Raw genomic sequence first — 57,671 nt, 5'->3', positions numbered from 1 at the left:
GTCCGGTGACAGATGTTTTACCAGTATGGTTTTAACCAGATTAAGCAGTACTATGTTTTCGATGACAGATGTGTCTCTGAGCTGATGCAGTCTGGTTTTAAGAGACTCATTGTGACACTGTTCCTTGATAATGGTTTTCTGAAGCTGCCGGAGTACCTCAAGTCTTTCCCCGTCGGCCGAACTGTCTGAGTTCCGGCTTATTCTGGTCTTGACTGTTTTTATACCGTTACGGTCAAGTATTTCCATAATGGTGGAATAGGAGCCGTGCCCCAGTACGGCCCTGATTTTATTGATGCTTACCTTTTCACCTTTAGACAGAAGGTCTCTGGCTATACGTAAAACTTCGGCTTCTGTTACAGGAATCATGAGTTCGGTGCCTAATCTGTTTATTTCCGGATAATGGTGACAGTATATAGAATATTCAGATAAGTGTCTCAGTCTGATATCTCAAATTGCTTCAGGCCGGAGCCTTATTCAAAAAAACAGGGTGCGATACCTGCGTAACGCACCCTGTTCAGTCAAAGGTATGAAGTCTGTATCTTAGAACTTCTTAGGACATGCTTCACGTTCATTTATAGGGCGAACGTCTCTGGTTGGACTGCCGATGTAGATCTGACGAGGTCTGCCGATACGTGAATCAGCTTCTTCGTTCATTTCAATCCAGTGGGTGATCCAGCCGATGGTTCTTGCCAGAGCAAAGATTACGGTAAACATGTTGGTTGGAATACCGATTGCATTAAGGATGATACCTGAGTAGAAGTCTACGTTAGGGTAGAGCTTGCGTTCAATGAAGTATTCATCACTGCGTGCGATTCTTTCGAGTTCTACGGCTACGTCGAGAATCGGATGATCCTTGATGTTGAGTTCCTTGAGAACTTCATGGCAGGTGTCACGCATTACGGTGGCTCTCGGATCGTAGTTCTTGTAAACACGGTGACCGAAGCCCATGAGTCTGAACGGATCCTTCTTATCCTTTGCCTTGGCAATGAATTCAGGAATACGATCAACTGTGCCGATACGTTCAAGCATTCTTAAGCATGCTTCGTTTGCACCGCCGTGTGCCGGACCCCAGAGTGAAGCGATACCGGCTGCGATACACGCATATGGATTTGCACCTGATGAACCAGCAAGACGAACTGATGAGGTTGAAGCGTTCTGTTCGTGGTCTGCATGTAAAATGAAGATACGATCGAGGGCTTTTTCAATTACAGGGTTAACCACGTACTCTTCACATGGAGTTGCGAACATCATGTGGAGGAAGTTTCCTGCATAGCTTAAGTCGTTCTTTGGAGACATGAACGGCTGGCCGATGGAATACTTGTAGGCCATGGCTGCCAGGGTAGGCATCTTGGCGATAAGTCTTAATGCGGTAAGTTCTCTGTGTTCAGGATCGTAAATGTCCAGATTGTCGTGGTAGAACGCAGAAAGCGCACCGGCAATACCGCACATGATGGCCATTGGGTGTGAATCACGACGGAAGGCCTTGAACAGGGAATTAATCTGTTCGTGAACCATGGTGTGGTAGGTTACACGCTTTTTGAAGTTGGCATACTGTTCAGCATTCGGTAAATCACCGTTGAGCAGAAGGTAGCATACCTGCAGGTAGTCAGTCTGTGTCGCAAGCTGAGCAATAGGGTATCCGCGATGAAGTAAAATACCTTTTTCACCATCGATAAAGGTGATTTTTGATTTACATGAGGCTGTAGAAACAAAGCCTGGGTCATAAGTAAAGTAACCGTGAGAACCCAGCGCTCTCACATCAATTACTTCCGGACCTTCTGTTCCCTTCAGAATGGGAAGTTCAATCGGATCCAAACCCGGAATATTGAGAATAGCAACTTTCTGATTAGTCACTTCGGACATATTATACTCCTTCATAAATCTTTTCGTGGCGGACAGTTATTAATATTATGTATATAGCCATTCGTCAAAAAACTGTTACTATTATAACCATAATGAAAGCATTTGACATAATTTAAAACGTTCAAAAACAAAAATATTTAAATGATAACGCTGTCATTTTGTATTTTGCCGTTTTTTGCGTCCGGAACAACCGTTCTCAAATTGTCGGTTCAGTAACCGGCGTCATCAGTTGAATCATTAATTTATTATTGATCTTTGACTTTAAATTTGTGATGTGTATAGCTATAATTGACGCTAGTTTGATACATCGTTCATTAATCCGTTTCAGTTTCCGTGATTATGCGGAAATTCCGTGATTAGACCGGTGTTGATTCTGCAATATCTTGGTGTTGATACCTAAACCTAAGAAGAGTAGGACGCGAGCGGTCCGAACTTATACGCCTGCGGACACCGTGCAGGCACCCGACTGTGCAATGTCACATCCCGTGCCGCGGTGGTTGAGTCAGGAAGTTCCGGCTCTGAACAGCCGGAACAGTTCAGAGATAACAAAATCATTTCCGTATCCAGACGACAGGGCGGAGTATCCGTCCATGACATCTTTATTTTATGAAAAAGTCACTGGCGGTATATATCTTGCCGAAAGCGGTCGTTAAGAACCGGACGGGAATGAAGGGCATTTTTATATACAGGTTGTGTACAAAATGAATTTACATGAATATCAGGCCAAAGACCTTTTAAGAAAATACGGCTTACCTGTTCCTGCAAATACGGTATGCAGTACTTCTTCTGAAGTAGAAAAGGCTTTTGAAGAATTTAACGGCAGTCCGGTTGTGGTCAAGTGTCAGGCTTACACCGGCGGAAGAGGTAAGGTTGGCGGGGTTAAGGTTTGCAGAACAGCTGCCGAAGCCCGTGAATTTGCAGACAGATGGCTCGGACAGCGCATTGTTACTGTTCAGACCGGTGAACGCGGTCAGCCTGTATCCCGAATGCTTGTTGAAGCATGTTCAGATATCAGCAGGGAGCTTTATCTCGGTGCGACAATCGACAGATCAAAGGCCCGTGTGGTGTTCATGGCCTCAACCGAAGGCGGTATGGAAATAGAAAAGGTAGCCGCCGAAACTCCGGAGAAGATTTTCAAGGTGGTTATTGATCCGATAAGTGGTGCTCAGCCGTTCCAGGGCAGAGAGCTGGCTTTCAGACTGGGTCTTTCCGGTGACGCGTTCAAGCAGTTTGTAGCCATGTTTTTAGGCATGAGCAGAATGTTCCATGAACAGGATCTGTCACTTCTTGAAATCAATCCTCTGGTGGTAACTGGTGACAATCAGCTTTTATGTCTGGACGCAAAAATCAATATTGATTCCAACGCACTCTTCCGTCACAAGGATCTGGCGGCAATGGATGACCCTTCACAGCAGGATCCTCGTGAAGCCAGAGCTCAGTCCGTAAATCTTAATTACGTGGCTCTGGACGGCAACATCGGATGTATGGTTAACGGCGCCGGTCTTGCCATGGGTACCATGGATATCATCAAGACCTATGGCGGCAATCCGGCCAACTTCCTTGATGTCGGCGGTACCGCAACTAAGGAAAGAGTTGTTGAAGCTTTCAAGATTATTCTGTCCGACAAGAACGTTAAATGCATTCTGGTAAACATCTTCGGCGGTATCGTACGCTGTGACCTGATTGCCGAAGGCATTGTCGGTGCGGTTGAAGAGGTTGGTGTTAACGTACCTGTAGTCGTAAGACTTGAAGGAAATCAGGCACCTGCCGGACTGGCAAAACTTGATGCCAGTGGTCTTAATATTATTTCTGCAAATTCTCTAAGAGAAGCTGCTGAACTTGCGGTAAAGAGCGCACGTTAGGAGAAGGGAATGGCAATTTTATTAAACAGTGAAACCAAAGCCATCTGTCAGGGCTTTACAGGTTCTCAGGGAACATCACATTCTGAGCAGTGTCTCGCATACGGTACCAAGCTTGTAGGCGGTACCACTCCGGGCAAGGGCGGTCAGATTCATCTTGGTCTGCCTGTGTTCAATACCGTTAAGGAAGCTGTGGCCGCCACCGGCGCCACCGCCACAATGATTTATGTTCCTGCTCCTTTCTGCAAGGATGCGGTTTTTGAAGCAATTGATGCCGGCATCAAGCTGATTGTATGCATCACCGAAGGGATTCCTACCCTGGACATGCTTCAGATAAAGAGACGTCTCGAAGGTACAGACATCACCATGATTGGTCCTAACTGTCCCGGTATTGTTACCAGCGGTGAAGCCAAGCTCGGAATCATGCCGGCATCAATTCACATGAAGGGCAAGGTGGGAATCGTGTCACGCAGCGGTACACTGACCTATGAGGCCATCAAGCAGACAACGGATGCAGGCTTCGGCCAGACCACCTGTGTGGGTATAGGAGGCGATCCTATTCCGGGATCAAACTTTATCGATATCCTCAAGCTTTTTGAAAAGGATGAGGCTACCGAGGCCATCGTGATGATCGGCGAAATCGGCGGAACAGCCGAAGAGGAAGCGGCTCAGTATATAAAAGAGCACGTAACCAAGCCGGTTGTTGCCTACATAGCCGGTGCAACAGCTCCTAAAGGAAAGAGAATGGGACATGCCGGTGCCATTATTGCAGGCGGAAAGGGAACAGCGGAAGAGAAATTCCGCGCCCTGGAAAATGCCGGAGTTAAAATCGTCAGATCTCTTGCCGACATAGCCGACGGATTAAGAGAAGTAACTGGCTGGAAGTAAATTCCGAATCCGTCCGGAAAATTCAAGTCAAATAACAGTGAAAAATCCCGAAGCACAGATGTGCAAGGGATTTTGTGTTTTGAGAGGTGCAGGTTTACGGGACGGAGTTTTATTTCAAAACACACCGAAAATCGCATTCTGACTCACACTGTTTAGGATATAATTACAGACTGTCGCAGTATCCCTTCATCAGAGATGAAAACGCCGCGGCAGCCGTTTAAAACCCGCAGTGACCTGTTTACGGCGACTGTCATGCCGTGACGGATTCCGTAATCGGACGGATATTCTGACGTCTCCTGATGTGAGTGGTTCAATAATTGAATTTTAACTGAGTGATATATCATCATGTCTGTGTTGAAACTGTTTAGACCTTTAAGTCTTTCAATCGGCCTGCGCTATGCCTTTGCCTCGTCAAATCATCGCTTCGCCACGTTCATAGCTCTGCTTTCCATGATTGGAATCATGCTGGGTGTGGCCGCTCTTATAGTGGTGGTTTCCGTAATGAACGGTCTCGAGGGAGAATTAAAGGATCGTCTGCTGTCATCAATTCCTCATGCAGTGATTACCACGGACAGGGACATGATTGCGCAGGATTATGATTTAAGCAGAATCAGGGATATTAAAGGTGTTGTGGCCGTGGCTCCCCAGATAACCGATGACGTGATGATTCAGGGCAGAAACGGTATATACGGAGCTTCACTGTTCGGTATTGATCCTGCGGATTATCCTGATTTTGATCTTGTAAGAGCCTCAACCGGAACAAAATCCTTTAAGAGTCTGGTACCGAGAAGTTTTGAAATCATCGTAGGCTGGGATGTTCTGGACAGGCTTAAAAACAACGTTGACGATGAACTCCGCATTATTTCGGCGTCTTACGTCAAGTACACTCCTTTCGGCAGAGTGCCGTCTCAGAGACTTTTTACGGTTAACGGCGCATATTCAGTCGGCGGCATGAGTTCAGGCATGATTCTCGGGAATATTGAGGACGTGCGCAGACTTACCCATATGCAGCAGGGAACGGTATCTGGTTTCAGAGTATGGCTTGACGATCCCTTCGAGGTGGGCAGCTTCATTGAGGAAGTCGGCAGAATTGATCCGAAACTTACAGTGAAAGACTGGCGCGTGGAACTCGGAGAGTTTTTCCAGAGCGTGGCCATGGAAAGAATAATGATGGGGCTGATGCTTGCCCTGATTATCATGGTGGCTATTTTCAACATGCTGTCTTCACTTGCCATGGTGGTCAGCAGCAAGGTGCCTGAGATTGCGGTAATGAGAACCATGGGCATGAGTCAGTCCGCCATCATGAAGGTATTTATCGTTGAAGGCGCCATCAGCGGAATTATCGGTTCAGTCATGGGACTGATTCTCGGTCTGATATGCGTAGCCTATCTTGACAGTATTCTGAACGTGCTGGGAATCAATCTTTACATAGCCGCAGGCGGCGTAGGCATTCCGGTACAGGTAAAAGGTCTGCAGGTGCTGATGGTTCTGCTTGTGACCATTGCCCTGAGTTTTGCCATAACAATATATCCTTCAGTCAGAGCTGCCAGACAGTCTCCGGTTGAATCACTTCGTTATGAATAAGGTGAGTAACATGAGTGTTGATAATGAACGTAGAATATTATTGAAGGCTGAGGGAATCAGCAAGGATTATGTTGAAAGCAGCGTGGTTACTCATGTGCTTAAGGGAGTGGATCTGGATATTTATACCGACGAGATGGTGGCCGTAATCGGATCTTCAGGTTCCGGCAAGAGTACTCTTCTGCATATTCTGGGAACTCTTGACAAGCCGACCAGAGGCAACGTGTATTTTAATGGAGAGAATCTGTTCAAAATGAGCGGCAGAGCCCGTGATTATTTCAGAAATCATCATCTCGGCTTCGTGTATCAGTTCCACCATCTGCTCAGTGATTTCACCTCATATGAGAATGTGGCTTTCCCTCTGATGATCTCAGGGGAATACACCAAGGCTCAGATTGATGAAAGGGTGAAATATCTTCTGGATCGCGTAGGGCTGGGGCACCGAATGAATCACCGTTCATCAGAGCTCTCAGGCGGTGAACGTCAGAGAGTGGCGATTGCCAGAGCCATAGCCAACAAGCCTATGCTTATTCTTGCTGATGAACCTACGGGGAATCTCGACTTCAGGAGTGCCGGCGAAGTTTTTGATCTTCTTACTGAACTCAGGGCGGAAAACCACTGTTCAATGCTGGTGGTTACTCATGATCGCGAACTTGCAAAGAGATTTGAGCGTACCTGTGAAATGTCAGACGGACTGATTAAGGTGAAATAAGATATGTTTTTACCATTAAAAGTCGGTTTACATTTTTCCCGCAGTAAGAAAAAAACCATCATGTCGGGTTTTATTTCTATTGCATCCATTATCGGTATTACCATCGGGGTGGCTTCACTGATTATAGGTCTGTCCGCCATGAACGGCTTTGAAAAGGAAGTTGCCCACAGGGTTCTGGGGGTGATGCCTTCTGTGGAAGTCCGTTCGCTGAGCGGATATTTCGACAATACCGCAGACGTGGTGCATAAGATTGAAGGACAGGATCGGATTCTTGCCGCAACGCCCGGAATGGTGGTTAACGCCATGATTAACCATGATAACAAGTACCGTTCCTCACGGATTACCGCCATAGAATCTTCAGATTACAAAAACATCATAAATATTGATGAATTCATGGTGGATAAGAACATTACCCTGCGTTCCCTGAAGCCTGACGGCAGCGAGTTCGATTCTCCGAAGATAATACTTGGTTTTGATCTTGCCAGAAAGCTGAACGTGTCCGCAGGTGATTCAGTTGAAGTGCTCATCACCAAAAACAACAGCAACGGAACACTCAGTGCTCCGGTGGGGGTTAACTGCAGAGTTGCCGGAATATTCAGAATAGGCGGTCAGCTTGACAGTGTAATCGCCTATGTTGATTTGAGTACAATCCGTAATCTGCTGGGAATGAGGGAAGATCAGACCGGCAGCATATTTCTCAAGACTCCGGATTTCTTCCATTCTCTGAGTGATGCAAGAAATGCCGTTACCCCGCTGGTGAATTCCATTCCTACCCCCATGGGACTTCACAGCTGGATGGATCAGGCGGCTCCGCTTTACAGGGACATTCAGATGATACGTACCGTGATGTGCATGGCTCTGTTTCTGGTGGTTGTCGTATCCTGTTTCAATATCGTATCCAGTCTTGTCATGTCCGTTAATGAAAAGAGAAGTGAAGTGGCCATACTTCTTTCCATGGGGTATTCCCGGGTACAGGTCATGCTGACCTTTATGGTTCAGGGACTGTTCAGCGGAATTTACGGAACCATATTCGGTGTGCTGCTCGGACTTCTTGTTGCCCACAATCTGACGGAGGTTATCGCCTTCATTGAGAATATTATGGGAATCAGAATCCTGAAGGCGGAAACGTACTTTATGGATTACGTGCCGTCATCAGTAAATTACATTGAGGTACTGCTGACTGCATTGTCATGTGTGTTCATAGCTCTTGTTTCAGCCGTACTTCCGGGAATCAAGGCGGCCTATATAAATCCTGCCGCTGAACTGTCAGGAAAATAATTTTCTAGGTCATTATGGACCTCTTGAGTCACATCATGAGGTCTTTTTTTTGAGCGGAAGGATATGCGGCGGTACCGTTCGTTGAGACCATGGAAAATCAATAAGACAATAAAAAAAGGTTAACCGGAAAATCCGGTTAACCTTCAGGTATTTAAGGCCTGGATGCCTGAATTACTTTACAAACTTGAAAGCGCTGCGGGCAATAACCAGTTCTTCGTTGGTTGGAACAACAACGATCTTAACCTTTGAATCAGCAGAGTGGATTGGACCGCTGCCACCAAGGTATGCACGAGCCTTGCTGTTTGCTTCAAGATCAAGCTTGGCACCGAATACTTCAGGTAAAAGTTCAACAACACGCTTTCTCATGAGGTATGAGTTTTCGCCAATGCCGCCGGTGAACACGATGGCGTCAACATGTCCTAAAGGAACATAGTATGAAGCGATGTACTTGGCTAAGCGGTAGCAGAACATTTCAAAAGCGAGAGTGCACTTTTCGTCACCCTTTTCATAACCTTCGGTGATGCCTCTCCAGTCTGAAGTGGTGGTTGAAAGAGCCATTAAACCTGACTTCTTGTTGAAGATTTCACGAACTTCTTCAACCTTGTAACCCAATACGTCACACATGAAGAAAACAACTGAAGCGTCGATGGAACCGCAGCGGGTACCCATAACCAGACCGTCAAGCGGAGTAAGACCCATTGAGGTATCAACGCACTTGCCGTTCTTAACTGCGGAAACGGAAGCACCGTTGCCCAGGTGACAGGTGATTACGTTGAAGTTTTCAGGATCTGCGTTCAGCTGCTTTGCAACTTCAGCTGCAACGTAGCCGTGAGAGGTACCGTGAGCACCGTAACGTCTGATACCGTTCTTGGTGTAGAGTTCTTCAGGAATTGCGTATCTGTATGCTACAGGAGGCATTGTCTGATGGAAGGCGGTATCGAATACGGTCACGTGTGGAACGTTTGCAAAAGCCTTTCTTGCTGCTCTGATACCAATCAGGTGAGCCGGGTTGTGTAAAGGTGCGAACGGAATGCACTTTTCAATACCTGCTTCAACTTCATCGGTAACTAGAGTAGGTTCGGTGTAGAGTTCACCGCCCTGCACGATACGATGACCAACGGCACAGAGAGATTTAAGAAGATCCGGACGGGTAGCTAAAATATTGCTGTTGAGGAAGCTGATGGCGATATCGTGGTCAGCCTTGTTGCCTAAATCCTGGCTCTGCTTTTCCTGACCTTCGAATCTCCATTCGATTCTTGCTTCTGGTAAATTTAAGTATTCGGCAATACCGTTTAAGTATACGTGACCGTCGTTAGGGTTGATAATGGCAAACTTTACTGATGAGCTGCCACAGTTGATAACCAGTACGGTCTTTTCAACATTTGACATAAAAAATCCTTAATAAACAAAAATAACCTCAAGTCACTTATGGTGAGAGGCTTATCCGGAATCTGGTTGATTTTGATTAAAACGACCATTTGGAGTGTCTTGTCGGACCTTCCAAAACTGGATGCAATTTTAACACAGGAATGAGAAATTTTCTAAACATAAAATTTTTCTCAAGTGTGAGTGCGTTCAGCACAGCCGGGAAAAAGGTATTTTTATGAGATCTTTATAATCAGATCCGGCTGTCGGTGGCATAATATGGACAGCGATAAACTTAATTTTTAAAGTGGCAGAAAAAATTTTCATGTGTTCATAGATTAAAAAAATGTTAAAAATAAAGATACATTTTTGCAATAATGTTGCCAAACACAACATATATAAAGAACATTAAGTAGTAAAATGTTGTTTTAAAAGAAAAGTTATAAATATGGTGTTGCTAATTTGTTACACAAATAATCTTTAAAAATATAAATATATTTGCTAAAATGTGATCTTATTCATATATTCGTATTTATCTCTTTGATGCTTTAACTCAGGTGACAACTTATTATTTAAGGGAGTTTTAATGCGTAGGTTCTGGTCTTTTTTTATTTCCTTTTCTGTTGTGCTGGGGATATTTCTGTCCATTGCTGCCGCAGATAACTGGAATGAAGAAAACACTTTGTCCGAACAGCGTTCCGGGTACGTAATCAGGGACAGTAATGTCAATGTGCGTCTAAACTCCTATGTTGAATATATGGAAGGTCAGGAAAATGTTGAATGGCCGTGGGATCTTCCGGAGGATGAATGGCGTGACAGCGATGATATTCTTTCAAGCTGCTCGGTTCTTCCAGACGTGGGGGACAAAACCTACTGGTACCACGTGACCATTATCAATAGATCCGCAGATGAAAGAAATCTTGTCCTGTCGGTAAACAATATTTTCGTAAAATACCTGAGTGTATACGTTATCGGTCCCAACGGGGCTCTTTCAAGAGTGTGGCATACGGGCCTCAAATCAGGAGCCAGAAAGGTATTTCCTTCAGCGGGTTACTCATTCCCTATAAATTTCCTTGATTACAAGGACGGCAGAACCGAGCTGTACATCAGGGCAAAGTCTGATCAGGACTATCGTCTTGACATGAGACTTCAGGATTTAAGAAGCTTCTCACATCATGATGCCGAAGAAAAGATTGTAAATGCGATTATTACCGGCTTCATGCTTCTGGTCAGCGTATTCTCTTTTATTATGTTCATCCTGCTTAAGGAAAAGAGATATCTGGCATACGATCTTTTTGCAGTGGGCATTATGTCCAATCTGCTGATTACCGGCAGCTATTCATCATTGTTCCTGTCTTTCCTGAACCATGTGGATGTCACCAGCCTTTATCAGTGCTTCTGCTTCATTACCCTGTGGGGCATACAGCTCATAAGTCTTGAATATTTAAGCAACGCCAAGTGGGTGATTCTCAAATATGTCAGCAGAACCTTCAGTCTGTTCCTGATTATCAGTTCCGTTCTGGTGTGGTTTGTTCCCGGATATTTCTCCGCCATTCTGTTCTTCTTTGGAACAGCGGTGATGTTTGTCCTTACTCTTGTGTGGTTTTTATATGCCGTCATCAGAAGAAATTCAGCCCATCTTATATACTCTCTGGCTCAGCTCGCCTTCCTTTTCGGCTGTATTTTCCCGTATCTATGCACCTACGGCATGCTCGGATGGTCAAAGTATGCGGTATACGACTTCTTCCTGATTTCCGTATCAGCGGCCATCATGATCAGCGTGTCACTGATTTACCGCTTCTATAAGGAAAAGAACTATAACCGCAATGTGACTCAGAAGGCCAAAATGAGCCGCAGACAGTTTGTGAACTTCTTCAGTCTTACCAATGAAGGCATGTTCAAGGCTGACGTTGACGGTAAGATTCTGAATATCAATCCGGCACTGTGCCGTATTCTCGGGTACAGAAATGTTAACGAGATAAGCGCCTGCGGTAAAACCAACATCAAGCATCTGTGCGCCGATGAGGAAAGTCAGAAGACATACGGTAGCAGTGTCGCCATTCTCATGCAGAAGTATGATGAAGCCAAGAGCGAGCACGGTGACAGCTATGTCGCGCTTCTTGACGGCAGTGTTGACAACATCAAGCTTAAGTTCTTCTCTTCAGACGGCAATGTTATTTTCGTGAGCATGTCCATCCGTCTTTCCGAAGAAAACAGCAGTGCATTCTGCATTATCGGTGACGTTAAGGATATTTCCGGTGACGAAAGTCTGAAGCAGCAGATCCGTTACATGGAATATCACGATCAGAACACCGGAGCATATAACAGAAAGTACATGATGCATCTGCTTCAGAACATTTTCAGCGGTGATGATGAAAGATCCGTGAGTGTGGCCGAGAGAATACAGGACGGCGATGCCGCTGCTGATCAGGGCGGTAAGGATTACCTGTGCTTTATTCACGTGAATAACCTTAAGTACATCAGAGATACCGTCGGTCACGAGCATGCCGACAGAATGCTCAGACAGATTTCCGAATATCTTCAGAAGCATCTGCCTGAAAACAGCAGTCTCATCTGTCTGAACAATGATGAATTCGCCGTGGTGATGCGCAGTGTGTATATTGTGCTCAATACCGTCAAGTCATGGATAAAGGATATCGCTGACATGCGTTATCAGTCAGACGGCTTTATCTACAATGTGACTACCGACTGCGGTATTGTTGACATGTCAATTGTGGATAATGACGTTTCAGTACTGCTTTCCTATGCCGACATTGCCTGCAGAAACGCCCGTATCCAGGGATGCAATCAGTGCTTCCTTCTCTGTGAAAAATCAGATCGAATTCTCATGTCACGCAGAAGCGTGGATATGTCGACATCCATCTGGCAGGCCATTGAAAACAATGGTGTAGTGGCCGTAAGAAAGCCTCTTCTCAACTGCGGAACGTCAGATTCCGGTGCCAAGTGGTGTGGATATCTGGTGAAGGTCAAGAACTCAAAGGGACAGTTTATTGATGTTTCGGAATTCAGGGAACTTACCTCGGATTTCAATCTGATGCCGTATCTTGATGCATGGCTTATCGACAATCTGACCCGCATGAAGCAGAACGGCGGCATGTTTGCCGATGTGAACAGAATTCTTGTATGCATCCACAGTGAAACCTTGTGCGACAACTACCGTGTGGATGCCATCTACAAGGCGGTTTCAGGATGTCCTGAACTGTGTTCAAAGCTGTATTTCCAGTTTGATACTGAAAAGCTGGACAACAGACTTCAGCAGCTTGAACGCTTTATCAACAGATTCAGTGATACCGGCGTGGGCTTTGCCCTCAAGGATTTCGTGGGTAACAGAATTTCCATCGAGGTTCTGGAAAAATTCCCGATACAGTGTGTTCAGTTCGATGAGTTCTACACCAGAAATCTCAGCAGAAATTCATCAGCATGGCAGGTTGCCAAGTCTGCTGTGGAAATGATGAAGAAGCTCGGCAAACAGTCAATTGCCGTGGCCGTAAACAATGAAGCTCAGTTCTCGGTCGTAAAAGATCTGGGATTTGATTTCTGTCAGGGGGAATACACTGGAAAAATAATTAAAAAGAAGTAACTTAAATGTTTTAGGACCATATCCTTAAGTCATTTTATTTATATCTTTTAGAAAGTTGGTCTGATAGGGTATAATATCGCAGTTTTTTTATTTTCTGTGATGTTATACCTGTTTTTTTTGGCAGACGTTACAGACAGGCGTAAACTGCGTTTTTCCTGTTTCATTGGAAAAATACCGGAACTCCGGAGCAGTACCGGTCACGGTTTCAGGCAGAACGGCGCCACGGATTTGTATGGCATGCGGTTGAAGTGCGTTTCCATCCGATACGTCAGGATTATACCTGTGCGGAAATGGGCGGACTGAGACGGCATGCCGAATAATTTTTTAGTTAAAACCACATATGCCGTAAACGTGTAGTGAGGATCGTATGGATAATTTAGAAGAGCTGGTACAGAAGGCTCTGCAAGAGATAAATGCAGTAAGTGATGAAGCAAGTCTTGATGCTGTACGTGTGCAGTATCTCGGCAAGAAGGGCTGTTTCACTGATTTAATGAAGGGCTTGAGCGCACTGTCTCCGGAAGAAAGACCGAAGAGAGGTGCTGAAGTCAACGTTGCCAAGACCAAGGTAATGGAAGCTCTCAACGCCAAGCGTGATGCCATGGCCGCAGAAGCTCTGAGCAAGCGTCTTGCTTCCGAAAGTGTTGATATTACCCTTTCCGGAAGAACCGTAGAAGCAGGTACCCTGCATCCTGTAACCAGAACCATTAAGCGTATCGAAGAAATCTTCAAGGGCCTCGGCTTTAACGTTGAAGCAGGTCCTGAAATCGAAGACTGCTTCCATAACTTTGATGCTCTGTGCATTGAACCGGATCATCCGGCACGTTCCGAACACGACACCTTCTATTTCAACAGCAATCTGCTTCTGAGAACTCAGACTTCAGGCGTGCAGATTCGTGTTATGGAAAAGAAGAAGCCGCCTCTTCGCATCATCGTACCGGGCCGTGTATACCGTCCTGACTACGATATGACCCACACTCCTATGTTCCATCAGGTTGAAGGTCTTCTCGTTGACGAAAAGAGTTCATTCACTGAACTCAAGGGCATTCTCCACAGCTTCCTGGTTAATTTCTTTGAAGAAGAACTTCAGGTTCGTTTCAGACCTTCATTCTTCCCGTTCACTGAACCTTCAGCAGAAGTTGACGTAATGGGCAAGAACGGCAAGTGGCTTGAAGTACTCGGCTGCGGTATGGTAAATCCTAAGGTTCTTGAAAACGTGGGCATTGATCCGAACAAGTATCACGGCTTCGCTTTCGGTTTAGGCGTTGAACGTCTCACCATGTTGCGTTACGGTGTGAATGACCTTCGTGCATTCTTCGAAAACGATCTTAGATTTTTAAAGCAGTTTGGTAAGTAGGAGCTGAGTAAATGAATTTCAATAAGTTATGGATCGATGAACTTGTTCCTACCGGTCTGTCAGTGGATAAGATTGCTGATACTATCACCATGGCCGGTCTCGAAGTTGATTCAGTTAACCCTGTATGCGGTGAATTCACCAACGTGGTTGTCGGTGAAGTTCTGACCTGTGCCGATCATCCTGATTCAGATCACCTTCATGTAACCACCGTTAACGTAGGTGACGAGGTTCTGGACATTGTGTGCGGTGCTCCAAACTGCCGTGCCGGTTTAAAGGTTGCCTGCGCCAAGGTAGGTGCCGTTCTTCCGGGTAATTTCAAAATCAAGCCTGCAAAGTTAAGAGGAGTGCCTTCAAACGGCATGCTCTGTTCTCTCAAGGAACTTGAACTTTCAGAAGAAAGCAACGGCATCATTGAATTCCCTGCAGATGCTCCTGTCGGAATGGATATCCATGAATACCTCAATCTCAGCGATAATTCAGTTGAAGTTGACCTTACCGCCAACCGTGCTGACTGTCTCAGCATCCGCGGTATTGCCAGAGAACTCGGCGTACTTACTTCAAAGGATGTTAACTATCCTGTAATCAGTGAAGTTCCTGCATCAATCAGTGACACTTTCAGTGTTGATGTTCAGGACAAGGATGCCTGTCCTAGATATCTATGCCGCGTAATCAGAAACGTTGACATCACCAAGCCTAGTCCTTTATGGATGCAGGAAAAACTCCGCCGTTGCGGTATCCGTTCAATCGACGCCATTGTTGATATCACCAACTACATTCTTCTTGAACTCGGTCAGCCTATGCACGCCTTCGATCTGAACAGGCTTAATGATCAGATTATTGTCCGTCAGGCAGTTGCCGGTGAAAAGCTGGTGCTTTTAAGCGGTGAAGAGGCTGAGCTCAAGGAAGGTACCCTGGTTATAGCCGACAGAAACGGTCCTGTTGCTCTTGCAGGAATTTTCGGCGGCGCCGCTACAGGTGTTACCTCAGAAACCAGAGACGTTCTGCTTGAATCTGCATTCTTTGCTCCTTCAGCAATCAAGAACAGAGCAAGAGAATACGGTCTTGCAACCGATGCCTCACACAGATACGAAAGAGGTGTTGATTACACCATCACCAGAGACGCAATGGAAAGAGCCACTGCCTTCATTCTGGAAATCTGCGGCGGTGAAGCAGGTCCGGTAAACGAAGCAGTAGCTCCTGAAAAGTTCCCTGTACGCAATGACATCAATGTTGCCTTCAGCTACATCAACGACGTTATCGGCATTGAAATCGCCAAGGACACCGTTCTTGACATTTTAACCCGTCTCGGCATGAAGCCTGTTCTGGCTGCAGACGGCACTTCAGTAACCGTAACCAGTCCTTCATGGAGATATGACATTGCCATTCCTGTGGATATCTGTGAAGAAGTTGCCCGTATCTACGGCTATGACAACATTCCTAACCGCGACCCTGTTGCTCCGTTAAGAATGATCAAGCAGTGTGAAGCCGAAGTAACCACCTATGACATCAAGTCCGTACTGGCTGATACCGGATACCATGAAGTTGTAACCTACAGCTTCGTTGATCCTGCCAGCCTCAAGACTCTGAAGCCTGAAACCGAAGCAATCATTCTGCCTTCTCCTATTTCAGCCGACATGTCAGCCATGAGAACCACCATCTGGGCAGGTCTCATCAATACCGTTTTATACAACGTAAACCGTCAGGTTCAGCGTATGAAACTCTTTGAATGCGGTCTGACCTTCATTAAGGATGAAAAGGCTGAAAACGGCATTCTTCAGGAAGATCACATTGCAGGTGCCGTGTACGGTACCATTGCCGACGACAGCTGGAACATCACCAACAGAGAAGTTGATTTCTTTGACGTGAAGGGCGATGTTGAAAGACTGCTTGAAGTTACCGGAAGGGCTGATGAATTCGTATTTGAAAGAGCTGACATCACCGCTCTGCACCCTGGTGTAAGCGCTGTTATCAAGCTTAACGGTGAAATCGTCGGTTATGTAGGTCTCATTCACCCTGTAGTACAGAAGAAGCTCGGTCTCAAGCGTCCGGTTTACCTGTTCGATCTGAAGCTCAGCGCTCTCAAGACCCGCAGAATTCCTGACTATGCCGAAATCTCCAAGTATCCTTCAATCAAGCGTGACTTTGCAATCGTTGTTGATGCTTCCGTTTCCGCAGACAGCATTATCAGCGTGGTTAAGGAATGCGGTGATCTGGTACGCAGCGTAAACATTTTCGACGTGTTCTCAGGTAACGGTGTTCCTGAAGGAAAGAAGAGTATCGCCTTCAGTGCTATTCTTCAGAGTACTGAAAAGACTCTTGAAGATGCCGATATCAGCAGCTTCTCCGATTCAGTAATCAGAAATCTTGCTGACAAGCTCGGTGCCGTATTAAGAGACTAATCCGGTAATGCGAATCCCGAAGGTGCAGAACCGCCTTCGGGATATTGTCTGTATGGGTATGTTCGGGACAGGCAGGTATCTGTCGTTCTGTGAGGTTTTATGACTGATAACAATGATTTTGATGCTGAAGAACTGTTCAGACACAGTATTGAAAGCATCCCGGTATCTGAAGACGATTATCTGGTTCCTGTTGATGACGGGCAGGATTTCTGCTGTGAGGATCTGCCTTTCATTTATTCTCAGGATTCAGGCGTGATTCCTCAGGTTTCTCCTTCCGGCAGAGCCTCCGGGTACGCATATCCTGCCGCAGCCGCACCAGAGGGACGGCAGCAGAACTCAGGTTATGCTTCAGGCGGAAGACAGAGAAGCGGTGACAGACAGTCATCAGCAGGAAGTTCTTCAGACGTGACCTACCTTAACGTGCCTTTCAGCGAGAAGGACGAAGCCAAGTCTTTAGGAGCCAGATGGGATAAAAACGTCAAGAAATGGTATGTTCCCGCCGGTGTGGCTCTGGAAGATTTTTCCAAATGGATGTAGTATTTCGGATGTCGCGTCCTGACAAGGGACATCGGATTTAATGAACATGCCGACAGGCAGACGAGAAGGCGGATTCAGAATTCCGCAAGTGATCTTTAACCGCAGCTGTTGATGACATCTGCGGTTTTATATAGGTATGAGGTATCGGTTCAGTGCCATGCCTCCCCGCAATTAAGACAACAATAAAGCAATTAGACAATATGGTTAATGAAACTAAAGAAGAATTGAGTCAGAAGCAGCTTTACAATTTCAACAAGCTGCAGAAGAGACTGAGACATGCGGCCGGAAAGGCCATTGCCGACTTCAACATGATTGAGGCCGGCGACAGGGTGATGGTATGCATGTCAGGCGGAAAGGACAGTTATGCTCTGCTGGAGATACTTCATAGTTTAAAGCGCAGTGCTCCCGTTGATTTCGAGCTGATTCCGGTGCATCTTAACGGCATGTTCCCGAAATATCCCGAAGGGATAGTGGAAAACTATCTTAAGGAAACCGGACTTGAATATCATGTCATAAAGGAAAATATTCACGACATCATTATCGACAAGATTCCTGACGGCAAAAACATCTGTTCCCTCTGTTCCCGACTGAGAAGAGGTATTCTGTACCGTACGGCAAGAGAACTCGGAATCACGAAAATCGCACTCGGCCATCATGCCGATGACATCCTCGCAACATTTTTCCTGAATCTGTTCTATGCCGGAAAGCTCAAGAGCATGCCTCCTAAACTTCTGACTGACGACGGGGACAACATCGTGATAAGACCTCTGGCCTACTGCAGGGAAAAGGATCTAATCAGACTGGCTGAAATCAGAAATTATCCGATTCTGTCAAAAGACATCTGTTCTCTGGGTGAAAACAAGATGCGCAAGGAGATTGAGGAGATGATAAGAAACTGGGACAGACAGTATCACGGCCGAAGTGAAATCATGTTCAAGGCCTTAAAGGATATCTGTTTGAGCCATCTTCTCGATACAACCAAATATGATTTCAATCTGAAGGCTGAACGAAAGTCCGAAGATTAGAAATATTTACGGCAGGGATATTCACAGGCAGTCATTACTGTTAATATCCGGCATCAAACTATCAGTAACGTCAGCGGAAATCAGCGTGATTCCGCTGTCGTGCATTTTTTGAAAATCAGAAATCGAAGTGAAAGCGGTCGTAAATGCCCGGGCTTTCCTTTTGTATCCGTATCATTCTGAATGATCGTAAACATACAAAAAACGGAATATGATTACATAAATGAGATAGGTTGCAAAATACGGCGGCCGGTATCGTGTTAAAATTCATAAGTATATTATTTCTATTGAATAGACACAGTAAATAATATTTTTTTCGAACTGCTGTGTTTTTTGTATGACAAGTCTCCTGTACGGGTGCGCTATGAAATCTTTGAGAGCCAAAATATTTATACTGACCCTGATTCCGCTGATTCTGTTTTTTCTGGCGATGATGATAAACAGCATCATGTTTGATAAAAAACGCACGGTAAGTGATTCCTATCGTTTTTTCAACGCGGTAGCGCACAACTTCAGTAATACTCTTGAAAAATGGCAGAAGGAGAGAGCCGAGATAGCTACCAGTCTGTCCAACATGAATCTGCAGAAGCTTATTGATCGTGAGTTTCTCAAGGTTACCGGAAATGCATTTAAAATGGATGTTTACTATGCTACTGATGACGGAAAGATTTACGCGAGTGATCAGACAGATGAGGAACATGCCAAAGGTGCGTATGATGACGGATATGAGGCCAGAAAACACGGCTGGTTCAAACGGGCCACTTCTGAGGTCAGAATGGATGATATGGAGTATGAGGAAACCGTATCCGACTGGGTTGTGTCATGGCTTGTAAGGAAGGAGAACGGGGTACTCGGCGTGGATGTTCACATCCATGACATAGCCGTCGTAAGTGACGATCTGGATCTTCCGAACTCAGCCAGGGTACTTCTGCTCAACAGCGTTAACGACATAGTTACATGGAGTGGTGACGACAGTTACCGAGGAAAGAATGTTTCCGAACTTGATCCAGTCTATACTTCTGAGTTCATAAACAACGTCCTGAACGGCAATCGCAGGGAATTCGTGAGCTATAAGGACAAAACAGGGGAAGATAAATGGATTCTGGGAACCATGGTAGGGGATTCGAAATGGAAGGTGTTTATCTGTCTCGATGAGAGAAGTGTTCTCAGCAGTCTCAACAATACCATTTTTATCGAGTACTGTGCCATGATTATTATGTTTATAATCGTGTTCATTTCAGTAAGACTCTACATTACCAGATATATTTCAGTTCCGGTTTCAGACATTACCTCTCTTATCAGCAACATGAACCGCAATCATGATTTTTCCGATCGTATTGAAGAATGCTGTTCAAATGATGAAATAGGTGAAATGTCCCGAAACATGAATGAGTACCTCGAAGAGCAGTGCCGTGTTGTCAGAAAAGTCAGGGCAATGGTTGATTCTCTGCTCAGCAGTATCGATACATGTACCGCTGCCGCCACCAATGTGGAAAATGAACTGATAAAGCAGGAGACAGTTACCGGAAACGTGGCTGAATCAATCAAAAAGATGCATCTTGCCACAGATGAAATCTCCAGAAATTCAGATGACGTGGCCTCAAAGGTTTCATCCATTCATACTCTTTCAAGCAACAGTGTGGATATAGCCAATAATGCCAAGGAATCGGTAAACGTACTTCGAACCGATATAGAAGCGACTTCCATGGCCATAGAAAATCTTGGAAAACTCACTTCCGGAGTTGCTTCAGTGGTCGGAACCATCAGAGAAATTGCCGAACAGACCAATCTTCTGGCACTCAACGCCGCCATTGAAGCTGCGAGAGCAGGGGAATACGGGCGCGGTTTTGCCGTGGTCGCCGACGAGGTGAGAGCTCTGTCCTCCAGAACACAGGATTCCATTACCGAAATTGAAAACAGCACGAAGGCTTATCAGGAGGGAACCGATAAGGCTATAGGCATGATGAACAGGAGTTCAAAGAGCTGCAGTGTCACCATCGAATGGGTTGAATCCATTGTGGACAAGCTTAATGAAATTGATACCCACATGGCCAACGTGGCAGAGATGACGGCTTCCACAGCCCGTTCAACCACTGTTCAGGAACAGAATTTTGATGTGGTTCATGACAGTATGGACAGAATGCATCAGAGTACTCAGGAAATCTCTGCGGACATGGTTCAGTGTACCAGGGCATATATGGTACTTTCAAAGGCTGTTCATGAGATGAGGGAGGCATTTGACAGATTCAAGATAACTGATGACGTTATCGAGGATTCAGAAGAATAGAATCAAATCAAAAGGCCTGTTCTGAATGTAATGCCCCCCGTAAGTTGGACAAACTTGCGGAGGCATTTTTATGAAGTTTACATACAAAGATAAAGTCGAGATGTATCGACTTTGGAAAGAAGAACATTACAGTTCAAGAAGACTTGCAGCACAATTTAAATGCAATCGAACCGTAGCGACCTACATAGTAAAGCTGATTGATATTCATGAATTATCTGTAGTTCGAAAGAAGAAAAATAAAAAGTATTCAGCAAAATTTAAGGAAGAAGCGATCCGGAGAGTTTTGATAAATCATGAATGTGCGATGCAGGTTTCTTTGTCTTTGGCGCCTCCTGGGTGCGGTATGCTCTCATCATGGCTAAAATCATACAAAGAAAACGATTATAATGTTATCGAAAGAAAGCGAGGACGTTATGGCCAAAAAGAATCAGCGGAAGACAGAATCATCAGAAGAGCTGATGAAGAAGATACAGGAGCTTCAGAAGCAGAACATGAAGTTATTGATAGAGAATGAATACTTAAAAAAATTAGACGCCTTAATTTCGGAAAGAGAAAAACGAGAACAGAAGAAATAGCCAATGCTATTACTGAGTTAAGGCGGGAACTGAAATGCTCTCTGCGGTTTATACTTGCTGTCATCAACGGTATGCCGGATGTTCCTCATATGACTCGTTCTGATTATTACTACACGATAAATAAAATTGACAAGGACGAAAAGAATCAGGAACTTACAGAAGAGATCAAGGCAATATATGCTGAACATAAGAAGCGCTACGGCTATCGTCGTATCACTCTGGAACTTGCTCGCCGCGGTGTCTGTGCAAATCATAAAAAAGTTCAGCGCCTGATGCAGAAATATGAGCTTAAAGGCATTACTCCCAGAGTGAAGTATAAGTCATACAAGGGTGATTTCAACGGTATCGTTAAGAATCTGCTTCTTAACAAGGTAGTAGACACTGAAAACCATAAAACGTACTATACCAGGAATTTCTGTACTACATCCGTGAATCAGAAATGGACCACTGATGTATCTGAATTTCACATCGCAGCGGGAAAGCTTTATCTGTCCCCGATTTTGGATATGCACAATGCAGAAATCGTATCTTTCAATATTTCAAAATCACCGAATTTCACTCAGACAATGGATATGTTGAATCAGGCGTTTCAAAAACATCAGAAGCTTGAAGGGCTTATTCTTCATTCAGATCAAGGCTGGCAATACCAGATGACTCCGTATCATTCAATGCTAAGAGAAAAAGGTATCATTCAGTCAATGTCTAGCAAGGGAAACTGCTATGACAACAGTATCATGGAAAATTTCTTTGGAAAGATGAAAAACGAGATGTTTTATGGAAATGAATACGAGTTTAGCACACTGGATGAACTTAAAGATGCAATGGAGAAGTATATCTATTACTATGACAATAATAGAATACAGGAAAAACTAAAAGGCCGAACTCCTTGTGAGGTAAGGAATTCAGCCCTATAATAAGCATAAGTTTTTTTTTGTTCAACTTATGGGGTACACTCTAGAAAAACAGGCCTTTTTTTAATGGAAATCAGTCCGTATCGCGTTTTACTTCCGGTACTGATGACAGTAACTATCTGATATTTTTACTGATTACCATAATGTCACAGTCAACCTCGTCGGTGATCTGTTCACAGACATTTCCCACAACGGTTCCCGCAAGTCCCTTTCTGGCGGAACTGCCGATAAGAAGCGCGGTGGCGTTCAGTTCTCTTACCTTGTGATGAATTACGTCATCAGCCCGTCCCACGCAGATATGACAGTATTCCTGCGGAATTCTGTGCTTACCGGCAAAGGCGGTTAATTTATTGTGGTTATGATTGTAAACGGCTTCGGTATACAGATCCGGAGAGAATCCCGGAATTTCAACAAGAGTTGACGGTGAAATAGGTTCGGCGGCATTAATCAGATGAATGTTGCCCTTGATAATGGTAGCCAGCTGCTGAGCATGACGCAGAAGTCTCAGATTCATGAGACGCTGTTCGTGTTCATCCTGATCATCAAAATTGACGGCAACCAGAATATTGGCTCCGCTTTCCCACTTGTGTTCCTTGGTGATGATTACCGGAATAGGGGAATATCGCAGGAGTTTCCAGTCGAGAGTTGTGAACAGCAGCTCTTTTGTTATTTCGTGGTCGTCCACGTCCTTTATCAGAAGGTCGTAGTCACTTGAATTGATTTCGTCCACAATTGCCCTGGTGACGTTGCGCTGCCACACAACCTTGCATTCAAGGTCGGCGTTTTTGGCGTTAAGTCTGCTCATGGTCTCTTCAATCATCTGTTCATGAGTTGCCATCAGCCTGTTTTTCAGATCAAGCTGAGTCTGCACGTCAAGAACGGAAGTAAGCTCTGTTGAAAAGTCATACATGGCAATCATGACGGTGATTCGGGTGTCGGGAGCCAAACCGGATATTTCCAGCGCTCTGGTGAGTGCGGACTGATGTTCGTTACCAGGTTCCACAACTGCGAGGATATGTTTGTACTTTCTCATACGTCCTCCTTGTAAACGGATAGTAGATACATCCTTCTTTAAATTTTAGACAAATTTTTGAGTAAAGTTTTTGAATTCAATCTATATATTGATATTCGCAGACAGGATCTTTTTTAAAAGTGTGTACTATGACTAAAAAAAGCATGGTCGGGTAAAAGCAGACGGCACCGGAAACGGAGTCGGAGTTAAATGTCCTAAGACTCAACTATTTCCCTGAGCTTTTCATGATTGATGATGGTGATGTACTTCCCTTTTACGGAAATAATCTGCTTCTGCTGGAATTTTGACAGCAGGCGGCTGATGGTTTCAACGGTAAGGGAGATGTAATTGCCGATTTCATAGCGGGTCATCGGCAGTTTGATTTCGTTGCCGGAGAGATTTCTTCTTTTGAGATTGTCTGACAGATGTACGATGAAGGTGGCAAGACGCTGTTCAGCCGTCTGTTTGGAAATCATCATCATCAGATTCTTTTTTACGGAAATTTCCGCACTGATGAGCTTTAAGAGTCTTACGTTAAGTGCCGGATATCTGCTGGCAAGTCTCATGAGCTGTTCAAAGGGAATTTCACAGATGTTTGACGTCTCCAGAGTCTGGGCAAAGGAAAGATGTCTGTTATCGGCAATGGCATCAAAACCGATGAGATCTCCCGGCATGTGGAAACTGGTTATCTGTTCTTCGCCGTGTTCGTTTATGGAGTAGATTTTTACTCCGCCGGATCTGATGGCGTACAGATTCTTGAGTTCATCGCCGGCCTTATAGATGATCGAGGCCTTCTGATAATTCTTCTTGCGTTCTATGATGCCGTCGATGGCGGTAAATGTCTGATGATCAAAACTGCCCGTGGAAAGACACAGAGAGTTTACCAGACAGGAGGCACATGAAAAATCACTCGGCGATTTGATTAGCTTTGGTCGTGAAGTCATGGTCTGTACCCTATATATCTGAATCATCATAAAACAGTCAGACAATCATAGGCTAAATAAGGCAATGTCTCAAATTATTTTTTATGATTATATGATAAAGTGCGATGTTTTTCCGGCAGGGTGTGATTGTTCCGCATGAGTTATTCGGAATTTCACGGACTCGGCATGAGAAGTACTGCTGAAAATCATGTCTGCCGGAACAGGAGGAATGAAACATTCCGTCTGTACAAAAACAGAAATATATTGAATAATGCAAAAAGAAAAAGAGCCTGTTTTATTTCGTCATAATGGATAACAGAGAGGTCTGCCGCAATGAGCTTGGAGAGCTGGGTAAAAGGTATATGGTTTGGCAATTCCGGGTGGAAATACTGCCTGCTTCCGTTTTCCGGACTGTACGCGGCGGTAACCTGTGTGAGAAGATTTCTGTACCGCAGGGGAATAGCAGGGAGCTATCGCAGCAGTATTCCCGTTGTCGTGGTGGGGAACATCATGGTAGGCGGCAACGGCAAGACTCCGGTAGTGGTGGCCATTGCTGATTTTCTGCAGAAGCAGGGTTACAGGGTAGCCGTGGTAAGCAGGGGATACAAGGCTCATCCGCCGGTATATCCATACGAGGTTACGGCAGAAAGTCAGGCCTCATGCTCAGGTGATGAACCGAAGCTGATTATGAAGAGAACCGGCGCCAGGATGATTATCGATCCTGTTCGCAGTCGTGCCGTTGCCCTTGCGGAAAAGGACTGTGACGTGGTGATTACCGATGACGGTCTGCAGCATTATGCACTACAGAGGGATGTGGAAATCATCGTCATGGATGGCATCCGCAGAACCGGGAACGGTCATCTGTTTCCTGCCGGACCGTTAAGGGAAGGAGAGTGGAGGCTTAAGACCGCGGATTTTCTGATAAACAACGGCGGAGTGCCGGAAAACGGGGAAATCTCCATGACTCTCAGTGTTGACGGAGTGGTTCCCCTTGACGAAACCGCAAAGCAGCTGCCGGGAAAGGCGGAAATCACGGCTCTTGCGGGTATAGGCAGTCCGGATCGCTTTTATGCCACCCTGGAAAAACTCGGCTACCGAATTATGAAGAAGGTGGAAATCGGCGATCACGAAATGGCTGACATAAATGAACTTTTAAAAGCCGAGAAGGAGTATCCCCTGGTAATGACGGAAAAGGATTACGTCAAGTATGCCGGACAGGGACTAGTCAATTCCTATTATGTTCCGGTGTCGGCTGAACTGCCGGAGAATTTTTTCACCGAACTCCTGTCCAAAATCAGAAAGGTATCTGAAGGAAAAGGTTCCTCAGACAGATAGAATTTGTTTACAAGACGTCATGTATAAAAGTGGAGAATGACATGAAATTTACTGTGATTATTCCGGCAAGATATGCCTCATCAAGACTTCCGGGAAAACCTTTAATGGATATCTGCGGCAGACCGATGATTGTGAGAGTCGTGGAACAGGCTCTTCAGGCCGGAGCCGACCGCGTGGTCGTGGCAACAGACGACAGCCGTATAGAAGAAGCCTGCAGGGACTGCGGTGCTGATGTATGCATGACCTCAAAGGATCATAACTCCGGAACCGAACGTCTTTCCGAAGTGGTTGAGAAGCTTGCCCTCAAGGATGATGAAATCGTGGTCAACGTACAGGGTGACGAACCGCTGATTCCTCCGGAAAACATCCGTCAGGTTGCTGAACTTCTGGACAGTTCCGAGGCTCCGATGTCAACTCTGTGCGTTCCGATTGAAGGCGAGGAGGTGTTTAATCCGAACTGCGTGAAAGTTATTTTCAATCACCGTCATGAAGCCATCTACTTCAGCCGTGCTCCGATTCCTTATGAAAGAGACAATTTCAGGGCAGGCAACATGGAGGCAAAGGACGGTCATGCCAGACATCTCGGGATCTATGCCTACAGGGCGGGATTCATCAAGGAGTATGTGAAGATGGCTCCGTGCGCACTTGAATCCATTGAGTCTCTGGAACAGCTCAGGGTAATGTATTACGGTTATAAAATCGCGGTGGATTACGCGCTTTCCGATCCGCAGGTCGGAGTGGATACCGCTGAGGATCTTGAAAAGGTCAGGGAGATATTTTCCGAAAAGTATCTTTGATATTGAATTTTTATATAAATGTATGTATAAATAGCATATACATAACATTTTGTTGAGTTATGTAATTTTTTTGTTAAAGGAATTATAAAGATGGCATTTTCTTCATCAAATCCACTGTCAAGCAGTGAAAGAATTTTGAAGGCTTCAAGAGAGCATGCTCTTGAAAATACCGGCGTTTTTGCGGTTAAAGGGGCATGTTCAAAAGCCGGTATCATGCTTGGACTGTGTCTGCTTTCAGTAATCGTTACCTATGCTCAGCTGGCTTCAGGTTCTTCCCTTTCTGCTGTTGTAATGATTGGAGCCCTGATAGGCAGTATGGCTGCATATTTCGCAGGTCTGATAGTTCCAGGCATCGCCATGGTGTGCGGTCCCGTATACGCAGTGTGTGAAGGTGTACTGCTCGGTTCATTCAGTTCATATGTGGACAGCAGATTCGGAAAGGGATTGAGTATTTATGCCCTAATCGGTACCGTTTCAATTGCAGGTATCATCTTTGCCGGTTATACCTCAGGATTTTTCAAGGTAACCGAAAAGTTAAAAAGTATCGTGATTACCATGGGTTTTGCCCTGTTTGTTACCTATCTTGCCAACTTCATTCTCGGTTTCTGGGGACATAACTTCACCTCAATTGCCGACGTTTCACTGCTGGGTTTTGCAATCAACATCGTTTCTCTTGCCATCGGCTGCTTCTATCTGCTGATTGATTTCGATGAGGTATACAATCTCGACGGCAACGCAGACAAGCGCTACGAATGGGTATGGGGCATGGGCTTCCTTGCAAGCGTGGTATGGGTATACATTGAAATCCTTAAGCTCCTTGTTAAGATCTCCACCTTACTTAACGGTGATGACTAAGAGTATGCGCTGATAGGATATCCTGTTGAGAAAATGGCGTTCTGCCAGGACCCCGGTAAGTTGAACAAACCTGCCGGGGTTTTTATTTGTGAAGCTGTCATATGAAGATAAAATCGGAACTGCCTGTATGCCGGTTAGAAAGAATAATGATACATGCGCTGAAAACGAGAGGTCTGTTTATTTATTGAAGGAAAATGTTAATAAAATGTAAAATAATCGTAGATTGTGGAAACGTTTTAGATGTTGCCCATGTCAAATTTTATGAAAAAACCGATAAATAAAATTCATATTATTGCCGAAATAACTAGACAATTCTATAGATAATAATATATTTTTATCTCGTCAGCTGATTTAATCTTTGGGATAATTACTGACATTTTGAAATTTACTGTATTTAAAGCCTGAATACGTCAGTTGCTTATGATTACGATTATGGTAACGCGTGAAAGGTGTTTTAGGAGTTATTATGAAAAAGTTTATCGCAGCATGTGCCTTATTACTCTCATCAGTAGCTTTTGCAGGTATTCCAGCTGGCTATCAGGAAGTTGAATCAGGTGCTGACAATCAGAGAGTATTCGTAAACGGTGAAACCGGTGCAGCTTTCAGCATCATGGTTCAGGCTAACGAAGAAGGTGCTACTGCAAAGGATATCGCTGCTGCCGGTGCTCAGGAACTCGGTTGTAAGGGTGAAGTAGAAGGCGACGAAACCTTCGCTGGTGCATCTGCTTGTGATGTAAACGGTCAGACCCTTGACTACGCTGTAATCGTTGGCGACGGCAAGATGGTTGTATTCTACGCAAACGATAAGGTTACTCAGGACGAAGTTACCGCTTTCACTACCTGGATCCTCAGCGACGAAGAATAATTTCTCGGTTGATCTGGAATTGAGAAACGGAGTTTCGTGAAAACGTAAAACGTAAAGAAGCCGGTGTCTGACGACACCGGTTTTTTACGTCTTATCGGAGTGTCCGTTATTTTCCTGAAAATCCTTGAGGTATGAAGGTTGAAAGACCGCAGAATATGCATAAAAACGAGGAGAAATCCAGCTGTCCGCGGTAACCTGAGGCAAAAAAAACGTGAATAGTGATAATGTTACAGATGTTGTCAAGTTCAAATTTTTTGAAAAATCTGCAGGATAAAAGCCGTGGAAATGCCGATATTGATAGACATTTTCAAGAAAAAGAATATATTGCTTCCTCGTCAGATGATTTAATCCCCGGGATAATTGCTGACATTTAAAAATTTACTGTATTTAAAGCCTGCACGTGTCCGCCGCTTATAATCAGATAGACACGTAAAAGGCGTTTTAGGAGTTATTATGAAAAAATTTATCGCAGCATGCGCCTTATTACTCTCATCAGTAGCTTTTGCTGGTATTCCTGCCGGCTATCAGGAAACTGAATCAGGTGCTGACAATCAGAGAGTATTCGTAAACGGTGAAACCGGTGCTAAATTCAGTATCATGGCTCATGCCAACGATGAAGGTGCTACCGCAAAGGATATCGTTGCCGCAAGTGCTCAGCAGCTCGGCTGTAAGGGAACTGTAGAAGGTGATGAAACCTTCGCAAATGTTTCAGGCTGTAATGTTAACGGTGAAAACCTCGAATTCGCCGTAATCGCAAGTGAAGGCAACATTGTTGTATTCTACGCAAACGATAAGGTTACCGATGAAGACGTTACCGCCTTCACTACCTGGATCCTCAGCGACGAAGAATAATTTTCCGGTTGATCCGAAATCGTGAATCCCTGTTTCGTGAAAACGCAGACCGCAGGGATGCCGGTGTCCGGCCATACCGGACACCGGTTTTTTCATCTCTGTCCGTAATATCCTTTACGCCCGCAGTTCTCAAAGGCTTTTTATTCCTTTTCATTACAGAAAAAATAACCGTTTTACTCCGTAGGGCCGGCATTAATCAGGGCTGGTGAAAAAAACGGCAAAATACCTGAAAAACCATTTGACAATGTGTATAAAAAAATGTAAATTCACTCACAATTCTTCGGAATCAACCAGAAGAGGCGCTCTTCTTAGGTATCCCGTTTAGCTAACATGCTTAAAATGCATTCGGGAAAGGGAATGAAGAGCCGAGGCAGTTAAAAACAGCATTAATTTAACTGTCGGCTATGGAGGCTGAATCCTTCAGGCTGTCACACTTAAGGTGAAGTGCTTCTGGCGGATTATTCCCCCGCCTTTATCAAACTTTCCCTTAGGTAACTCAAACCAATTTTTATTTTAAGGAGTTCATATGAACCAAGTTTGTGTTGCCAAGTTCGGTGGTACCAGTGTTGCTAACTACCAGGCAATGTGCAATTGTGCAAAGATCGTAACCAATAATCCTAATACCAAGCTTGTTGTATTAAGTGCAAGCGCCGGTGTTACCAATCTGCTTGTTGAACTGGCATCTGGTTCTCTTGATCAGGCAAGCATTGAGCAGCGTATGGAAAAGCTCTGTGCTATCGAAAATTCCATTCTTGATGATTTAGGTCGTCCTGAAGCCATTACCGCTGAAATTGAAAAGCTTCTTCATGAAATCAGAGAACTGGCCAACCACGCCATTATCGAACATGACGATGCTCTTACCGACAGAATCGTTTCATTCGGTGAAATCATGTCAACCAAGCTGTTCACTGAAGTGTTAAACAGCTTAGGCTACAAGGCCAAGTGGTTTGACGTTCGCACCGTAATGAGAACTGACAGTCACTTCGGTAAGGCTGCCCCTATCATCGAAGTAATCGCCAACGGCGCCAAGGAACAGCTCGCTCCGTTACTCGATGACTACATCGTTGTAACTCAGGGCTTTATCGGTTCAAACGCTATCGGTCAGACCACCACTTTAGGCCGCGGCGGTTCAGACTACAGTGCCGCACTTCTCGGTGAAGCAATTCCGGGCTGCGCAGCAATCGAAATCTGGACTGACGTTCCAGGTATCTACACTACCGATCCTCGTCTTGTTCCTGAAGCTCACGCAATTCCAGAAATCACCTTCTCAGAAGCTGCCGAAATGGCAACTTTCGGTGCCAAGGTTCTTCACCCTGCTACCATTTTCCCTGCAGTACGCAAGAACATCCCTGTATTCGTAGGCTCTTCAAAGGAACCTGAAAAGGGCGGTACCTGGGTTCGCAAGGAAACCAATTCAAAGCCAACCTTCAGAGCAGTTGCTTTAAGAAAGAACCAGATTTTATTAACCCTCCAGAGCCCTAACATGATCGGCGCCTGCGGTTTCCTGGCCAACATCTTCAGCATCTTCGCCAAGTACGGTATTTCAGTTGACCTGATCACCACTTCAGAAGTAAGCGTTGCCTTAACCATCGACTATACCGGCAGCCAGTCTAACGGTAAGTCTGTATTAAGTGAACAGCTTCTTCAGGAACTCAAGTCATTCTGCCGTGTTCGCATTGATGAAGGTTTATCACTCGTTGCCTTAATCGGTAACGGCATGAGCCAGGTAAGCGGTACCGGTGCTGCAGTATTCTCATCAATCTGTGATGTGAATATCCGTATGATCTGCTACGGCGCAAGCACTCATAACCTCTGCTTCCTCGTAAACGAAGATCAGGCTCCAAAGGCTATTGCTCAGTTACACCACAAGCTTCTTGAAGGTAATCCAACCTCTATCAAGTAACAGCCTGTTTTAAAGATGCCGGAGTTATCCGGTATCCGTGAATCATGAACGGATGTCCGTCATCAAGATGTGACATCCGTTTTTTTATTCATAAATTGTGATTTTCCGTGAATGCATCCGTCATTCAATTGTGTTATTGTAATCAGGCATGAATATATTCCGGCTTAAGATATCAGGGCCGGGCGTCACTGACATCAGGAGAGAATTATGAAAGTTGTAATGATTAATGGCAGCAGACGTGAACACGGCTGTACATATACTGCACTTACAGAAATGTCCAAGGTTTTTAAGGCTGAAGGCATTGATACCGAAATCTTTTTCGTGGGCACCAGAGCCGTGAAGGGGGAAATTAACGATCTGGTTAAGGAAATTGCCGAGGCCGTGAAGACTGCTGACGGTCTGGTCATTGGTTCTCCTGTATACTATGCTTCTCCGACAGGAGAGGTTATCGCACTTCTTGACCGCCTGTGGGGAGCTGCCGGAGCCGATCTGCGCTTCAAGCCTGCCGCAGCCATAACCTCTGCCAGAAGAGCAGGCACCAGTGCCACCCTTGATGTTATCAACAAGTATTTCCAGTTCAATCAGATGCCGATAGTATCCTCAAACTACTGGAACATGGTACACGGCTCTTTACCTGAAGATGTGTTCAGGGATGAGGAAGGCGTTCAGATTATGCAGATTCTTGCCTCCAACATGTCATGGCTTATCAAGAGCATTGCCGCAGGTAAGAAGGCCGGTGTCAAGCAGCCTCAGGATGTGGAAAAGATTCATACCAGCTTCATCAGATAAGACCTGCCGGAACATCTTTTAAATTCCGGTGCCTTTTTTAGGTAATGAAAAACAAACCCCCGCATGTAGTAGTATGTGCGGGGGGGGGATTGTTCTCTTAAGATCACGGAGAGGTGCGGTGTTAGGCCTCTTCTCCGATGAGCTTCAGGGCTTCGCTCTTAACCTTCAGATAATCAATCTTGCCGGTACCGTTAAGAGGAATGCTTTCAACAACCTGGATATACTTAGGTATGGCCAGTTCACTGATTCCCTGTGACTTGAAGTATTCCTTGATTTCAGAACGGCTGGCTTCGCCTCCGGCGATAAAGAGCATCAGCTGTTCACCCTTCTTGGCGTCCGGTACTGCAACCACTGCCAGAGGATTGTCAGGGTACATCTTGTTAAGGGCGGTTTCCACCTGGGTAAGTGATACCATTTCACCTGCAATCTTGGCAAATCTCTTGGCTCTGCCCTGAATGTGGATGAAGTTGTTTTCATCAATGGTGGCGATATCGCCGGTGTCATACCACTTGTCTGCAGGAGGATCTATTACCCCCGGATTGTCGGCTCTGAGGTAACCCAGCATTACGTTGTCGCCTCTTACCCATAAACGGCCGCCTTCGCTGATTCCCGGAATAGGTTCAAGTCTGGTTTCAATACCAGGAAGCGGGCAGCCTGCAGTATTGCGCTTGTAGTGCATGTTGGTGTTAACCGAAATAACCGGAGCGGTTTCGGTGGCACCGTAACCTTCAAGGATGCGGATACCGAACTTGTCGTTCCACAGGTTGACGGTTTCCTCCTTAAGCTTTTCACCGCCTGATACCACGAATCTTACGGCATACATGTCATAAGGGTGAGCATATTCAGCATATCCCCTTAAGAAGGTATCGGTACCGAAAATAGCGGTGGAGTTTGTATCGTACACCAGTAAAGGCACGTTCTTGTAATGCAGAGGTGACGGATACATGAATACCTTCATGCCGGTAATCAGCGGCAGCAGGGTACCGGCTGTCAGACCGAAGGAGTGGAACATCGGCATGGAGTTGAATACGGAATCCAGCATGCTGAACGGAAGCACAGCCTGCAGCTGAACAATATTGGTTTCAATATTGCGGTGGCTGAGTACCACGCCCTTAGGCAGACCTTCGGAACCTGAGGTGAAGAGGATGACTGCAGGCGCGTCTGAGTTCTTCTGACCTCCGCAGAGCTTCTGATATGATCTGTACGGTTTCAGGAGAGAGAAGAGTGCGGATACCTTGGTGAAGGTACTGATTTTTCCCTGCAGATCTTCAAGGTACTTAACGGTGATGCCGCTTTCGGCAAGAGCATCGGTAAGAGCTGAGAAGCCGCCTTTTTCAATAAAGGTTCTGGAGGTGTAGACAACTCTGAGAGGAACAGCACCGCAGCAGGCCACAAGATTTTTGGCACCGGTGGAGAAGTTGAGCATGCAAGGAATCTTGCCGCAGGCCTGGAGTGCCATGAAGGTTACCACGCCGGCTGCGGAGTTCGGCAGCAGAAGACCCACGTAGTTCTCGTTTTCACTGTTTTTGAAGTAGGAGCCGAGAGCCATGGATTTTACAAACAGACTCTTTGAGGTAATCGGTTTGCGGTTGTGGTCTTCAAGAATCTTCTTGGAGGTGCTGAGGGTTTTACAGGTGTCAATGAATGAACCGAAAAGGGTATTGTTGGTCATGATGCTGGCTTCAACCTTCATGCGTGCCATGAGGTTGTACATCAGATCTGAAGCCTTCTGGGCTCTGGCCTTACCTGTATACTGTTCGGAAACTGAGAATCTGATGGCAGGCATAACCTTCACCAGAATGCGTGAACGCGGCTTGTGACGGAACTTGCTTCCGAAATATGAGAATGAGGAGTACTGGCTGCCTTCAATGATTACCGGTAGAATTTCGGCATCAGCCTTGTCGGCGATTACGGCGGTACCTGAATATATCTTCATCAGGGTACCGGTGGTGGTGATGCGTCCTTCAGGGAAAATGGCAGGAATGTTGCCGTTGTCTATTTCCTTGATAAGACTTCTGATGGCCATAGGATTGGTACTGTCGATAGGGTAGTACTTGGCCATAGAAAGCAGAGGCTTGAAATACCACCTGCTGGCGATGCCGGTATCCACCGCATATGAGATGTTGTCATGCAGGTAGGTCCACAGCAGCACACCGTCAAGGAATGAGGTGTGGTTGGCAATGATGAGGGTTCTTTTGCCTTCTCTTGATTTGAAGTTTTCCAGACCTTCACATCTTGCGTGGTAAACAATTTCGAGAACCTTTCTTACGGCTGCTCTGACCATCGGTACAGGCAGAATGCCCACGGTAAGCAGGGCGCCGACGAGACATACGAAGGCGATGATGGCAGACATCAGGGACAGACCGTTCTGGGCTCCGAACACTGCGGTGCAGGCAATGCCGATTACGGAGCTGATTACACTGAACAGAGCCGCGGTGATGTTGTTGGCAGACATGATTCTGGTACGTATTTCATCAGGAGACTTTTCCTGAAGATAGGAGGTGACCGGAACAATGAACATGGCTGCGAAGAAGGTGATGAGGAAGATGGTAACCAGCATGTTGATGCCGCTGAATGATGACAGGTATGAGGTTACGAAATCAACTCCCTGACCGAAGGTGTCAATCTTGTCAGAACCGTATTCCAGCGGAGACTGGAAGAACAGCACGAAGGTGAAGTAAATCATCAGAATGGCTTCTATTACCGCACTGACTGGCAGGAAGGCATTGATTGATTCCTCTTTGTATACCTTTGAGGCTACGGCCGCGCCGGCACCGATACCGAGGCAGAACGGTCCCAGAAAGAGCGGACTGAGAATTTCCTTGCCCAGACCGTTAACGAAGATGTTGTTGGCAATCTGACTGAGCTGAATCATGAAGGTAACGGTTACGCACCATGCACCGGCAAGTCCCAGCAGTGAAAGATATACCTGCTTTGAGTGACGGGCATACTTCAGGTTGCTCCAGGTTGACTGAATGAACATCTTGTGGACAACGGTACTGGCGTCAGCAGGTTCCTGAGATGCAATGTTCTTGGCGGCAATGAAGCCTAAAGATGACAGCAGAATCAGAATCACAGGGAAGTAGACGTTGATTGAGGCACCAGCAATGATACCGGCAATGGTTCCCGCAAACTTGGTGATGTATGAACCGGATTCAAGGGCGGAATTCGCGGTTATCAGCTTATCCTTTCCGGTAATGAACGGCACGATACTGAGTCTTATCGGGGTGAAGAATGAAGCTTCCACACCGGTAAGGAACATGCCGAGGAGCATGCCGGCTTCAGATGAATTGAAATATGAAACGGCAATGATGACGGCGATGCATATTTCAAATATCTTAAGATTGCGGAGAAGTTTGGCCTTGTCGTATTTGTCTGACAGTTCACCTGCAAGTGCGGAGAACAGAAATACCGGAATCATGAACAGACCGGAGGCAAGGTATACCAGAGTCTGTGAATGTTCAGGAGTATTCAGCAGGGCATAGGTTACAAACGCAAGAAAGCCAGCCTGAATAAATGAATCGTTGAAAGCTCCGAGTAATTTTACCGAAAAAAACGATAGAAATGACTTGTTTGAAGTGAGTTTTACTGAATTATCCATAATATACACAACCTAACATGCAGTTTAATGCTGCTTAATTAAATGTTTTTATTATAATCTTGATCAGTTTATTTTAATTTTTCTAATACACATATGACATTTACATTCAGCTTTAGTTCATATAAGGTTAAAAAAATGTAAAAACGATACTGTCAGAGGAAGGAATGAGAGAGGAAAGTGGTGCCACTTACGGGGTTCGAACCTGCGACCTATTGTTTACGAAACAATTGCTCTACCAGCTGAGCTAAAGTGGCACTTTGAGAAAAGAAATTCCGCAGACGGAATTTTTCAGGTGAGGATGACGGCGTCAGTCGTCAGCAGCCCATCCGTATTTCAGAATGGGCGCATTTTACCACAAAAAATTACTTGTGATTACTAGTTTTTCTATGTTTTATGAACTGATTGTTAAGAGAGATGGAAAAACCGCTGTACATTCTGGCTACGGCTCCGGCATTTACCGGCTGATTGTTCTTGTCGTAGAGAGTAATGGTTGATTTTTCATCATATACACCGATCTTGAAGGTGTATTTGCCTGAATCGATAGCCCACGGTTCGGTATCGTGAGCTTCCCAGTCTTCAGGATCCAGTTCGGAGTAGTCGATTTTTATTTCACCGGCGGTTGATGAGTATTCCTTGATCTTGATGTCGTAATCCGCCATCAGCTCGGTGAGTACGGCATAGGTTTCATCAAACGGAGCATTGACCATCCAGCACGGAAGCTCGTTGTTGTCACGGCCGATGGTGATTTCCAGATCCCTGTCTTTGTTGGCGTGGATGTTAAGCTGCTGCTGATGGTATGACTGCATGAGTCTGTTGGCCATCAGGGCTGAGAATCTTGCAGGTTCAAAACGGTTGAGACCGGTGCTGAGTTCCTCGCCGTCCGGACGTTCGATGATGTTGTCGGTAATCTGTACGGCCACGCCCGGAATGTTGCGGCTGTTTCTTATCATGCGGAACAGATACTTCTGTCTGTAGATAAGGGCGTTTTCCGCCATGTCATAAGTGTTGTACGGGGTGGCGAACTCGGTACCTTCATACCAGTCTGTCTGAACGAAATTACTTACGGGATCGATGTTTTCGATATCGATGTTGTTCATGTTCAGGAATCTGACCAGAACATTGAACAGCTCGTTCGGTGTCATGGTGTTGCCGTATTCGTCAGGATAGAACCAGACCTGTGACAGGTCGCCGTCGTTGAATGTTACGACATTAGGATCCAGCGGAATGAGCTTCTGAGGCGGACGGATGTCCACGTATTTGCCCAGTATGGCTGCACGGGAGTCCTTTATCGGCTTTGCGGGAATGTCGAATTCCCTTGAAAAATTCGGATGAGTCAGCTCGGCCGGTATCCTCAGCGGTTCGGAGGTATCAATCGTATCCAGATATTTGAAGCTGTTGTTGGCGGTTCTTACATCTTTGTTAACCTTGCCTGATGTACAGCCGCAGAGGGCTGCTAGTATCAAAATGCTGCATCCGTTGAGAATGCTGAATAATGTTCTGTTCACTGCCGATCTCGGTTTTTCTGTAATGAATTCCAAAAATAAAAACAGATGTTATCGTACTAGATTCACTGAATTTTTACAAGTGAGAGACTTCGTAAAAGAGAGCAGGAGGTGAAAGGAATCGGGCGCCGGGGGATTTCAGCGGATAAAAAATACGATGAAGTCCCCGGGGACTTCACCGTATCCTGAATCATACAGAAGTATTATCTGCGACAGGCGTTGGCATCATCAGGTAAAGCAACGTCGCCTTCCTGCTGAGCCTGACCGAGAAATTCATGATACTTTCTGGTTAAGTCATCGTTGCTGAAAGTGGCTTCGTAGATCTTTCTGCTTACGCGCATCATGTGAGGCTTCTGGTCACGTGAATAAACCTGAGCCAGACACTGCTGAGCACCCATGAACTGCTTGTTGGTTGCAATAACCTGTTCTCTGTTCTGGGTATCAGTGTTAAGAATGGTTTCAAGACTGTCGGCGTACTGGGCAAGAGCCTTCTTCTGTAAAGAATCAAGCTTGCTGTCGTTTAACAGTGATTCTACATCTGAATTGTAGGCAAGAGCGGAAGATGACAGAGCCATTCCGGCAGCTACAATAACTGAGCCGAGAACTGATTTACTGAAAAAGTTCATAATATTCCTCGCTAAATAGATTTATGAATTCAACCGTCATTTACGGTTGGTTGATAATTATTCCAGTATCTTCCAATTTTACTCTTAACGATACCAAAAAAACAAAAACCAGGTCACAATGGCGGCTGATTTTCAGCCTTACTGCTTGCTGAGGTATGCGGCGAGGTTGTCGATAACCTTGTCAAATACTGACTTGATGGCATCGCATTCTTCGTCGCCTTCGTAAACCTGAGAGCCCGGACCGATTTCACCGTTTTCGTTCTGGTATGAAACTTCAATGTGGGTGAAGCTCATTTCAATTTCCAGTTCACCGAGCACAATGTTACATCTGAAGGTGATGTATCTGGTACCTTCGGCTGGATCGTAGTCAGGATCCTTCATTCTCTTAACGAATGAGAAAACGCCTTCTTCCTTGTTTTCGTTGATGATACCTTCCGGACGCACACCAACCCTGAGCCAATGACGTGTACGCGGATAAACCTGAATGAACACGTCTCCTTTAGGTGAGCGGCGACTTAAATCAACTTCAAATTCGTTGGAAGTATTATCTTCGCTGGCGAAGTCCTGGGCTGAGACTTCAGTATCGTATAATTCTTCGTTGCTCATAAAATCCTCTTTTTTTAAATAAATTAAAACGGTTGGTTACGCGGTGGCCTTCTGGGAGTCTTCCTTCAGAGCCACGGTAAGGTTAAATACTTTCTTGTCCGCGGTGGAGTATCTGCTGTCCACGCAGAAGTAGCCTGTTCTTTCAAACTGGAAAGCTTCCATGGCCTCTGCTTCCTGCAGGGCAGGTTCGATGTAGGCCTTTTCAATGATTCTGAGTGAGTTTTCATTGATGGTTGACAGGAAGTCTTCAGCGGCCCCCGGATTAGGAACCTTGAACAGACGTTCATAAAGTCTGATTTCGGCGGTCTTGCCGTGGGTTGCGCTTACCCAGTGGATTACTCCCTTAGGCTTGTGGCCTTCAACATCCTGACCGAGTGATTCAGGAATGTAGGTGCAGTGTACGCAGGTCACGTTGCCGTTTTCATCTTCCTCACAGCTTTCAGCCTTGATGATGTAGCCGTAACGTAAACGAACTTCCTTATCAAGTGACAGGCGCTTGAACTTTTTGTTGCCTTCCTTTCTGAAGTCTTCGGCTTCGATGAAGAGTTCACGGGTGAAAGGAACCTTTCTTGAACCGAGTTCAGGCTTTAACGGATGGTTCTGGGCATCAAGCTCTTCAACCTGTCCTTCAGGATAGTTGTCGATAACAAGCTTGAGCGGATTGAGCACGGCCATGCGACGCTGAGCGTGTTCGTTCAGGTCTTCTCTGATGCATGATTCAAGTGCTGAAAATTCAACGGTGTTGTCCTGCTTGGTAACGCCGATGCGACGGCAGAATTCTCTGATTGAGGCAGGAGTGTAGCCTCTTCTGCGCAGACCGGAAATGGTGGTCATGCGAGGATCGTCCCATCCGTCAACAATCTGTTCCTTGACCAGAGTGTTCAGTTTTCTCTTTGAGGTGATGGCGTATTCCAGATTCAGACGGCTGAATTCGTACTGATGAGGGTGATGTTCAATGGTGATGTGTTCGAGAACCCAGTCGTAGAGACGGCGGTTGTCCTGGAATTCCAGGGTACAGATGGAGTGGGTAATGCCTTCGAGCGCGTCTGAAATACAGTGGGTGAAGTCGTACATAGGGTAGATGCACCACTTGTCACCGGTCTGATGGTGAGAAGCGAACTTGATACGGTAGATTACAGGGTCTCTCATGCAGATGAATGATGAGGCCATGTCAATCTTGGCGCGGAGACATGCTTTTCCTTCCTCGAATTCACCGTTCTTCATCTTTTCGAAGAGAGTCAGGTTTTCTTCAACGGTTCTGTCTCTGTACGGACTGTTTCTGCCTGGAGCGGTAAGGGTTCCTCTGTATTCCCTTATTTCATCAGGACTGAGTTCGTCAACGTAGGCGAGCCCCTTCTGAATGAGTTCGATGGCATAGCCGTAGAGCTTGTCGAAATAGTTTGATGAATACTTAGGTTCGCCGTTCCACTTGAAACCTAGCCAGTTAACGTCTTTCTTGATTGAGTCGACGTATTCAACTTCTTCCTTTGACGGATTGGTATCGTCAAAGCGGAGGTTGCATAAGCCGTTGTAATCACGGGCAATGCCAAAGTTTAAGCAAATTGATTTGGCATGACCGATGTGCAGATATCCGTTCGGTTCCGGCGGGAATCTGGTAACGATGGTGTCATATTTCTTTGCTGCCAAATCTTCATCAATAATCTGAGTAATAAAGTTTGAAGTATGGATTGCCTCTTCTGTCATACCTAACCTCTAGGGTAATACCTTTTTTTAGTCTTGTTACTTAACGTCAGTAAAATTCTTCTGTTTCCGGACCGTCATCCTGCGGAAGCGATCCGTCGTATTCTGCCGCACTCTCCGGTGCCGGGCTTTCAATTCGGGCTGATCCCTCACCACTATACACATGGTGCGGTATCCGAATCAATGCTGTCATGACAGTAATCAGACCTTGATTTCATAAATGCCTGAAATACGTCAGGGCAGTAACGCGTTCCATTACAAAATATTTTTTAGAAGTCCGGTTTTCCCGAAAAAACAGAAAAAACGAAACCTAACTGATTTCTTCCGGAAAATCAGCTGTTTTCGAACTGCTAAAAAATAACCGCTGATCGCGGTACGGTTCATAAATGTCCTTTCAGCCGCTGCTTCAGGGAATATAATGCGCTTCCGAACCGATTAAAAGCTAATTATATGATACATGCAAGCCTATAAGCAAAAAAAAGTTTATCTTTTATGGTTCATGTCGGCAAACCGAGTGCGCGTCTTCGGGACGTCCCGCATGCCGGGAGTTTTCTGAAGAAACGAAAAATACCGTGAATCGGAGAGATTTCCGTGTCTTTTCAAGGCTCCGTACAGGGCTTTTGCATCAGCCGCAAATCAGAGCGACGCGCCGGCGTCGGACGGCATGCTCCGAACCTTTACCGGCATGTGCGGTTTACTTGAAACTCAACCCGATAGATACTATAATTACGGCCATGACATTGAAGAAGGATTACGACTACTTCGTAAAGTGTTCTGAAATTAGTGTTTTGGGTTGAAAAGCCCGCATAAGTTCCTGTTATTTGTTGTATTTAAAGATAACATGAAAACCTTAGTAAGATAGATAGAGAGTAATACTATGAGTTTTGAATCAGATAAGTCTTTTAATGATTTCGTTCATTTCCCTCGCGGAATCCGTCGCAGCGGTCTTTTTTCAATCAAGGAATCTGATCTTCTGGAAGAATGCGGTGATGCCATGATGGAACTTTATCAGGGCGTTCGCAAGCCAAAGGATGATGCTGAAAAGACTTTCGTTGAACAGATTAAGGGTGAAGCAGTTATTACTGATTTAAATGCCAAGGTATTTAAGAAGTATCTTTACGAAATCAGCCCTAAGAAGTCTCATAACCTTACCACCAGCACTGATGATGACGGTTATGATTCATCCGAAGAATCAATTGATTAATTTCAAGATTTTATTTTTTCGTTGGCACTCCGGTATACAACAGGTATAGAGTCCGCCGAAACCTGTAAGACAGGTCGCGGGACGTATCATATCTGGTATCGGTTTGTTTTTTTTCTGATATATAACATATAGAGAAACAGTAAATGCATCGTAATTCTGACGAAAAACTTGTTCAGGCTTTCAGACACTGTGGCCCGTATTTAAAGCACCATCGCGGTTCTACATTCGTAATAATGATTCCCGGGGCTACCGTGGCAAGTTCTCACCTTGAGGACATCATCGGTGATATCGCTCTCCTGCAGAGCCTTGATATCAAACTTGTTCTGGTTTTCGGAGCCAGGGAACAGATTGATGCCGCTCTCGATAAAAATCAGATTAAAGCCAAATTCTACAAGCGCATACGTATCGCCGACGACGAAACCTTTGAGGTAATCAAGAGAGTATGCGGACAGATGCAGATTGATCTGACCTCCAAGCTCTCAATGGGCCTTATCAACACCCCGATGCAGGGGAGCCGTCTGAATGTAATCAGCGGCAACTTCGTAACCAGCAGACCAATCGGTGTTGTTGACGGCATCGACTATATGCACAGCGGTATCATCAGACGTGTTGACGCCGACAATATCCTCCGTGAAATCAACAATCACTCAATCGTTCTCATTTCACCTGTGGGCTATTCCGTTACCGGTGAATGCTTCAGCGTGAACAGTGAAGAGGTTGCCGCCAAGGTGGCCGTTGCCATCAAGGCCAACAAGCTCATTACCTTCTGTTCAAACGACGAGCTTCTGGTTAATGAAAAGGGTGACGTTATCGCGGAAATGTTCCCTGATGAAGCTCAGAAGTATCTGGAACAGATCGATGCGGATGTTCACAACAGTACCTACAGATATCTCAAGGCATCCATCTACAGCTGCAACGGCGGGGTGGAAAGATGTCATCTGGTTTCCCATGAACAGGACGGCGCCATCATTCAGGAACTCTTCACCAGAGACGGTATCGGTACCCAGATCGTTAAGCAGAGTGCCGAACAGGTAAGTCAGGCAACCATCAATGATATTCCTTCTCTGATGGAACTCATCAGACCTCTGGAACAGGAAGGCATTCTTGTTCACAGACCTCGTGAACAGTTGGAAATGGAAATCGAAAACTATGTCGTAATCAAGCGTGACGGCATGGTTATAGCCTCCGCTGCTCTCTACAGCTATGAGGAAAAGATGGGCGAACTGGCATGCGTGGCCATTCATCCTGACTACAGAGGTTCTTCAAGAGGCGACATCCTCATCAACAAGATTGAGGAACTTGCCCGCAGCAAGGGACTCAAGCAACTGTTCGTTCTCACAACCAAGTCTGCTCATTTCTTCCTTGAAAAGGGCTTTGTACCTGGAACAATTGAAGATCTTCCTGCAAAGAAGAGAGAACATTACAACTATCAGCGTATGTCCAAGATTCTGTTCAGACAGATTAAGGACTGATTTCAGGGGAATGACGGCATTTACTGCCGTTATCAGGAAAAGTGGTGGATTCCGACAGGAATCTCACCATTTTTTTTGAAAAATAACCTGGTGTTAACCTAAATATGAAATGGATTTCAAGGATTATATTAGACTTATGTAGTACCATTCACGCATAGGATATGTCTGAGATAAACAATAAGAAAAAATTCTGCAATGGCCACGATAAAGATAATTGATTCACTGACTCAGTTTCTGTCTCGTAAAAAAATAACCATCCAGTGTCATAACTTCCCGGATGCCGATACCATAGGCGCCGGTTTCGCGCTGTGGAGGTATTTTACTGATCACGGAATTGATACCCGCCTGGTTTACGGCGGTTCACACGTTATTTCAAAAAGCAATCTGTGCATGTTTGTGGACAGACTGCACATACCGATTGAACATGTTGCCGATGACTTCAGGGCTGATGGTCTGCTGATAACAGTGGACTGTCAGTACTACAGCTCCAATATCGAACATATTGAAGCTGACGAGGTTCTGATGATTGACCACCACAGACAGGGCGAGAATATTGAAAAGATTACAGGCTCCGACATCAGATGCTTCTCCTGCATCAAGGAACAGTACGGAAGCTGTGCCTCCGTGGTCTATCAGCTGTTCCAGAAGTCAAACTACAGCATGAGTCTTCAGACCTCTACGGCGCTTTACTATGGCCTCTACATGGATACCAACGAGTTTTCGGAAGTAAGACATCCTGCGGATCGTGAAGCCCGTGATGAACTGGTTTTTGATGACCGCACCTTTACTCTTCTCAAAAATTCAAACTTAAGTCCCGAGGAGCTCAGACAGGCCGGAGCCTCACTGCAGAACTACGATTCCAGAGGAAGACTCGCGGTTATCGAGTCCGTACAGTGTGATCCCAATGTTCTGGGAATGATTGCGGATATGATGATAAGAGTGGAGAACATAACCACTGCCATAGTATTCAACAGACTCAGCGGCAGTGACTATGATCCGGAACATTCAGAGATCTACAAGTTTTCCGTAAGAACCTGTGTCGGCGAGGTGAGAGCCAATGAACTGGCGGAGCTGATTGTGGCTCCGAGAGTGAATTCTGTCCGTATAGGCGGCGGTGGCGGTCACCGTCTGAAAGCAGGCGGCAGGGTAAGCGTTGAACTGTTTGCCAGATACCTTGAGGAAACAGGTTCTGATTTTACATTCAATGATTACCTGTATCAGGTTTTTGAGGAATATTCATCTGCCGCCAAGATCATCTACTCCGATAACTACGATCTGAACGAGCTGCTGCCTTATGCCGAAAGGTATGAGGAAACGGAATACGTGATGGGATACGTATGCAGTACGGAAATCGCTGAAGAGGGCAGACATCTGCTTATCCGCAGCAGATTCGGTGACGTCAGGGAAAAGGTCAGTCCGGATCTGTACATAATGGTAAACGGACGCGGTGACGTGGTTACCGTACCCCGCAAGGAATTCAGCCAGCGTTACTGTGACTGTGCCGGTCCGCTGAACATGGTTGAGTTCTCCAAATATGATGAGCCTAGAATAGTTATAGATCAGAGTGGCAGAAAGTTTTATCTCAAGGATAAGCTTCACTGCTGTACCTTCAGACAGCCTCAGTATGTGTGGGTGGTGCCTATTGAAAGACTCGGCCGTCCTGTCAAGCTGGTTGATTCCAAATGGGCAAGTTCTGACTTCAGATTCGGTAACATCAGTGATTATCTGATTATCAATGAAAAGAATCCTTCAGAAATAACCATCTCGGATCCCGGCAGATTCAGAGCCGTGTACAAGAAGACAGTCAGATAGATAAAAATGCAGAAACTTGCTAAGGTTAAAGTCCTCATCATTGATGAATTAGTTTAGGTATTTAGGAAAAACAGGTTATACAAAAACTTGGAAGGCTGTCATCACGGTCAGTTTTGGAGATAAATCACAAGGAGGATTATTCCAGGCGCATCGTCAGCGCATTATCTTTCTGTATTCACTCGGTGTTACTGAATAATGTCTGATGAACATTCTCGTAAAATATGACTGGTTGTAGAAGCCGCAGCTGTTGGCAATGTCTATGATGCGGTCATCGGTGTCCTTTAGCATCTGGGAAGCCTTGCTGAGTCTGTGGTCTATGAGAAAATCATTAAAGGTTTTACCGGTTGTTTTCTTAAAGAGTTTCATGAAATGACTGTCCGAGAGACAGCATTCTCCGGCAACGGATGATATGGAAATCTTCTGTTCGTAATGATTTATGACCGCATTTATGGCAGGTTTTATCTTGGAGAAATCCACGCGGTATTCGGTTGCCGTTCTGTCGTTTCTTACGGTATTACGGCTCAGTATCTGAAAGACGAGATACAGACATCCGAGAACCCCCATCTGAAAGTCCGTGTAGCTTTTTTTACGGTTTTCTATAAGCTCACTGAGAACCGGCATCAGCCTGACATTAAGAGGAGTGTCCTTCTTTATGATTTCCGGAAAAATCAGTCTTTCCGCCTCAATGTCTTCGATTATGCCGAGATTCTCAGGATCGAGAATCCGGTTTTTTACAAGATTTGTGTTAAACAGAATGGAAAAGAAGCTTGCGCCTTCGTCACGATACTGCTCCACACAGTGGGGATATCTGCGGTTGGCAATCAGAATGTCTCCGGCCGAGGCTGTGATTTTTCTGTTGCATATGGTAAAGAGTGCAGTGCCTTCGGTGATGACGGTGATTTCCACTTCGTCATGCCAGTGAAGCGGAAAACTCTTCATCCATAGAGGAATTATGGTGTGGTAAATGGAGTAGGAGAAATCATCCTTTCCGTGCTTTTTGCTTTCATGTATCAGTCTGACATTATTCATGTAAAAAGCTCCCGTAACGGAATGGTCTGCCATTAAGAATAATAGGATTGTGTTAAATTGTAAATAGAATCATTAAAGATTTTCTTTCTGAAGATTCTTAAACTAGTTCCATTGAATAACAGTCCAAAGGAGCTAATGTCATGATGTATGAAGGAATCAGTCATAAATGCGGTTACAACGACTGCTACTCTCTTAATGAAACGGATTTGAGAATCCGGCTTCATGCAAACCGCAGCGTGGTGAAGGCGGTTCTGGTTCATGAAGATCCGTATATCAACGGAATATCCGGTTTTTCCGCATGGGACGGACATCCTGCTGAGATGAAACTGACCGCGGAACTTGCTCATGAAATCATTTATTCCGTGACGGTGAAGCCTGTGTACAGACGCCTGCAGTATTATTTTCTGCTGACTTTCGATGACGGTACCGTAAAATGTTTCCTGGAAGACGGTTTTTACGATCCGTCATTCATACACCGAGACGAGTTCGCCAAACATTTCTTTAAGTTTGCCTGGATGAACGATTCCGACATCTGCAATCCTCCTGAATGGGTGGCGGATACCGTGTGGTATCAGATATTTCCGGACCGTTTCTCAAGGTCTGAGGACGGCAGTAAAGGCAGATTCAGGGACTGGGACGTCATTACCGGTATCGACCATAAGAGTCTCTACGGAGGCAACGTCAGGGGCGTGTCCGAAAGATTTGAGTATCTGGCCTCCCTCGGTATTACCGGCATTTACTTTAATCCGATATTCAGGAGCGGAACCAATCACCGTTACGATACCGCTGATTACGAAGAGCTTGATCCGGCATTCGGTACCAATGAGGAATTTGCCGCACTGGTGAAAAAGGCTCATGACATGGGCTTTAAGATCATGATTGATGCAGTGTTCAATCATTCCGGACCGGAGTTTTTCGCCTGGAGGGACGTACTTAAAAACGGACGTAATTCCAGATACTTTGACTGGTATTACGTTAATGACGACGACTTTGCCGGAAAGAAGGGCAACACCATGGACGGACGTTATTATTCATTTGCCTTCGTGGCCGAAATGCCAAAGCTTAATACCAATAATCCTGAGGTTGTGGATTACTTTACCGGCATCTGCAAAAAATGGATTGCGGAATTTGACATCGACGGCATCAGATTCGACGTTGGTAATGAGATTTCACACAGCTTCATAAAGCATCTTCACCGTGAGCTTAAAAAGGTCAGACCGGATATTTTCCTTCTGGGAGAAATCTGGACCGATTCAGCTCCTTATCTTGACGGTGATGAATACGATTCCGTCATGAATTATCCGTTCATGCAGAGCATCGGCAATTTCTTTCTTGACGGCAGTCTGAATGCCGGGGATTTCAGGTACAGAATTGATTACTGCTATTCACTGTATAAGGAACAGGTAAATCGAGTTCTTTTTAATCTTCTGGACAGCCATGATGTGGCAAGAATCATCAACAGGACAGGATCCTACGATGAATTCATTCAGCAGATGACTATTCTCATGACTATGCCGGGATCTCCGTGTATTTATTACGGTACCGAGATAGCTCTTGAAGGTGCGGACGATCCGTATAACCGCCGACCGATGCCGTGGAAGGACATTGAATCCGGAAAATACGAACACATAACGGAGGAGGTAAAGGAACTTATCGCCCTGCGTAAATCAGAAGGCTTTAAGGGAAAAGGCGGACTTTTCTGGGAAGAATCCGACGGTTCAAGACTTATCCGTTACTCAAGAGGAGAGGGCGGACGTTACCGGGTCTGCATAAACGCCAACGATTATGACGTAGACCCTGTCGTTAAGGGAGATGTGCTGTTTGCACATGGTTATGAAGACGGCAGACTCAAAAAGGGAGGTGTTCTGGTTACCGTGATTAAGGAGAAGTAATCAACAGCGATCCGGACACCTGAAAGGTTACCGCCGTGTCCGATATCCTGTAAGATTTGCACATCTGAGGTAAAGACTGTTCAATCCTTGGTTTTTGGCCGTTGCGCCCTCGGAGCAGGAGTCGTGACGGCAGTTTTTTTACCTGTGGATAAATTTTTACGCTATCTGAGTACCTCCTTTCGGCATCCCGGTGAATAACAGGTCGCTCCGGAATATTTTTTCACAGGTCATTTTTTTGAAATACGGCTGCTGACCCGGTATATAAAATGATACGTGCAGTTTGGATTTTTTTATTAAGGAGATTATTATGAAAGTGGAAGCTGCATTTATTTTCGTTGCTCCGAAGACCGACAGAAGCGTGCATAAGTGCGATATAGATACCGAGATTCTCAACCTGCACGTGGTCGGTGTGGGCAGTTATGCCGAAGGTGTTGAAGTCGCCAGGGAACTTGTGGAAAACGGCGTTAAGGTTATTGAACTGTGTGCGGGATTCGGTAACGAGGGCGTTGCCATGATAACCCGGGCGGTTCATGGAAAGGCTAAAGTAGGAGCCGTTAAATTCGACTGTCATCCGGGACTTGATTTTAAGAGCGGTGACGAACTTTTTGCTTAAATTTCAAAGAGGCATTAATGAAGAACCTGTTAACAATCGTAAAACACGGCGACTGTGAGCTCATTCGCGGGCATGGTCAGGCATCACTGCCGGAACATACCCACAAAAGCTTTACCATGGTTCTTTTTACCGCAGGATGCCTCTTCGTTTCAGTTAACGGTGCGCGCCGTAAAGTCAAAGCGGGTACCGTCATTGTTCTGCCTCCGGACAATTCCATTTCACTCTCTGCCTGTGATGTCTATGATTATTTATCACTGTCCGTTCATGACAAAATGTGCGTAAGAATCATGTCATATCTTTCTGAATCACCGTGCGTTTTTACGGATTCGGGAATAATAAACGCTATTCTGGCTGATTTTGACGCAGTCGCCAGTGAAGAGGACTTTATCGACAGACTGGGGATTTTTCTACAGCGCTATTCTCCTGCCGGTAACGGTGCGAGGAGTGTGGCTGAGGTTGTGAAAAAAGCCCGTGAATATATCGAAGAACACATTACTGACGGCATTTCCGTTGCTGATGTGGCTTTAGGTCTGGACGTTACGAGCTCCTATCTTGCCAGGGTTTTTAAAAAATTCATGAAGATTACTCCGAAACAGTATCTTATTCAGTGCCGTCTCAGGGAGGCGAAGAGGAAGATGGAGAATGACGTGCGCGATGCCGATATCGCCTATGAGACAGGTTTTGCCTCCCAGAGTCATCTCTGCACCGTTTTTAAAAAGTACATGGGGATTTCAGTCGGGGACTATAAGGGCCTGATTCATAAAAAGTAGGAGGCTTCCGGTCATTTCCGAACACTTGAAATTCCACGTGTTTTTTAATTACGGCGAATATTCTTTAAGAATGTAATTATTGTCAGGAGTTTAAAACAAAAAGTACAAACCCCCGGTCATGATGTCATGGCCGGGGGTTTTGACTGTGGATAACCGATTATTAGAAATCAGCGTTGTTTACGGTACGTGGGAACGGAATAACGTCACGTACGTTACCCATCCCGGTTACGTATACAACCAGACGTTCGAAACCGAGACCGAAACCTGAGTGGGTTACGCTGCCGTAACGGCGGAGGTCTCTGTACCACCAGTAGTTCTTAGGATCGAGGTTGAGTTCGGCAAGTCTTCTGTCGAGAACTTCGATTCTTTCTTCTCTCTGTGAACCGCCGATGATTTCACCGATTCCCGGAGCAAGCACATCCATTGCGGCTACGGTCTTGCCGTCATCGTTAAGTCTCATGTAGAAGGCCTTGATGTCCTTAGGATAGTTCTTAACAACTACAGGAGCCTTGAAGTGTTCTTCAGCAAGGTAGCGTTCGTGTTCTGACTGAAGGTCAACCCCCCATTCAACAGGGTATTCAAACTTCTTGCCGCAGTTCTTCAGAATTTCGATGGCGTCGGTGTAGTCAACCTGAGCAAAGTCTGAAGATACGAACTTTTCAAGTCTGTTGATGGCATCCTTGTCTACGCGTTCTGCAAAGAATTCCATATCGTCACGTCTTTCGGTGAGTACTGCCTTGAATACGTACTTAAGCATTCTTTCAGCAAGAGCTGCATTGTCGTTGAGGTCATAGAAGGCAACTTCAGGTTCAACCATCCAGAATTCAGCCAGGTGACGGGTGGTATTGGAGTTTTCAGCTCTGAAGGTAGGTCCGAAGGTGTATACCTTTGACATTGAGGAAGCGATGGTTTCAGCGTTCAGCTGACCTGAAACGGTCAGGAATGCTTCCTTGCCGAAGAAGTCCTGTGAATAGTCAACCTTGCCGTCTGCAGTCTTTGGAGGGTTGTTCATGTCCAGAGTGGTGATGCGGAACATTTCGCCGGCACCTTCACAGTCTGAAGCAGTGATTAGCGGAGTTGAAATCCAGATGAATCCTTCTTCGTTGAAGAATCTGTGGATAGCCTGAGCCAGACAGTTTCTCACACGCATAACCGCACCCATGATGTTGGTTCTGGTTCTCAGGTGAGCATTTTCACGCAGGAATTCAACAGTGTGTCTCTTGGCGCTCATAGGATAGGTATCAGGATCTTCAACCAGACCGCATACTTCAACTGCAGTAGCCTGAATTTCGAACTGCTGGCCCTTACCCTGTGATTCTACAATCTTGCCGTCAGCTACAACGGAACAGCCGGTGGTCAGATGTAAAATACCGTCTTCATAGTTGCTTAAGGTATTTGGAGCAACAACCTGAATAGGATTAAAGCAAGAACCATCATGTACAGCTAAAAATGAAAAACCTGCTTTTGAGTCACGTCTGGTTCTGATCCAACCGCGAACGCGAACTTCGGTACCAACTTCATATGAACCTTTTAAAATGCTGTCAACTGAAGCAATAATCATTATAAAACCTCTCACGAACTGGTAATGTTTAAAGAACCAGTAGTTAAGTATCAATTAATTAAATAAAAACCCCTCTGATCTTATTCTTAAAAGTCCAAAAAGGCAACCTAAAAATAAATCAGGATTTCTTTGTCAGATTTGAAGTATCAAGACCGTCACGACAGAATCTGAGATCAACGTAATATGCCCTGCCCGTATAACATCTTGAAGGCTGATAGAGCACCGGAAGGGCATTGATCCCCAGCTCCTTGATGGCGGTAAGAAGAGGGGCGTGAATCTCTTCGGTGAATTTTATCGGCTCACTGCCGTTTTCAGGAGTGAATTCCAGATCTATAAAGGTATGACTGCCTGTTTCATGCTCGGTCACCCTGATGATTCTGGCTGCGGTGCAGTCCCATCTCAGGAATCTGTTGTAATCCCTGGCATAGGCGAAATAGCACTTCCCCGCCATGAAGAGCAGAATCGCGGCCATGGCTTCGAGAAGAACAAAATAATTCTGAACAAAGGCAATGTACTGTTTGAAAACGAGAAGCAGTATGCAGATGCCTCCGCATATGGCATACATCCAGGCGAATTTGATGATTCCGCGATTGGCTTCCGGTCTTCTGTATGATGTCAGGTCCAGATTGATCGGGGCTTCCGGATTAGGCGTGTAGGTAATCAGCTTGTTTTCCACAGGGGGATCCTTTTAACTGTTATGCGGTAAACGGTGCCGTGAACAGACGGCGGGCCGTTTCCGTGAAATTGTTCCGTAAAACGTTATTTTTTCTGTTCGGATTCGGACGTAACCGTAGATCATGAGGCGGTTCGTCCGGGATTAGAAACAGAAGGAATTAGTAGAGAATTCCCTCGCCGGAAGTGGTTACGGGGATAACGTCATCGTCATCATAAACTACGGTACCTTCAATTCTGTAGGTTCTGTCAAGCATGGTGTTGAGCAGTGTTGATGATGCGTTAGGACTGTGTACGACATCAGGTTCGAATTTTGCGGTATGGCATTTTCTGGAGTTGGCCTTGACTTCTTTGTCGTAGTCAATTTCCTTCATGTCGATTTCCATGCCGTTTACAAAGAGAATCAGCATCAGTCGTTCAACATCAACTCCGCGATCAAGGTTGTTTACTATGCAGAAGTTGGCATTAACCACGGGAGCTGTTTTGTTGCTGATGTCCGCGGTTACTTCCTTGTATTCAAGATGTGGCAGTTTGGTCTGATATTCTGATAGGTTGCTGCAGGCTGTAAGAAGTGATGCCGCGGCAATAACTGTAAATTTCTTATAAAGGCTAATCATTTGACTTGTTCCAGTAAACTTTGTGTTGGTATATTATATAACACTTGTCGGATATCACAAAAATTATTGTGTGATTGAATAAAAGATTGCCAGCAGGAGATTTTCCATGGAAGAAATGGTGCCGGTTGTTGACGAAAACAATCAGATTACGGAAATAGTTCCGCGTTCCGTAATGCGTCGCAATGAAATGCCTCACAGAGCCTCATATATCGTTCTCGGAGACGGTGAGGGACGTTTTTACATAGAAAAGCGAACCATGATAAAGGACTACTGTCCGGGGATGCTCGACGCCTGTATCGGCGGGGTGGTTCAGGCGGGAGAGGATGACATTGTCCTTAGCGCCAGAAGGGAGCTTATGGAGGAACTCGGCGTTGATACCGGGCTTAAGTATCTCGGCTGGAAGAAGCTGCAGCATAAACCGTCAACCTTTACCTGGGCCGGCGTGTTCTACGGAGAATACAAAGGAAAAATAGTGATGCAGGAAAGCGAGGTTGATGACGTGCTGATGCTTACGGCGGAAGAAGTCTCATCAAGAGCCGGTGAATTCACTCCCGATTCACTTATAGCCTTCAGATTCGTGCAGGAACGGCTGAGAGAAGGAAAGATTTAGATTTCCGGAGTAAGACAGCCTGTCTCAGGCTGTCTTTACTGACCGGATTATAGCCACTTCTTGCGTCTGAAGAAGAGGTAGGTGATGGTGGCTGAAAGAATCATCATGATAATGGAAATCGGGTAGCCGTATTTCCAGTCAAGTTCAGGCATGGTGTTGAAGTTCATGCCGTATACGCTTGCAATCCAGGTCGGAGGCATGAACACTACCGCCGCCACGGAGAAGATTTTGATAATCTTGTTCTGCTTGTGGTTGGTGTATGACATCGCTGTCTGCAGCTGGAAGTTGATCTTGTCGAACATGAACTGAGTGTGCGGAAGCAGGGACTCGATATCCTGAAGGATATTGTCAATGGTTTCGAACTGCTGTGAGGTCAGACGTCCGGTTATGGATTTACGCAGGAATCGCAGAGCCTTTCTGGTATCGAACAGGGCACTACGAATCTGGGAAATGGTTTCTTCCTGGAAGGTAAGTTCCTGAAGCAGATCCTGAATGGTTTCGTCATCATCAGACAGTACCTGTGAGGCGGTTTCTTCCAGAGTTTCGTAAGAGTCTTCGATGTAGTCTGACAGGGATTCAACCTTGATGTCCTGCAGTTCCAGGAAAATGTCGATGTTGTCCTTGATTTCCACGCGGTCATGCTTGAGATAATGTCTCAGCAGACGGATGATGCTTACGTCCTCTTCACGGAAAGTGATAAGCATGCTGCCGTGAATGGTGAACAGTACGTTGGCACTCTCTGTTTCACGACCTTTTCTCTGCGGGAACAGGGAGGTGATGTGAACACCGTCGGTATCGATGTAGAAACGGGATGATGATTCGATTTCGTCGATGTCATCCTCTTCCGGAACCTCTTCCTTGAAGAGGTGCTGCATCCATTCCCTTTCTTCGTCGTCAGGGTTTTTGATGTCAATCCAGATGGTGTTTTCAGGTATGGGCTTCAGAGGTTCGAGATCCTTGTAGGTCAGGGTCTGGTTATTCAGTATATATGTTCTGATCATCTCTGTCCTCCTACCTGTCTTAACTGAACTATTTTATCAAAATGTCCTGTTTTATGCAAACGGCGGTTGTCCGTTAACGGCATTCCGTCGGGCTTTGACGGGGATGCGTAAAGAGCGGAAACAGAAAACGCCGGATGTGATTTTTTCAGCATCCGGCGTCATGTTTTTATAAGCTAAGGTTCTGGCTTAGATTTCCTTTGCGAATTCAACGGCACGACCGATGTAGTTTGCCGGAGTAAGCTTTCTTAAGGATTCCTTGGCTTCTTCAGGGATTTCAAGAGTATCGATGAACTTCAGCATGATTTCCTGATTTACCTTCTGACCGCGGGTGAGAGCCTTGAGCTTTTCATAAGGCTTGTCAACACCGTATCTGCGCATTACGGTCTGATATGGTTCTGCCAGAACTTCCCAGTTGTTGTCGAGTTCGTCAAGCATGTGCTGAGTGTTGGCTTCAAGCTTGCTTACGCCTTTGAGGGTAGACTTCATGGCGATTTCGGTATAGCCGACTGCAACACCGAGGTTTCTCAGAACGGTAGAGTCGGTAAGGTCTCTCTGCCAGCGGCTTACAGGAAGCTTTGCTGCCAGGTGATTGAAGATTGCATTGGCGATGCCGATGTTGCCTTCTGAGTTTTCGAAGTCGATTGGGTTAACCTTGTGAGGCATGGTTGAAGAACCTACTTCACCGGCGATGGTACGCTGCTTGAAGGTACCGAGACAGATGTAACCCCAGATGTCACGGTCAAAGTCTAAAACGATGGTGTTGAATCTTGCGATGGCATTGAACAGTTCGGCAATGTAATCGTGAGGTTCGATCTGGATGGTGTACGGATTCCAGGTCAGACCTAGGCTTTCAACGAATTCCTGACTGAACTTCTTCCAGTCTACGTTTGGATAAGCACTTAAGTGAGCATTGTAGTTACCAACGGCACCGTTGATCTTTGCGAGAAGCTCTACAGATTCAATCTGCTTGAGCTGACGGCGGAGACGGTATACAACGTTGGCCATTTCCTTACCGAGGGTGGAAGGAGATGCCGGCTGACCGTGAGTTCTTGACATCATCGGAGCTTCTGCATAGGTGTGTGCCAGATTGGTGATGGCGTCAATGATCTGGTTGAATAAAGGAACGATAACCTGTTCTCTTGCCTTCTTGAGCATTAAGGCATGAGAGTTGTTGTTGATGTCTTCTGAAGTACAGGCAAAGTGGATGAATTCCTTAACTGCATTGATTTCAGGGAATTCGGCAGCCTTGTCCTTAAGGAAGTATTCAATAGCCTTAACATCGTGATTGGTTACGCTTTCGTGCTTCTTGATGGCCTGGGCATCGGCGAGGCTGAAGTTGTTCACAATGTTGTCGAGGAAAGCGACAGCTTCCTTGCTGAATGCAGGAACTTCGGTGATTTCAGGAGTGGCGGCTAACTTCTTTAACCATTCAACCTCAACGGTTACACGGTTATGCATTAAACCGAATTCTGAGAAAATAGCGCGAAGATCGGTACATTTTCCGGCATAACGTCCGTCAATAGGGGACACTGCGGTAAGAGTAGATAGTTCTAATTCCATTTGCTGTTATAGCTCCAGTTTATTAATGTAAAGGAATCAAGTTAAATTTGTTTCAGACGGGTGTTTGCACATTCAACCAGTCTGGCTCTTCTAAAAATGAAACTGCGACGTCTTCCGCCGGCACTGCGCCAGTGGATAACGGCTTTAATGGCGGCAAGAATAAGGGCTCTGATTTTATGCTGGATGTGCAACTGCTGCAGCATGCTCTTCCTGCCGTAAATATTAAATTTAAGAAGTCCGGTATCTGAAATTTCAGACTTGTAGATATTGGACAGATTTTCAATAAGCCCAGGATCAAGGACAGACAGATGTCTGGCTCTGGCCTGTTCTGTGTTGTCCACCAGTCTGCGGTTGAGTCTTTCGGCCACCGTTACCGACTGGGTGACTTTTCTTTCAAGACGAATGAACAGAATCACGTACTTTGCCAGCTGCAGGTATCTCTGTTCACCTGAATTTCCGCCAAAACACTGAACCAGTGAAAAATAACCTTTTTTCAGATACTGAGGCGGATAAAGCTCTTCGAGATTATCGGTACTGTCAACAGCTAACGATTTAATGAGAATGGCGGCAGCGTCCTCATCCCAGGTTCCGCAGTTTGCGAGTTCCTGAATCAGGGCACTGGCCTGACAGATTGCGGCAAAAGCCTGAGTCTGGGCAGTAATGTCGTTAGCCATAGAGTCTCCTTAAATATTCTGAAGGCGCTGTTCAATGATGCCGCCGCCGAGACATTCCTCTCCATTGTATAAAACGGCACTCTGTCCCGGAGTTACCGCAGCCACATCATGATCAAAGACAACCTTAATCTGATCGTCTCCGGTCTGCTCCGCATAGCACGGAATGTCAGGCTGGCGGTATCTTGTCTTTACGGTGTATCTTCCCGCCTTGAGCGGTTCACGGTTGGTAAAGCAGAGATTGGTTGCAATCAGTGCCTTTGACATGAGTCTCGGGTGATTGTGTCCCTGAGCCACAATGAGAACATTGTGTTCAAGGTCTTTGTCAACCACATACCACGGTTCATCAGAGCCGTCTTTTCTGCCGCCGATTCTCAGTCCCTTTCTCTGACCGAGAGTGTGGTACATCAGACCGTCATGCTTTCCGATAACCTCTCCGTCGACAGTTACGATGTCGCCTCCCTTGGCCGGAATGAATCGGCTGAGGAATTCATTGAATCTTTTTTCCCCAATAAAGCAGATTCCGGTGGAATCCTTCTTGGCTGCGGTGACAAGTCCCAGCTTGGAGGCTATTTCCCTTACCTTTGGCTTGATGATGTCGCCAACAGGAAAGAGAGACTTGCCGATCTGCTCATGGCTCAGAGTGTACAGGAAGTAGCTCTGATCCTTGTTCGGATCCGTTCCTCTGAGAAGCTTGGGCTTTTCATCAAAGGTACGCTGCACATAGTGACCGGTGGCAATGTAGTCGGCCTCCAGATCTTCCATGGCATAGTCAAGGAATGCCTTGAACTTGATTTCCTTGTTGCACAGAATGTCCGGATTCGGGGTTCTGCCGGCACTGTACTCCGACAGAAAGTTTTCAAAAACACGATCCCAGTATTCGGCTGCGAAATTTATGGTCTTAAGCTCAATGCCTATTTTTTCGCATACGGCTCTGGCATCCGCCAGATCGGCGGCAGCGGAGCAGTAAGTGTCCGTGTCGTCTTCTTCCCAGTTCTTCATGAAAAGACCGACGACATCATATCCCTGTTCTTTAAGCAGGTATGCTGATACGGAGGAATCAACCCCGCCTGACATACCGACTACTACTTTTTTTGTTGACATTTGTGATCGAAATACCAGAATTGTTGTGAAATATTTAGAAATACATCTGTAGAATTATACGACAATGCGGGCTTTATTTCAATTTGTTACGGCTTGATTGTTTTCAGAATATCAAGAGGATATCTGTTGCCGGCAAAGTAGTCGTCAAAGCAGTGTTTTACAAGTCTGGTGCGGTACTGAGGCTTGAGTTTTTCAATCTCCTCGCGGGTGTACCATCCTGCTGTCTGAATATCCTGATCCGGATCGTTGGCTGTCAGTTCTTCAGGAAGGTCATTGTTGACTGTGTAGAAGCAGAATCTCTGAATGGTTTCGTTATCCTTTACGTAGGTGTAGATGCCGCAGAGTCCCTGGGGCTCAAGATTAAGTCCGGTTTCCTCTCTCATTTCCCTCTTAACTGCGTCAATCAGGTCTTCCCTGTTTTCAAGATGTCCTGCGGGTTGTCCGTAAACAGGATAGGGTGCTTCATCGTATTCTGATACAAGAGCGTATTTACCGCGACATTCGATGATTGCCGCAACTGTTACATAAGGACGAAAACGTTCAGCCATTGTTATTTTCTCTCAGTTCGTGTTTTTGGAGTTACATGTGTTTTATGACAGTCATAATGATTAAACCGCCGGAAGGCGGTTTAATCTGCTGTCGGAAATTCTGTCCATATTCTACCAACAAAGAGAGTGTTAGTCACTTCAGATTGAACGCAATTTACTCATGACTGTTTTTCTCTGAACTTTACGGAAAAACCTGAAAGTCTGTTTCAGAAAGTCAGTAAGCCTGGAAATTCCGCCTGTTTTATGGAAAAAAGAGTAAACTACCGCGCCTTCATCTGACGGACGGAATCGGAAAGTTTGTCGTAGCTTGTTATCAGATCAACGGGATACAGACGTCCCTCATGAAAATCCCTGATGGCATCAAACACAAGTTCGGAACGCATGCTCGGAGAAATCGCCCGGCACTGTTCGTATGTCATCCAGTGATGAGCCACGATATCTCCGTCAGGATCATTTATCATCAGCTCAGGTTCACTGTCCAGCCTGAGACTGAACACGGTTCTCAGCATGGTATAGTTGTCCTGAACCAGATTGTACAGTCCCACCACTCCGTCAAAATGATCTGTTCTGATGCCTGTTTCCTCGTAAAGTTCTCTTACGGCTCCTTCAAACAGATTCTCCCAGTGTTCAATATGACCGGCCGGGGTGTTATAAACCGGATTCCCGTTACCGAGACGCTCTTCCACAATCAGGTATTTGTTATTGAAGGTAACGATGACGGCAACAACAGAGACAGGTTTGAATTTGTAGGACATGACGAAACGGCTCCTCTTTGCTGACTAATCAAAATTTTATCACAAGGAGGAAAAGAAACAAATAAAACACGGGAGATGATTAAAGAAAAAGAGATGCTTAATCCGCTGAAAACATCCCGTATCCGTGATGGACCGGTGTATGGATGACTTCCGTATTTTCGGATGCGCGTAACCTGAATTC

Annotated in this window: 47 protein-coding genes, 1 tRNA gene and 1 riboswitch (1 of these 49 running past the window's edge); of the genes, 27 read left to right on the top strand and 21 right to left on the bottom strand. The window is 45.6% G+C overall.

The window, feature by feature from the left end:
* Together T489_RS0101720 and gltA are read right to left on the bottom strand one after the other, a co-directional pair.
* Positions 1 to 366, bottom strand: partial view of a DNA-binding protein gene (locus T489_RS0101720; RefSeq protein WP_031578323.1) — the 5' portion only. Its footprint begins 255 nt before the window's first position; 366 of the gene's 621 nt are visible here — the first part of the coding sequence; its start codon is at positions 364 to 366; its stop codon lies off the left edge, out of view.
* 174 nt (positions 367 to 540) lie between these two features.
* On the bottom strand, positions 541 to 1,863 hold the full coding sequence (gene gltA, locus T489_RS0101715) for a citrate synthase (protein WP_031578322.1): 1,323 nt from the start codon (positions 1,861 to 1,863) through the stop codon (positions 541 to 543).
* Between the two features lie 701 nt (positions 1,864 to 2,564).
* Between gltA and sucC the strand changes: the two genes are divergently transcribed.
* The 5 genes from sucC to T489_RS0101685 all read left to right on the top strand — a co-directional run bounded on the left by sucC (position 2,565) and on the right by T489_RS0101685 (position 8,181).
* On the top strand, positions 2,565 to 3,725 hold the full coding sequence (sucC, locus tag T489_RS0101705) for an ADP-forming succinate--CoA ligase subunit beta (protein ID WP_031578321.1): 1,161 nt from the start codon (positions 2,565 to 2,567) through the stop codon (positions 3,723 to 3,725).
* 9 nt (positions 3,726 to 3,734) lie between these two features.
* Positions 3,735 to 4,610, top strand: a complete 876-nt coding sequence (gene sucD, locus T489_RS0101700; RefSeq protein WP_031578320.1) for a succinate--CoA ligase subunit alpha — start codon at positions 3,735 to 3,737, stop codon at positions 4,608 to 4,610.
* Positions 4,611 to 4,955: 345 nt separating this feature from the next.
* The gene (locus T489_RS0101695) at positions 4,956 to 6,194 is read left to right on the top strand and encodes a lipoprotein-releasing ABC transporter permease subunit (protein WP_051621701.1); all 1,239 of its coding nucleotides are present in this window, start codon (positions 4,956 to 4,958) and stop codon (positions 6,192 to 6,194) included.
* A 10-nt stretch (positions 6,195 to 6,204) separates the two neighbouring features.
* The gene (locus T489_RS0101690; protein ID WP_031578318.1) at positions 6,205 to 6,903 is read left to right on the top strand and encodes an ABC transporter ATP-binding protein; all 699 of its coding nucleotides are present in this window, start codon (positions 6,205 to 6,207) and stop codon (positions 6,901 to 6,903) included.
* A gap of 3 nt (positions 6,904 to 6,906) precedes the next feature.
* On the top strand, positions 6,907 to 8,181 hold the full coding sequence (locus T489_RS0101685; protein ID WP_031578317.1) for an FtsX-like permease family protein: 1,275 nt from the start codon (positions 6,907 to 6,909) through the stop codon (positions 8,179 to 8,181).
* 171 nt (positions 8,182 to 8,352) lie between these two features.
* Here T489_RS0101685 and T489_RS0101680 read toward each other — a convergent pair whose 3' ends face one another.
* Entirely contained in the window at positions 8,353 to 9,570 is a 1,218-nt protein-coding gene (locus T489_RS0101680; protein WP_031578316.1) for an acetate kinase, read from the bottom strand.
* 562 nt (positions 9,571 to 10,132) lie between these two features.
* Here T489_RS0101680 and T489_RS0101675 point away from each other — a divergent pair.
* From T489_RS0101675 to T489_RS15355, 8 genes are all read left to right on the top strand, one after another.
* The gene (locus T489_RS0101675; RefSeq protein ID WP_031578315.1) at positions 10,133 to 13,147 is read left to right on the top strand and encodes an EAL domain-containing protein; all 3,015 of its coding nucleotides are present in this window, start codon (positions 10,133 to 10,135) and stop codon (positions 13,145 to 13,147) included.
* Between the two features lie 367 nt (positions 13,148 to 13,514).
* Positions 13,515 to 14,501: a phenylalanine--tRNA ligase subunit alpha gene (pheS, locus tag T489_RS0101670; RefSeq protein WP_031578314.1), complete on the top strand. Its 987-nt coding sequence runs from the start codon at positions 13,515 to 13,517 to the stop codon at positions 14,499 to 14,501.
* Between the two features lie 11 nt (positions 14,502 to 14,512).
* Positions 14,513 to 16,900 (top strand): phenylalanine--tRNA ligase subunit beta, encoded by a 2,388-nt coding sequence (gene pheT, locus T489_RS0101665; protein ID WP_031578313.1) that lies wholly within the window; start codon positions 14,513 to 14,515, stop codon positions 16,898 to 16,900.
* A 99-nt stretch (positions 16,901 to 16,999) separates the two neighbouring features.
* Positions 17,000 to 17,437, top strand: coding sequence for a DUF5710 domain-containing protein (locus T489_RS13390; RefSeq protein ID WP_037318427.1), 438 nt, complete (start codon positions 17,000 to 17,002; stop codon positions 17,435 to 17,437).
* 200 nt (positions 17,438 to 17,637) lie between these two features.
* The gene (gene ttcA, locus T489_RS0101655) at positions 17,638 to 18,462 is read left to right on the top strand and encodes a tRNA 2-thiocytidine(32) synthetase TtcA (protein ID WP_051621700.1); all 825 of its coding nucleotides are present in this window, start codon (positions 17,638 to 17,640) and stop codon (positions 18,460 to 18,462) included.
* A gap of 361 nt (positions 18,463 to 18,823) precedes the next feature.
* Positions 18,824 to 20,746 (top strand): methyl-accepting chemotaxis protein, encoded by a 1,923-nt coding sequence (locus T489_RS0101650; RefSeq protein WP_031578311.1) that lies wholly within the window; start codon positions 18,824 to 18,826, stop codon positions 20,744 to 20,746.
* A gap of 70 nt (positions 20,747 to 20,816) precedes the next feature.
* Entirely contained in the window at positions 20,817 to 21,260 is a 444-nt protein-coding gene (locus tag T489_RS15360; protein WP_051621699.1) for a transposase, read from the top strand.
* Positions 21,261 to 22,235 carry an IS3 family transposase gene (locus tag T489_RS15355; protein WP_369791968.1) on the top strand — a complete coding sequence of 325 codons (975 nt, stop codon included), beginning with the start codon at positions 21,261 to 21,263 and terminating at the stop codon, positions 22,233 to 22,235.
* A 112-nt stretch (positions 22,236 to 22,347) separates the two neighbouring features.
* Here the strand turns inward: T489_RS15355 and uspE are convergent, their stop codons facing one another.
* Both uspE and fnr read right to left on the bottom strand, forming a co-directional pair.
* Positions 22,348 to 23,265, bottom strand: coding sequence for a universal stress protein UspE (uspE, locus tag T489_RS0101635; RefSeq protein ID WP_031578309.1), 918 nt, complete (start codon positions 23,263 to 23,265; stop codon positions 22,348 to 22,350).
* 194 nt (positions 23,266 to 23,459) lie between these two features.
* Positions 23,460 to 24,188 (bottom strand): fumarate/nitrate reduction transcriptional regulator Fnr, encoded by a 729-nt coding sequence (fnr, locus tag T489_RS0101630; protein ID WP_037318424.1) that lies wholly within the window; start codon positions 24,186 to 24,188, stop codon positions 23,460 to 23,462.
* Positions 24,189 to 24,500: 312 nt separating this feature from the next.
* Here fnr and lpxK point away from each other — a divergent pair, with 312 nt between their 5' ends.
* The 7 genes from lpxK to T489_RS0101585 all read left to right on the top strand — a co-directional run bounded on the left by lpxK (position 24,501) and on the right by T489_RS0101585 (position 31,563).
* Positions 24,501 to 25,502 carry a tetraacyldisaccharide 4'-kinase gene (gene lpxK, locus T489_RS0101625; RefSeq protein ID WP_031578307.1) on the top strand — a complete coding sequence of 334 codons (1,002 nt, stop codon included), beginning with the start codon at positions 24,501 to 24,503 and terminating at the stop codon, positions 25,500 to 25,502.
* 41 nt (positions 25,503 to 25,543) lie between these two features.
* Entirely contained in the window at positions 25,544 to 26,299 is a 756-nt protein-coding gene (gene kdsB, locus T489_RS0101620) for a 3-deoxy-manno-octulosonate cytidylyltransferase (RefSeq protein WP_031578306.1), read from the top strand.
* A 90-nt stretch (positions 26,300 to 26,389) separates the two neighbouring features.
* Complete coding sequence (locus T489_RS0101615) at positions 26,390 to 27,154, top strand: Bax inhibitor-1/YccA family membrane protein (RefSeq protein ID WP_031578305.1); 765 nt, start codon at positions 26,390 to 26,392, stop codon at positions 27,152 to 27,154.
* A gap of 466 nt (positions 27,155 to 27,620) precedes the next feature.
* Entirely contained in the window at positions 27,621 to 28,019 is a 399-nt protein-coding gene (locus T489_RS0101605; RefSeq protein WP_031578304.1) for a hypothetical protein, read from the top strand.
* Between the two features lie 453 nt (positions 28,020 to 28,472).
* The gene (locus tag T489_RS0101600; protein WP_031578303.1) at positions 28,473 to 28,871 is read left to right on the top strand and encodes a hypothetical protein; all 399 of its coding nucleotides are present in this window, start codon (positions 28,473 to 28,475) and stop codon (positions 28,869 to 28,871) included.
* A 286-nt stretch (positions 28,872 to 29,157) separates the two neighbouring features.
* A riboswitch (Lysine riboswitch) is annotated at positions 29,158 to 29,329 on the top strand.
* 68 nt (positions 29,330 to 29,397) lie between these two features.
* Complete coding sequence (lysC, locus tag T489_RS0101595; RefSeq protein ID WP_031578302.1) at positions 29,398 to 30,774, top strand: lysine-sensitive aspartokinase 3; 1,377 nt, start codon at positions 29,398 to 29,400, stop codon at positions 30,772 to 30,774.
* Between the two features lie 207 nt (positions 30,775 to 30,981).
* Positions 30,982 to 31,563, top strand: coding sequence for a flavodoxin family protein (locus tag T489_RS0101585; protein ID WP_031578301.1), 582 nt, complete (start codon positions 30,982 to 30,984; stop codon positions 31,561 to 31,563).
* Between the two features lie 121 nt (positions 31,564 to 31,684).
* Here the strand turns inward: T489_RS0101585 and T489_RS0101580 are convergent, their stop codons facing one another.
* From T489_RS0101580 to glnS, 6 genes are all read right to left on the bottom strand, one after another.
* Positions 31,685 to 35,164 carry an MFS transporter gene (locus T489_RS0101580; RefSeq protein ID WP_031578300.1) on the bottom strand — a complete coding sequence of 1,160 codons (3,480 nt, stop codon included), beginning with the start codon at positions 35,162 to 35,164 and terminating at the stop codon, positions 31,685 to 31,687.
* 178 nt (positions 35,165 to 35,342) lie between these two features.
* Positions 35,343 to 35,418: transfer RNA gene (locus T489_RS0101575), tRNA-Thr, on the bottom strand.
* Between the two features lie 108 nt (positions 35,419 to 35,526).
* Positions 35,527 to 36,627, bottom strand: coding sequence for an outer membrane protein assembly factor BamC (gene bamC, locus T489_RS0101570; protein ID WP_198020388.1), 1,101 nt, complete (start codon positions 36,625 to 36,627; stop codon positions 35,527 to 35,529).
* Positions 36,628 to 36,869: 242 nt separating this feature from the next.
* Positions 36,870 to 37,292, bottom strand: coding sequence for a hypothetical protein (locus T489_RS0101565; RefSeq protein WP_031578298.1), 423 nt, complete (start codon positions 37,290 to 37,292; stop codon positions 36,870 to 36,872).
* Between the two features lie 138 nt (positions 37,293 to 37,430).
* Positions 37,431 to 37,898 carry a hypothetical protein gene (locus T489_RS0101560; RefSeq protein ID WP_031578297.1) on the bottom strand — a complete coding sequence of 156 codons (468 nt, stop codon included), beginning with the start codon at positions 37,896 to 37,898 and terminating at the stop codon, positions 37,431 to 37,433.
* A gap of 36 nt (positions 37,899 to 37,934) precedes the next feature.
* Positions 37,935 to 39,602: a glutamine--tRNA ligase gene (gene glnS / locus T489_RS0101555; protein WP_031578296.1), complete on the bottom strand. Its 1,668-nt coding sequence runs from the start codon at positions 39,600 to 39,602 to the stop codon at positions 37,935 to 37,937.
* Positions 39,603 to 40,476: 874 nt separating this feature from the next.
* Here glnS and maoP point away from each other — a divergent pair.
* From maoP to T489_RS0101535, 3 genes are all read left to right on the top strand, one after another.
* Positions 40,477 to 40,803, top strand: coding sequence for a MaoP family protein (maoP, locus tag T489_RS0101545; RefSeq protein ID WP_031578295.1), 327 nt, complete (start codon positions 40,477 to 40,479; stop codon positions 40,801 to 40,803).
* A 143-nt stretch (positions 40,804 to 40,946) separates the two neighbouring features.
* Positions 40,947 to 42,275: an amino-acid N-acetyltransferase gene (gene argA, locus T489_RS0101540; protein WP_031578294.1), complete on the top strand. Its 1,329-nt coding sequence runs from the start codon at positions 40,947 to 40,949 to the stop codon at positions 42,273 to 42,275.
* Positions 42,276 to 42,470: 195 nt separating this feature from the next.
* Positions 42,471 to 44,087 (top strand): DHH family phosphoesterase, encoded by a 1,617-nt coding sequence (locus tag T489_RS0101535; protein ID WP_031578293.1) that lies wholly within the window; start codon positions 42,471 to 42,473, stop codon positions 44,085 to 44,087.
* Between the two features lie 153 nt (positions 44,088 to 44,240).
* On the opposite strand, the gene T489_RS13990 is transcribed toward T489_RS0101535, so the two are convergent.
* Complete coding sequence (locus tag T489_RS13990) at positions 44,241 to 45,116, bottom strand: AraC family transcriptional regulator (protein ID WP_031578292.1); 876 nt, start codon at positions 45,114 to 45,116, stop codon at positions 44,241 to 44,243.
* A 140-nt stretch (positions 45,117 to 45,256) separates the two neighbouring features.
* Between T489_RS13990 and T489_RS0101525 the strand changes: the two genes are divergently transcribed.
* The 3 genes from T489_RS0101525 (at position 45,257) to T489_RS0101515 (ending at position 48,391) form a co-directional block, all read left to right on the top strand.
* On the top strand, positions 45,257 to 47,008 hold the full coding sequence (locus tag T489_RS0101525; RefSeq protein WP_031578291.1) for a glycoside hydrolase family 13 protein: 1,752 nt from the start codon (positions 45,257 to 45,259) through the stop codon (positions 47,006 to 47,008).
* Positions 47,009 to 47,315: 307 nt separating this feature from the next.
* Positions 47,316 to 47,621, top strand: coding sequence for a DUF6506 family protein (locus tag T489_RS0101520; protein ID WP_031578290.1), 306 nt, complete (start codon positions 47,316 to 47,318; stop codon positions 47,619 to 47,621).
* Positions 47,622 to 47,638: 17 nt separating this feature from the next.
* The gene (locus T489_RS0101515) at positions 47,639 to 48,391 is read left to right on the top strand and encodes an AraC family transcriptional regulator (protein ID WP_031578289.1); all 753 of its coding nucleotides are present in this window, start codon (positions 47,639 to 47,641) and stop codon (positions 48,389 to 48,391) included.
* A gap of 160 nt (positions 48,392 to 48,551) precedes the next feature.
* Here the strand turns inward: T489_RS0101515 and asnS are convergent, their stop codons facing one another.
* The 3 genes from asnS to T489_RS0101500 form a co-directional block, all read right to left on the bottom strand.
* Complete coding sequence (gene asnS / locus T489_RS0101510) at positions 48,552 to 49,952, bottom strand: asparagine--tRNA ligase (protein WP_031578288.1); 1,401 nt, start codon at positions 49,950 to 49,952, stop codon at positions 48,552 to 48,554.
* A 118-nt stretch (positions 49,953 to 50,070) separates the two neighbouring features.
* Positions 50,071 to 50,628, bottom strand: coding sequence for a hypothetical protein (locus tag T489_RS0101505; RefSeq protein WP_031578287.1), 558 nt, complete (start codon positions 50,626 to 50,628; stop codon positions 50,071 to 50,073).
* Between the two features lie 157 nt (positions 50,629 to 50,785).
* On the bottom strand, positions 50,786 to 51,241 hold the full coding sequence (locus T489_RS0101500; protein WP_031578286.1) for a hypothetical protein: 456 nt from the start codon (positions 51,239 to 51,241) through the stop codon (positions 50,786 to 50,788).
* Positions 51,242 to 51,347: 106 nt separating this feature from the next.
* Here T489_RS0101500 and T489_RS0101495 point away from each other — a divergent pair, with 106 nt between their 5' ends.
* Positions 51,348 to 51,851: an NUDIX hydrolase gene (locus tag T489_RS0101495; protein WP_031578285.1), complete on the top strand. Its 504-nt coding sequence runs from the start codon at positions 51,348 to 51,350 to the stop codon at positions 51,849 to 51,851.
* A 47-nt stretch (positions 51,852 to 51,898) separates the two neighbouring features.
* Here the strand turns inward: T489_RS0101495 and corA are convergent, their stop codons facing one another.
* From corA to T489_RS0101460, 6 genes are all read right to left on the bottom strand, one after another.
* Positions 51,899 to 52,852, bottom strand: coding sequence for a magnesium/cobalt transporter CorA (corA, locus tag T489_RS0101490; RefSeq protein ID WP_031578284.1), 954 nt, complete (start codon positions 52,850 to 52,852; stop codon positions 51,899 to 51,901).
* Between the two features lie 186 nt (positions 52,853 to 53,038).
* Entirely contained in the window at positions 53,039 to 54,412 is a 1,374-nt protein-coding gene (gene purB / locus T489_RS0101480; protein WP_031578283.1) for an adenylosuccinate lyase, read from the bottom strand.
* A 41-nt stretch (positions 54,413 to 54,453) separates the two neighbouring features.
* The gene (locus tag T489_RS0101475; RefSeq protein ID WP_031578282.1) at positions 54,454 to 55,086 is read right to left on the bottom strand and encodes a DUF489 family protein; all 633 of its coding nucleotides are present in this window, start codon (positions 55,084 to 55,086) and stop codon (positions 54,454 to 54,456) included.
* A 9-nt stretch (positions 55,087 to 55,095) separates the two neighbouring features.
* Positions 55,096 to 56,187, bottom strand: a complete 1,092-nt coding sequence (mnmA, locus tag T489_RS0101470; RefSeq protein WP_031578281.1) for a tRNA 2-thiouridine(34) synthase MnmA — start codon at positions 56,185 to 56,187, stop codon at positions 55,096 to 55,098.
* An 86-nt stretch (positions 56,188 to 56,273) separates the two neighbouring features.
* Entirely contained in the window at positions 56,274 to 56,735 is a 462-nt protein-coding gene (locus T489_RS0101465) for an NUDIX domain-containing protein (RefSeq protein WP_031578280.1), read from the bottom strand.
* Between the two features lie 260 nt (positions 56,736 to 56,995).
* Entirely contained in the window at positions 56,996 to 57,490 is a 495-nt protein-coding gene (locus tag T489_RS0101460) for an NUDIX domain-containing protein (RefSeq protein WP_051621698.1), read from the bottom strand.
* Between the last annotated feature and the right edge of the window lie 181 nt (positions 57,491 to 57,671).

This window comes from Ruminobacter sp. RM87, assembly GCF_000701925.1.
GTDB lineage: Bacteria > Pseudomonadota > Gammaproteobacteria > Enterobacterales > Succinivibrionaceae > Ruminobacter > Ruminobacter amylophilus.
The sequence above is the reverse complement of the archived record's forward strand: the minus strand, read 5'-3'. Positions and strand labels throughout refer to the sequence as shown.

Excerpts from the sequence above, each read along its gene's own strand:
- gltA (WP_031578322.1), bottom strand. The coding sequence starts at position 1,863 with ATGTCCGAAGTGACTAATCAGAAAGTTGCTATTCTCAATATTCCGGGT.
- sucC (WP_031578321.1), top strand. The coding sequence starts at position 2,565 with ATGAATTTACATGAATATCAGGCCAAAGACCTTTTAAGAAAATACGGC.
- sucD (WP_031578320.1), top strand. The coding sequence starts at position 3,735 with ATGGCAATTTTATTAAACAGTGAAACCAAAGCCATCTGTCAGGGCTTT.
- T489_RS0101695 (WP_051621701.1), top strand. The coding sequence starts at position 4,956 with ATGTCTGTGTTGAAACTGTTTAGACCTTTAAGTCTTTCAATCGGCCTG.
- T489_RS0101690 (WP_031578318.1), top strand. The coding sequence starts at position 6,205 with ATGAGTGTTGATAATGAACGTAGAATATTATTGAAGGCTGAGGGAATC.
- T489_RS0101685 (WP_031578317.1), top strand. The coding sequence starts at position 6,907 with ATGTTTTTACCATTAAAAGTCGGTTTACATTTTTCCCGCAGTAAGAAA.
- T489_RS0101680 (WP_031578316.1), bottom strand. The coding sequence starts at position 9,570 with ATGTCAAATGTTGAAAAGACCGTACTGGTTATCAACTGTGGCAGCTCA.
- T489_RS0101675 (WP_031578315.1), top strand. The coding sequence starts at position 10,133 with ATGCGTAGGTTCTGGTCTTTTTTTATTTCCTTTTCTGTTGTGCTGGGG.
- pheS (WP_031578314.1), top strand. The coding sequence starts at position 13,515 with ATGGATAATTTAGAAGAGCTGGTACAGAAGGCTCTGCAAGAGATAAAT.
- pheT (WP_031578313.1), top strand. The coding sequence starts at position 14,513 with ATGAATTTCAATAAGTTATGGATCGATGAACTTGTTCCTACCGGTCTG.
- T489_RS13390 (WP_037318427.1), top strand. The coding sequence starts at position 17,000 with ATGACTGATAACAATGATTTTGATGCTGAAGAACTGTTCAGACACAGT.
- ttcA (WP_051621700.1), top strand. The coding sequence starts at position 17,638 with ATGGTTAATGAAACTAAAGAAGAATTGAGTCAGAAGCAGCTTTACAAT.
- T489_RS0101650 (WP_031578311.1), top strand. The coding sequence starts at position 18,824 with ATGAAATCTTTGAGAGCCAAAATATTTATACTGACCCTGATTCCGCTG.
- T489_RS15360 (WP_051621699.1), top strand. The coding sequence starts at position 20,817 with ATGAAGTTTACATACAAAGATAAAGTCGAGATGTATCGACTTTGGAAA.
- uspE (WP_031578309.1), bottom strand. The coding sequence starts at position 23,265 with ATGAGAAAGTACAAACATATCCTCGCAGTTGTGGAACCTGGTAACGAA.
- fnr (WP_037318424.1), bottom strand. The coding sequence starts at position 24,188 with ATGACTTCACGACCAAAGCTAATCAAATCGCCGAGTGATTTTTCATGT.
- lpxK (WP_031578307.1), top strand. The coding sequence starts at position 24,501 with ATGAGCTTGGAGAGCTGGGTAAAAGGTATATGGTTTGGCAATTCCGGG.
- kdsB (WP_031578306.1), top strand. The coding sequence starts at position 25,544 with ATGAAATTTACTGTGATTATTCCGGCAAGATATGCCTCATCAAGACTT.
- T489_RS0101615 (WP_031578305.1), top strand. The coding sequence starts at position 26,390 with ATGGCATTTTCTTCATCAAATCCACTGTCAAGCAGTGAAAGAATTTTG.
- T489_RS0101605 (WP_031578304.1), top strand. The coding sequence starts at position 27,621 with ATGAAAAAGTTTATCGCAGCATGTGCCTTATTACTCTCATCAGTAGCT.
- T489_RS0101600 (WP_031578303.1), top strand. The coding sequence starts at position 28,473 with ATGAAAAAATTTATCGCAGCATGCGCCTTATTACTCTCATCAGTAGCT.
- lysC (WP_031578302.1), top strand. The coding sequence starts at position 29,398 with ATGAACCAAGTTTGTGTTGCCAAGTTCGGTGGTACCAGTGTTGCTAAC.
- T489_RS0101585 (WP_031578301.1), top strand. The coding sequence starts at position 30,982 with ATGAAAGTTGTAATGATTAATGGCAGCAGACGTGAACACGGCTGTACA.
- T489_RS0101580 (WP_031578300.1), bottom strand. The coding sequence starts at position 35,164 with ATGGATAATTCAGTAAAACTCACTTCAAACAAGTCATTTCTATCGTTT.
- T489_RS0101565 (WP_031578298.1), bottom strand. The coding sequence starts at position 37,292 with ATGAACTTTTTCAGTAAATCAGTTCTCGGCTCAGTTATTGTAGCTGCC.
- T489_RS0101560 (WP_031578297.1), bottom strand. The coding sequence starts at position 37,898 with ATGAGCAACGAAGAATTATACGATACTGAAGTCTCAGCCCAGGACTTC.
- glnS (WP_031578296.1), bottom strand. The coding sequence starts at position 39,602 with ATGACAGAAGAGGCAATCCATACTTCAAACTTTATTACTCAGATTATT.
- maoP (WP_031578295.1), top strand. The coding sequence starts at position 40,477 with ATGAGTTTTGAATCAGATAAGTCTTTTAATGATTTCGTTCATTTCCCT.
- argA (WP_031578294.1), top strand. The coding sequence starts at position 40,947 with ATGCATCGTAATTCTGACGAAAAACTTGTTCAGGCTTTCAGACACTGT.
- T489_RS0101535 (WP_031578293.1), top strand. The coding sequence starts at position 42,471 with ATGGCCACGATAAAGATAATTGATTCACTGACTCAGTTTCTGTCTCGT.
- T489_RS13990 (WP_031578292.1), bottom strand. The coding sequence starts at position 45,116 with ATGAATAATGTCAGACTGATACATGAAAGCAAAAAGCACGGAAAGGAT.
- T489_RS0101525 (WP_031578291.1), top strand. The coding sequence starts at position 45,257 with ATGATGTATGAAGGAATCAGTCATAAATGCGGTTACAACGACTGCTAC.
- T489_RS0101520 (WP_031578290.1), top strand. The coding sequence starts at position 47,316 with ATGAAAGTGGAAGCTGCATTTATTTTCGTTGCTCCGAAGACCGACAGA.
- T489_RS0101515 (WP_031578289.1), top strand. The coding sequence starts at position 47,639 with ATGAAGAACCTGTTAACAATCGTAAAACACGGCGACTGTGAGCTCATT.
- asnS (WP_031578288.1), bottom strand. The coding sequence starts at position 49,952 with ATGATTATTGCTTCAGTTGACAGCATTTTAAAAGGTTCATATGAAGTT.
- T489_RS0101500 (WP_031578286.1), bottom strand. The coding sequence starts at position 51,241 with ATGATTAGCCTTTATAAGAAATTTACAGTTATTGCCGCGGCATCACTT.
- T489_RS0101495 (WP_031578285.1), top strand. The coding sequence starts at position 51,348 with ATGGAAGAAATGGTGCCGGTTGTTGACGAAAACAATCAGATTACGGAA.
- corA (WP_031578284.1), bottom strand. The coding sequence starts at position 52,852 with ATGATCAGAACATATATACTGAATAACCAGACCCTGACCTACAAGGAT.
- purB (WP_031578283.1), bottom strand. The coding sequence starts at position 54,412 with ATGGAATTAGAACTATCTACTCTTACCGCAGTGTCCCCTATTGACGGA.
- T489_RS0101475 (WP_031578282.1), bottom strand. The coding sequence starts at position 55,086 with ATGGCTAACGACATTACTGCCCAGACTCAGGCTTTTGCCGCAATCTGT.
- mnmA (WP_031578281.1), bottom strand. The coding sequence starts at position 56,187 with ATGTCAACAAAAAAAGTAGTAGTCGGTATGTCAGGCGGGGTTGATTCC.
- T489_RS0101465 (WP_031578280.1), bottom strand. The coding sequence starts at position 56,735 with ATGGCTGAACGTTTTCGTCCTTATGTAACAGTTGCGGCAATCATCGAA.
- T489_RS0101460 (WP_051621698.1), bottom strand. The coding sequence starts at position 57,490 with ATGTCCTACAAATTCAAACCTGTCTCTGTTGTTGCCGTCATCGTTACC.